The organism is Bacillus sp. GW823-FHT06A11 (genome assembly GCF_058795355.1).
This window is the reverse complement of sequence record NZ_JBXAHS010000007.1, coordinates 1-57,671: the sequence shown is the minus strand read 5'-3', so window position 1 is coordinate 57,671 and position 57,671 is coordinate 1. Positions and strand designations below refer to the sequence as shown.

Here is a 57,671-nt window from a genome sequence, read left to right as displayed (position 1 = left end):
GACAACTGCAATTTTTATCATAATTTTCTCTAACTCCTTATCATTAATTAACGACTATTTAACGTCAACTATATCAAATGTATAAAACTATTGTAAACAGGAAGGGGTTTCTATTCAATGAAAATTACAGCTATTCATCTTTACGCAATTCGTTTACCGCTTCGCAATCCGTTTGTTATTAGTTATGGCTCTTATTCTGATATGCCCTCTATTATCGTCAAAATGGAAACAGATGAAGGTATTATCGGTTACGGTGAAGGCGTTGCTGATGATCACGTCACAGGTGAATCGTGGGAAAGTACTTTCCATACTTTAAAACATACGCTAGCCCCTGCTCTAATTGGGAAAAATCCAATGAATATCGAAAAAATACACGACATGATGGACAATACAATTTACGGTGTTCCAACAGCGAAAGCCGCAATTGATATTGCCTGTTTTGATATAATGGGCAAAAAACTAAATCAACCTGTATATCAATTAATTGGCGGGCGCTATCATGAAGAATTCCATGTCACTCACGTTTTAAGTATTGCCGATCCTGAAGATATGGCTGAAGAAGCTGCTTCTATGATTCAAAAAGGTTACCAATCTTTCAAAATGAAAGTTGGTACGAATGTAAAAGAAGATGTGAAACGTATTGAAGCTGTACGAGAACGTGTAGGAAATGACATCGCTATTCGCGTTGATGTAAACCAAGGCTGGAAAAATAGCGCAAACACATTAACAGCACTACGTTCATTAGGACATTTAAACATTGACTGGATTGAACAACCTGTTATCGCGGACGATATTGATGCCATGGCTCATATCCGTTCTAAAATAGACCTCCCGCTTATGATTGATGAAGGACTAAAAAGTTCTCGTGAAATGCGCCAAATTATTAAATTAGAAGCTGCTGATAAAGTGAATATAAAATTAATGAAATGCGGCGGCATATATCCAGCTGTAAAGCTCGCTCATCAAGCTGAAATGGCCGGTATTGAATGCCAAGTGGGATCAATGGTCGAATCATCTGTTGCCTCTTCAGCAGGATTCCATGTCGCTTTCTCAAAAAAAATCATTACGAGCGTAGAGCTAACAGGACCATTAAAATTCACGAAAGACATTGGAAACTTACATTACGATGTACCATTCATTCGCTTAAACGAAAAGCCCGGACTCGGCATTGAAATAAACGAAGATACACTACAAGAACTAACCGTCTTTCAAGACGTTGTACGCTAAAGGAGGAATATCATATGACGGCTCTATACGAAGGAACATTAAAACAAAATAACGAATCATTTCACGTTACATTACTATCACTAGAGCACATCGAACAAATTTTATCACTACAAAACATTGTAGTTGAAGCACTAGAAGATAAAAGTCGTTTACAACCACTCTCACAAGAAGAATTTCAATACATTCTAGAAGGAAACGGCATGATGATCGGTGCTTTTATCGAAAACGAACTCATCGCATTTCGCGCTCTACTCGTCCCGCCTATCGATGATGAACATTTAGGGCTTGATATTGGTTTGCCAGAAAGTGAACTACACCGCGTCATCTATCAAGAAATCTCAAACGTTCATCCGAACTGTCGAGGAAATGGGATGCAAAAAATATTAGCAAACGTCATCATGGACGAATTACAAAAAGAAGATAGCAAATATGATTATGTATGCTGCACCGTTGCTCCTTTTAACATCCCGAGTTTGAAGGATAAATTTGCGCAAGGGATGGAGATTGCTGCGCTGAAGGAGAAGTATGGTGGTAGTCTGCGATATGTTTTTGTGAAGAAATTGCGCGGAGATAAAGAAAGCGATTGGACGGATGTTCAAATTATTCTAATGAGTGATGCTAGTGGACAGCAGGCTTTGCTTTCGGAGGGGTATCGTGGGTATGAGATGGAGAAAACAGCAGATACTTTCATTGTGAAGTTTGGGCGATAATCTATATACTCGAAAAGAGGAGATGTCTGCTGTGACCTCTTCTCTTTTCAATTTGTTGAACAATCCTGTGGTAAATGAAATTATATCAACGATTTTTCGAATATATCTATCATAACTTACAATATATCAACGATTTTTAAAATATATCTATCAAAACTCACAATATATCAACGATTCGACAAGAAATATCGATTTACAGACAAAAATCGATATCCCTTCCTAAACCGTCATCTTCCAACTAGATAACGCTAACCAATTCTCCATTTCTTTATAATCAGGCATTATCTTCCCGACAAGACGCCAAAAAGATCGATCATGATTTAAATGAACCATATGACACATTTCATGAACAACTACATAGTCAATTACTCGCTGTGGTGCCATTGCTAGCTTCCAATTGAATGTTAGTTGTAAATTCGAATCGCAAGTACCCCAAGTACGACTACTATCTGTAATACGAATAGAACGTGGTTTTGTCTTAAAATTACTTTGATGCGCTTTAATACTCTTCTCTACTAAAGTTTTACACTGCTTATAATAAAATCGTTTTAAAGCTTGTTGTATTTTCTCATCCTTAAGCTCTTTCACATAAATATGTAACTTATCCCCTTCAAAAATTGCATTGTCTTGCTCAATGCTTGCATCTTGGGAAATCTGTATCGGATACGTATTCCCTAAATACAAAAAGCCTTCTCCTTGATCGTAATCCTTTTCCTGTGGTCCACGCGCTCGCTCCGCCATTTCCTTACGGGTTGTCTGAATCCAATCCCACTTTTCCTCTAGCAACTGGACTAAGTATTCAACAGGTGTCCCTTTCGGAGCCTGTACTTCCACATTTCCATACGAATCCACAAAAAGACGCACGGACTTTTTCTTCTTATAAGTTATATGAAAATTAATTGTCTCACCTAAATATGTATGTACCATTTCATCACCTAGCATATTATTTTACAAATAAAAAAGAGTAGGATACGAACGTCCTACTCTATCTATTATATCATTTACTGCTTTAGCAAGCTTATTATCCTCTATACTTTACACCTAATCCCTTAATGAAATTCCTTGCGTATCTATCGCCGCACTCTTTGTAATTTTTATGGCCTTTTTTTCTTAATAGAGCGCCTAACTCTCCTTTTGTTACCGTAACGCCTACGCTATCTAATATATCAAGTACATCCTCACTCGTTAAAGATAGTGCGATTTTCATTTTCTTTAGAAGAAGGTTATTGGCACTCTCCTTGCTCTGTACAGGTGCAGGCTGCCCTGGTTTCGGATCTTGCTTTCCTCTTTTTAAAGTAATAAATCCATTTAAAAATGCCTCTAACATCATCATATCGCATGTTAATACGTACTCATCTTCAGCTACCTCATCATTTTCAGCTTCATGTTGAGGAGCCCTCTTTATTTTGGTAAGCATATCAACTACGTCTTCTTTCGTTACTTCCATCCCGCCAAGTTTAAAGATTTCTACCATATCTATGTCTTTTATATCTAAAGCGTATCTTACTCTTTTTAATATATCGTTGTTGCTCATTGCCATTGGGTTTCCTCCTGAAATGTTGATTATAGTAATGCTTTTAGCATGTGTAAATTAATGTCGTTAAGTTACTACTTTAACATTTTAGGGGGAGGTTTTGTAGTCTTAACCAAATTTATGATTATAGAGGCTATACTACAATCCAAGCAATAATTTGATTCTATAGAAGGGTTACAGTAACTTTTCGGTTCATTTTTTCTTAGTTCATTAGATCTACATTCTATTTTATATTTGTTAACTATAAAAGCAGTGCATTGATTCCTCAAATACACTGCTCGTCTCTTACATTGTTATATTTCTTCTATACAAACTAGAGTTTATGGGTTTCGATGAATTTTATCCATATAGGAGACTATTGCATATCATAAATTAGCCACTTTCCGTCAACTTTCTTCAAATCAATAGTAATATTGTCAGGATTAGGGCCGTATAAAGGTTTTGGAGAGATATCTATCGTAACTTTTAATTTTGCTCTATCTCCAACTTTTCTTTCTTCTATATTCAATATATCTATTGACGCATTTTTTGGAATTCCAATACGTTTTCCAGCTTCTACATCCCAAGGGAGACTCGGATGTATATACTCACCTGCTTTGTTTAAATCTCTTGATTCAAGAGCTTTAAAAAAGCCTTTTACTGTTTCTTGTGGACTATTATTTTGAATTAGAACGTTAACTAATATAACTATAAACACAATCCCAATTATCCACACGTACCAAGGAGATTTTTTTGCAATTCTTATTAATTTTATGTTTTTATCATTTCTATTTTGGGGCGTAATATCGTTATGGAATTCTCCATTATCAAATAGTTCTTCTGATTCATCCAAATTTATTCTCTCTGTACCACAACTAGTACAGTACTTATTTGTTTTCAATAATTTCTTATTACATGCTGTACAATTCATTATTTTATTTCTCCCTGCCCTATTATTAAAATCAAATCCCCAAAGTTTCACATATTAATTTTCTATTATTTTCAATTTTTTTGATGTAGTAGCATTAAAATTACCTGATGAATCCAATTCTGTATGATAAATGTACGTTTTGACTCTAAAATTTTTATGTGGAAACTTTTTATTTACAGCACTTACCACTAAATTGTTAATTTCATTTCCGATTTTCACAGCTTCTTCTACCGTAGACTTATTATCAACTCGAACTTTTATCGGAAAATCAGCTGTATAATACATATTTGGATTATCATACAGCGTTGCTTGAAATAAAAATGGGGCTAATCCGGTTTGTTCAATAAGTAAATCCTTCGTATCATAAACTTTTATATTTGCAATATTCTTTCCTACTTCCGATCCTGCCTCTGCATCAAAGGGTTCTAATTTCTCGTTAGCAACACTTGTTTCATTTCCTACCGCCTTACCCTTATAATTCATTTCAATAAATTTCACATTACCATCCCGGTCACAATCCAACCAAACAGTACCTTCTTTATTTTTGAAAGCCCCATCCACACTTACAGATATGCTACCGCCCCCAGTTCCTGAAAACTTCTCAATCTGCACACTTTTCGCATCATTTCCTCGAACATCATATTTTGCATACCCTTCCGCCTCAGTGCCTTCTGATTCAATTTTAGTACCTAACATAATATCAAGACCTAATAATTTGAAGGCATCCTTATACTTCAAATCTTTTGGCTCTAATAATTCAATCTTAATATGATTAATAATTTTCCCATCACTTTCAAATGTATATTTAGCATAATTATCTACATATAACCATCTAGTTTCCTCTTTTGTTCTCGGGGATGAAAGCGTTCTCTCTAAATCTTCAAGTCGATAGTTTTTTTTTAGGTACATTGCTATTCCACTTAAATTTGAAGTCGAAATATCATTGCTCTCATTCGTCATAATTTTCTTCTCATCTTGCTTAACATTTTGGCTTACTTCTTTTGTTGGTACTGATTCTGTTGATTTTTGACAACCCGATGTAATTAATCCTGCTGTAAGTAAAGCTATTAATACTTTCTTCATAATTTCCCTCCAATTAAAATAAAAAAATTCTGGTAGCTCCTATAAGAAAAAATCTTCAAATCAGAAGAAAATTCCACAGTACTCTAAAATTATTATCGAATATTTAAAAATAACTATTATTCAAAAGATCTTCATACCAATACTAAATAATTAACTTTATAAATTATGTCGAAAGAAGTCGAAAAACAATATTTTTATAATCGGAAATTCAGATTTAATTTTCCCGCTGTTAAATTAATTAATTTGAACATAAAATAGGACCTCCTTACATGCACTCTGCATGTAAGGAGGTCCTATTTAGATAAAAATCATACATTTTCTTAACTTGATGGCCATGCTCAAATAAAGAGATTTTTTATTTCTGTCTATTATTCAGATTACATTTCATACCTCGATAGAGCCTAATGTACTCTACTCCAGCTCTTGTCATTTTTCTCCTTACGAGTATTCGTTAGTTCATTATATTCTCAAAGACTTCTTTTTTCAGCAAGCAGACTGTATCAACAAAAAAAGTTACATTCACAAAAAAACTCAAAACTAAATAAAATAACTACCCACAAATTAATACAGTCCATTTCCCTCTATCTTCAGAGCGTTAAACCGTCTCACTATCCTGAGCCATACCAACACTATCCTCAAACCTATCCAACAACCCACGCACCTCATCGGTCGACTTCGTACTCATCAATTGATTTCTCAATTCAGCAGCTCCAGGGAAGCCTTTTACATAAATTTTAAAGAAGCGATGAAGTCCTGTGATTGAGCGTGGCAGTACTTCTGCATATTGATCTTGTAAATCAAGTTGTAGTCTTAAAAGATCTAGATGTTCTTTACTGCTATGTTCCCTTGGCTCTTTTTCAAACGCAAATGGATTTTTGAAGATGCCTCGTCCGATCATTACGCCATCAATGCCGTATTTTTCAGCAAGTTCCAGTCCCATTTTACGATCAAGGATGTCTCCATTGATTGTTATTAACGTATTTGGCGCAATACGGTCACGTAATTTTTTTATTTCCGGAATTAGTTCCCAGTGCGCATCTACTTGGCTCATTTCTTCTCTTGTGCGTAAATGAATAGAAAGGTTTGCAATATCTTGTTTGAAAATGTGCGTTAACCAATCTTCCCACTCGCTTAACTCTTTAAAGCCAAGTCTTGTTTTTACACTGACAGGTAGTCCGCCCGCTTTTGCTGCTTGGATAAGTTCTGCTGCAACGTCTGGACGTAGAATAAGGCCACTACCTTTCCCTCTTGATGCTACATTCGGTACTGGGCAACCCATATTAATATCGATGCCTTTAAATCCTAGTTCTGCCATACCAATACTCATTTGACGGAAATATTCAGGATTATCTCCCCAAATATGTGCCACCATTGGCTGTTCATCTTCTGTAAAAATCAAACGGCCACGTACACTTTTCATACCTTCTGGATGGCAATAGCTATCCGAGTTTGTAAACTCTGTGAAGAATACGTCCGGACGACCTGCTTCACTTACTACGTGACGGAAAACAACGTCTGTCACATCTTCCATTGGTGCAAGTACGAAAAATGGTCGTGGTAATTCACGCCAAAAATTATCTATCATTTCAAATTCAAATCCTCTCACTATGAATACAATTTCAAAATCTCAATTTATAATTTGTGAAAATCAGCAATATTTATTTTAACTAAAATCGCTTATGAATGGTATTTTTGTAAACCAAAAAGCAGGTGGTATAGATTTTTTCTATATCAACTGCTTTCCTATTATACTAGCTTAAGCCAAGCCACACACTCCACATGCGTCGTATGCGGGAACATATCAACAGGTTGTACTTCCTGTGTTTTATATCCGCCTTCTTCTAGTACTTTTAAATCACGTGCTAATGTTGCTGGGTTACACGATACGTATACGACGCGTTTTGGTTTCATGTCGATGATTGTGTTTAGTAATGCTTCATCACAGCCTTTACGCGGTGGATCTACGACCATTGTATCGGCGATTACGCCTTCTTTGTACCATTTTGGAATGACTACTTCTGCTTCTCCTACGCCGAATTCAGCGTTTGTCATGTTGTTTAGTGCTGCGTTTCGTTTTGCGTCTTCGATTGCTTCTGGGACGATTTCAACGCCGTACACTTTTTTCGCTTTTTGCGCTAGGAATAACGAGATTGATCCGATTCCGCAATAGGCATCGATTACAGTTTCGTTACCATTTAATTTTGCGTATTCTAACGTTTTATCGTATAGCACTTTCGTTTGTTCTGGATTTACTTGATAGAATGAACGTGCTGAAATCGCAAATTTAATGTCACCGATAAAGTCATAAATATATTCTGATCCGTACAGTACTGTAGTTTTGTCTCCGAAAATTACATTCGTACGCTTCGTATTTACGTTTTGAACAATCGATTTTACTTCTGGGAATTTCGCTGCAATTTCTTCAATGATTGCTTTTTTGTTCGGCAATTCTGCTGTACGCGTAATGAAGACAAGCATAATTTCCCCTGTTACTTGTCCGTAACGAGCCATTACGTGACGAAGTGTTCCTTTGTTACGCTCTTCGTTGTACGCAGTGATACCGTGCTTTTCACAAATACGTTTTACTTCTTGGATTAATGTATCGTTTTCTTCTGCCTGAATTAAGCATGATTCCATATTAATGATATCATGCGTTCCTTGGCGATAAAAACCAGCTACAAGTCCGCCTTCACGTTCTCCGATTGGTACTTGTGCTTTATTACGGTATACCCACGGATTCTTCATGCCAAGTACAGGATGAACAGGAACATCACCTAGTCCTCCGATACGCTGCATAACGTCACGTACTTGTTTTTCTTTCGCTTGTAACTGTCCTTCATAAGTTAAATGCTGAAGCTGACAACCGCCGCACTGGTTATATACTGGGCATTCTGCATCTTTACGATATGGACTTTCTGTATGAAGCTTCATTAAACGACCAAATGCGAAGTTTTTCTTCACTTTAATAATTTTAATTTGCGCTTCTTCACCTGGTAATCCGTTTTTAACGAAAATAGGATAGCCCTTTACTTTCGCAACACCGGCACCATCATGTGTTAAATCTTCAAATACTACATCTATAAACTCGTTTTTCTCAACTGGTGGCGTCATTTTAGTACTCATTTTCCGACCTCTCTTTTTCATAACACTGCGTTACATTTTATCATACTTATATGGTCTTTTTCTATTGGAAGAAAAAAAGCTATTGACGATACTTCTCTGTTAATGTTACGCTACTACTAATTTAATACGGACGATGTTACCTCATATATACTTGATAATATGGATCGAGAGTTTCTACCCGGCAACCTTAAATTGCTGGACTATGGGGAAAACTAATGAATATTAGCCTATGCGCAAAAAAGGACTCATATTGATTAGCTTTCTCTCATAGATGAAAGTGAATCCATATGGGTCTTTTTTTATTTTTCTAAAAGGTCAGACATCTTACGTATGACATAAAACCTCGTTCTTTTATTTTTAGTAATATAACGAGCGTTTTATGTACAAACTTTATACGAACTTCTGAAAGGGGCAACTACATGCAATATGTAATGAGCATTATCGGTATTCTTGCCGTGTTAGGTTTATGTTTTGCTTTGTCAAACAACAAAAGTAAAATCAACTTCCGTGCAATTGCAATTATGATTGGTTTCCAAATTTTAATCGGTTGGTTTATGTTTGCTACAAAGGTTGGTCAACAAATCATTATTTTCATTAGTAAAGTTTTCAACAAACTAATTAAACTTGGTACGACAGGTGTCGATTTTCTCTTTAATGGAATTCACAGAGATTTTGTCTTTTTCTTAAACGTATTATTAATTATCGTATTTTTCTCAGCACTACTTTCAATCTTTAGTTATTTAGGTGTTTTACCATTCATCGTTCGTGTTGTCGGCGGTGCAATTTCAAAAATTACTGGTTTGCCACGCGTTGAGTCATTCCATGCAGTAAACTCTGTATTCTTCGGTTCAAGTGAAGCGTTAATCGTTATTAAAAACGATTTACAGCATTTCAATAAAAACCGTATGTTTATCATTTGTTGTTCTGCGATGAGCTCCGTTTCTGCTTCTGTTACAGCATCATACGTAATGATGTTAGATGCAAAATACGTGCTAGCAGCTCTTCCGCTAAATTTATTCTCAAGCTTAATCGTTTGTTCGTTATTAACACCAGTTGATACGAAAAAAGAAGATGAAGTGATTCAGAAATTTGATAGAACTCTATTCGGAGACAGCTTTATCGGCGCAATGATTAACGGTGCGCTTGATGGTTTAAAAGTCGCTGGTATCGTTGCCGCATTAATGATCGCCTTTATCGGTGTGATGGAAGTTGTAAACTACGTAATTAGTGCAGCTTCAGGCGCAATGGGACATGCTGTTACTTTACAACAAATCTTCGGTTACGTACTTTCTCCATTCGCATTCTTAATGGGTATTCCAACTCAAGATATTATCCCAGCTGGTGGTATTATGGGTACGAAGATTGTTTTAAATGAGTTTGTAGCAATCCTTGATTTAAAAGACACAGCTACAACATTAGCTCCACGTACAGTTGGAATCGTTACAGTATTCTTAATTAGCTTCGCAAGTATTAGCCAAATTGGTGCAATCGTTGGTACAATCCGTGCCCTTTCTGAAAAACAAGGAAGCGTTGTTTCTAAATTTGGTTGGAAAATGCTATTTGCATCAACACTTGCTTCTATTTTATCTGCGACAATCGCTGGATTGTTTATTTAATAAAAAATCACCTTACTTTAACGAGTAAGGTGATTTTTTTGATTCTTTATGAAATCGAACGGAATTCGACTACTTCCTCGTTACTAATAAGTTTTCCTTCGTGTATGCCTTTTACTGAAATAACCATAACAGATTTATCTTCTCCTTCAAGCTTTCCTAAAGAGAATAAATAGATTAAATTTCCTTTTTGTAACATCCATTGTTTTCCATTCATTCGACCTAATATTCTTTTTTCTGAAGATGGCTTTATTTCTCCAACATACTGACATTCTCCAAAAGAAGTTTTTATTATATTCTTCTCTGTATCAATTACTAGATGCTGGAATAGTTCTAGGTTTCTACTTGAAACAATTTCAATTTCATGGTTACTTTTTTGCTTAAATTGAAGTTTTCCATCACTTGTATTAGATAAACTACTATTCTCAACGGCGTTTCTAAAAAAGTGATATTCTTCTTCTGTAATACCAAAGTTAGGATGATACGGCTTCACCTGTTTATCTATATGCCCTGATATGTAGTTTACGTACCACTCTTTATCATTCTTCACATGATCACTCATCTTTTTAGTAATAACCTCTACTTTTTTACGTGTATCACGATCCATCTCTAGTGTCATGATATCCGCCGTCACTTCCGCATTCATAAGATGCGATGGAATATACTCTTCCACACTATTCGCTTTACTCACTTCACTTTGGCAACCAACTATAAATAGTGATATGAAAAAGATATATATTATTTTTTTATATTTCATTTCTATTCTCCACTCCATACATTATTCTTACTTAGTTTTATAGCGGTTTTTATTATAGTATAAAATCTTTATATTTTAATAAAATCCATATCTGTATGCAAAATTGCATATTAATAAGTCTTCTTCTTACTTTAAAATTAGCTTAAATCACTTTCCAAATTATACAAATAACAAGTTTAAAATGTTATAATTTTCAAAAAACCATTGGAGGATATTATGAAAGCCCACGCAATTTTCGATTTCTTACATTTACTAGTCTTAACGCTGAAAAGCTATTATGTATGGGGAATGCCTATCTATGTCTTCGTTATTCCTCTTATCTTTGTAGTCGGTTATATTATTATTAATTCTCATAAGAAACAAAAAAATACATCTATTCAAAGTCACTAATCTATTACCTTAATAGCCTCCTAAAAATCATATTCCCCTCATTTTCTTCAAATGATATGATGAACAAGGGTATATCCCCACCACTCTTATAGCGGTGGGGATTTTAATGTCAATATGCAACATACTACACAATAGAAGGTGATTTTCATGAGAAAATACGCAGCAATTGCTTTATGTACGTCTGCCATTCTAGCAGGCTGTAATACTAACAATGTAAGTCCAGAACCTAAAAAAGAGAAAACGGCTCAAGGGATTAAGAAACAAGAAGAGACTGTGCAAAAACAAGGTAAAATCTCATATAATGCAGTTACACACGAATCTACAAACACAAGTATTCATATTACAGACATAAAAGATTCTTTAAATGAAGTACAATATAAAATTTGGCGCACAGCTGATGGCAAGGAAAGTGCTAAATCTTTTTCTTCTAAAGAAAAAGAGAAACAATTCACACTTCCTTTTGATATAAAGGAATTTGAAGGAAAACGCGGTGAGTTCCAAATTGAAGCAACAGGAATGAAAGAAGCTGGGAAAACAATCCCGCTTACGAAATCTACTATTACTTTCGAACAAAAGGTTCCTGTTCTTATGTATCACGCAATTGATGATTATCATGGTCAAGGTATTAAAGACTTATTCGTATCACCAGCTAACTTTGAAGCACAAATGAAACATTTAAAGGACAATGGTTATACGCTGTTAACGTTTGAACGCTGGGGCGATATAAATAAAGTAAATAAGCCGATTTTCGTTACATTTGATGACGGTATGAAAAATAATATGAATGCATTTCGCGTTTTACAAAAGCTAAAAGATGATACTTTTAAACCGGCAGCAACAGAATATATGATTGTTGATAACGTTGATGTAGAAGGAGCATTGTCTACTTCTGAAATAAAAGAAATGGTTGATTCCGGCATTTTCTCGGTGCAATCTCATACTGCAACACATGCAGACTTGCCGAAAATTACAAACTATGAGGAAGAGTTAAAAGGTTCAAAAGAAAAGCTAGAAAAAATAACAGGTAAGCCTGTTATCGCGATTGCTTATCCATTCGGTCATGTAGATGATAAGGTTGTTGCAGAAACGAAGAAGTATTATCAATTTGCGACGACGACAAAGCCTGGGCAATTCATTACGAAGGGTGAACCTGATGAATTGTTAAAGATGAAGCGCGTTCGTATACACCATACAACGACTGTAGAGCAGTTTGCTTCTTCAATTAAGTAAATGTAAGAGCTCAATACATTTTGAGCTCTCTTTTTACTTTATATTTATATATATTTTTAGAATTTTCTTGTATTATATATAGTAAGAAATCTTTCAAATTAAAGGAGATTATACATATGTCATTTGAACAAACGTTAGAGAAATATGCTGCTCTTGCAGTTAATGTTGGTGTTAATATTCAACCTGGGCAAACTTTATCAATTAGTGCACCTCTTGAAGCTGTACAATTTGTACGCCTCGTTACAGAGAAAGCATATAAATCTGGTGCAAAACACGTATATGTGGATTGGAATGATGAGACGTTAACACGCTTAAAGTTCGATCTAGCTCCTGAAGAAGCTTTCTCTGAATTCCCTTCTTGGAAAGCACATGCTCGTGAAGAATTAGCAAAAGAAGGCGCTGCATTTATGTCTATCTATGCAGAAAACCCTGATTTATTAAAAGGTGTAGAAGCAACACGTATCGCAACAGCTCATAAAGTAGCTGGAGAAGCGATGAAAGTATACCGTGATTACGTACAAGCCGATAAAGTAAGCTGGTGTGTAATTTCTGTTCCTACGAAAGAATGGGCTGCGAAAGTATTCCCTGACGTAGCGCCAGAAGAACAAGAAGCAAAGTTATGGGATGCTATTTTCAAAGCTACTCGCGCTGATTTAGAAAATCCTGTAGAAGCATGGAAAGAACATGATGAAACATTACATACAAAAGTGGATTACTTAAACGAAAAGCATTATAAAGCTCTTCACTATACAGGTCCTGGAACAGATTTAACAATCGAACTTCCAGAAAAACATGTATGGGCTGGTGCTGGTAGCTTAAATGAAAAGAACGTACCATTTATGGCTAATATTCCAACTGAAGAAGTATTTACAATGCCACTTAAAACAGGTGTAAACGGCCAAGTTTCTAGTACAAAACCGTTAGTATTTGCAGGTAATATTATCGATAATTTCACGTTAACATTTGAAAATGGACGTATCGTAGACTATAAAGCTGAAGCTGGTGAAGAAGCTTTAAAACATTTAGTAGAAACAGATGAAGGTTCTCACTTCTTAGGAGAAGTAGCATTAGTACCTCATGACTCACCAATTTCAAACACAAATGTTTTATTCTACAATACACTATTTGACGAAAATGCATCTTGCCACCTTGCAATCGGAAATGCTTATGCATTTAACTTAGTTGGCGGAAAAACAATGTCTAAAGAAGAACTTGCTGAAAACGGCGCAAACGCTAGTATTACACACAACGACTTCATGATTGGATCCGCTGAGCTTGATATCGATGGTATTACAGCTGATGGCAGACATGAGCCTATCTTCCGTAAAGGTAACTGGGCGTTTTAATAAAGTGAAACTTTAATCAGCCCTCACCAATTGGGCTTTTACGGGCAGCCCGATCCCCCACCTAACTTCTTTGCTTTCGCTGAATTTTGAGGTAGAGGTCTTACTGCCCGGAAAATAGCGGGATAAAAGTAAAGGCTATCTTCCACACAGGAAGATAGCCTTTTATGATGCCGATGAAACCTTAAGCCCAATGACACCCAAAACAATAAAGAGAATACAAAATGCTTGGAATAAGCTAATATGCTCTTTAAAAAAGTAAACACTAATGATTGTAATAAGTAACGTTCCAACGCCAGACCAAATGGCATAAGCAATGCTTAAATGAATCTTTTTAACGACGATAGCAAACACGCTGAAACAAATTCCATAAAATACGAAAATAAGTACACTTGGAACGAGCTTTGTTAAACCATTTGATAGTTTCATTGCGATTGTTCCAGCTACTTCAAAAATAATTGTAACAAGTAATAATAGCCAATATACCATACTAGAATCTCCTTCTCTGTTACCTTATAGAGATTCTAGTATACTACTTATAGTCCTAATGAAATATATTTAATTTCTAAATATTCCTCGATGCCGAAATGGCCTCCTTCACGGCCGATACCACTTTCTTTAAATCCACCGAATGGTGCTTGTGCAACTGATGGAAGACCATCGTTTAGACCAATAATACCGTACTCTAGCGCTTCACTAATTTGGAATGCTTGGCTAATGTCTTTCGTGAAAATATACGCAGCTAAACCGTATGGTGTATTATTTGCACGTTCAATTACTTCATCAACTGTTTTAAATTTCGCAACTGGTGCCACTGGCCCAAATGTTTCTTCATTCATACAAAGCATCGTATCATTTGCCAACCCAATTACAGTCGGTTGAATGAAATGTCCCTCTAACTCTGCGACCTTTTGACCACCATATAAAACTGTTCCACCTTTTTGAATAGCATCTTCAATATGTTCTTGTACTTTTGAAACTGCATTCTCATCAATAAGTGGCCCGACAGTCGTTCCGTCACCGAAACCGTCTCCTACTTTCAACTGCCCTACTGACTTTTGGAACTTCTCTACAAATACTTCGTATACTTCTTCTTGAACGAATACTCGGTTTGTACATATACACGTTTGTCCTGCATTACGGAATTTCGAACCAATCACCGCTTCTACTGCTTTATCTAAATCTGCATCATTCATTACGATAAACGGAGCGTGTCCCCCTAACTCAAGCGAAACTTTTTTCATCGTTTGCGCCGCACTAGCCATTAACTCTTTCCCGATTTCCGTTGACCCTGTAAAGGACACTTTTCGAACGCGACCATCTTCCATCCATGTATCAGCAATTGCTTTTGCACTACCTGTTACGATATTGATTACGCCCTTTGGAATATCTGCTTCATGGGCTAATTCAGCTAATTTCAATGCAGTTAATGGCGTTTGACTTGCCGGTTTCACAACGGCTGTACAGCCTGCTGCAAGGGCTGGGGCTACCTTTCTCGTAATCATAGCAGCTGGGAAGTTCCAAGGTGTAATAGCTGCCATAACGCCAACTGGTTGCTTCATAACTAAAATGCGCTTATTCGGATGAGCAGCAGGAATCATTTCACCATATACGCGTTTCCCCTCTTCTGCATACCATTCAACAAAACTGTTTGCATAATTTACTTCACCAATCGCTTCTGCAAACGGCTTCCCTTGTTCCTTCGTCATAATCGCTGCGATCTCTTCTTTATTCTCATCAATAAGCGTAAACCACTTTTTTAACTTCGTGGCACGATCTGCTGCCGTTAACTTAGACCACGTTTTAAAAGCTTCATGTGCAGCATCAACAGCTTGCTTTGCCTCTGTTACTCCGCCTTTTGGTACAGTTGCAAATATTTCCTTCGTCGCAGGATTATTTACTTCAATTTGTTCTTGTAGTGTAATCCACTCACCATTTATATACATCGCCTTTTTATCTATACTTACGAAAGTCGCCTTTTTATCCAATATTTTCTTCCTCCTCTATGAACTTCTTAATTTTCCTAGTAGCAGCAGATTGACTAATTTGCAAAAACTCAGCCACTTTATAACTTGATCCATACGTTTTATACGCTTTAAGAATAATATTTCTCTCTACCTCTTCCAGCATTTTATAAAGACTTCGCCCTGATTGTTCAACTGCAGCCTCTTGCATAGAGAGTGGCAAATCCTCTACCGTTACAACATCATCGACAGTAATAACAATTCTCTCAATTACATTCTCTATTTCTCTATTGTTTCCTTCCCACGGATATCCGACAAACATTTGTAACGTACTCGGCGCTAGTTTCACATCACGTCCGTACTTTTTATTAAAGTGCTGCAAGTAATGATAAATAAGCGGCAAAATATCTTCTGTTCTCTCCCTAAGCGGGGGAATTGCAATTGGAATAACATTCAAACGATAGTATAAATCTTTCCGAAATGTTCCTTGTTTCACCATCTTGCTTAAATCTCTATTTGTTGCCGCCACAATTCGAACATCCACTTTTTTTAATTCTCTTCCGCCTATAGGACGAAATGTTTTTTCTTGCAATACTTGCAAAAGCTTCGCTTGAATTTCAATCGGCATTTCACCGATTTCATCTAAAAAAAGAGTTCCTTTATGCGCGGATTCTAATAGTCCCTTTTTCCCTTCACGATTCGCACCTGTAAAAGATCCACCTGAATATCCAAAGAGCTCCGATTCAATTAAATTAGTTGGCAATGCCGCACAATTAATTTCATAGAAACTTTCATGCTTACGGTGACTCACTTCATGTAAATGGCGTACTAATCGACTTTTTCCTACTCCAGTCTCGCCTAAAACGAGAACAGTACTATCCACTACAGATACTTTTTTGATTGTATCGACTATTTTTTGCATAGCTAGACTTTTAAAAATAAGTCCTTCATGCTCATATGTTTCTCTTAATTCTTTTTTATATGTTTTTAGCTGATTATCCATTTCCTCTACCTTTTGACGTAATTGATAGAGTTCAGTAAGGTCGCGAGAATAACTAATCACTCTTCTTAAATTTCCCTCATCATCAAAAACAGGCCTTGTACGAACGTGTAAATACTCTCCTGATTTTGTAGTTTGAACGAGTTCAATTGGCCTCTTTTTTTCAATCACTTCTAATGTCGCTGATGGATAAAAGATTCCATTCTTTTGTAGTTCTTTTACATGCTTACCAACTAACTCTTCTGCAGCTAGTTGGTAGTGCCTTTCACATGTACTATTTACACGCACAACGATCCCTTGCTCATCTGTAACAAAAATTTCGTCAAACGCATATTCAAATACATCTTTTAAATCCATTAACACTCGTTCCTTTTCTGCAACCATCCTAGCCACCCCTAACTTCAAATCCATCGATCCACTTCACTACCTTTATTATAAAGTGAATTTTCTGCATTTAATATAGAGTCAGCTAGAATGTTTGCTATTTATACTTCAGTTTTTACACGCGAGCGATGTTTGTTTGCTCATAGCAAGCTTGCAACGATTCTTCAATTATTGTTAATCCTTCTTCAAGTTGCTCATCTGTAATAATTAAAGGCATTAACACACGGATAACATTTCCATACGTTCCTGCTGATAATAAAAGTAACCCACGCTTATTTGCTTCTGCACATAGATTAGCCGTTAACGTTTTGTCAGGTGCTTTCGTCTTACGATCTTGAACGACCTCAAATGCACACATTGCGCCTAACCCACGCACATCACCGATGCAATGATATTTATTTTTCATCTCTTCGAATCGGTTCATTACGACTTTTCCTAATTCTATCGCTCTATCATTTAATTTCTCATTTTCTATTACATCGAGAACAGCTAATGCAGCTGCACATCCTAATGGACTTCCTGCATACGTTCCACCAAGTTCACCTGGTGCAGACTCATTCATAATTTCTTTACGTCCAATGACACCACTTATCGGTACACCAGCACCTAATGATTTAGACACCGTAATTAAATCTGGAACGACATCATAGTGATCAATTGCAAAATATTTTCCTGTACGACTAAAGCCTGTTTGTATTTCATCCGCTACAAATAAGATGCCGTTCTCTGAACAAATGCGGCGTACTTCTTGAACAAATTTCTTACTTGGGACGATAAATCCACCTTCCCCTTGAACAGGTTCCATTACAACAGCTGCGATTGTTTCTGGTGCTACTTCCGATATGAAGAAGTTCTTAAACTCTTCAATAATAAAATCATCATACTGCTCTTCCGTTAATCCCTCTGGGCGACGGTATTCGTATGGAAATGGCGCTTTATATACTTCTGGAGCAAAGGGACCAAACCCAAATTTATATGGCTTCACTTTACTTGTCATCGTCATTGTCATTAATGTACGCCCGTGGAAACCTTTAGAAAATGCGATAATACCAGATCTCTTCGTATATTTACGAGCAATTTTCACCGCGTTCTCAACTGCTTCTGCACCACTATTTAAAAATAGGACTTGCTTATCGAAACTTCCTGGTGCCAATGCCGCAAGCTTTTCTGCTAATTCAATATATGGCTCATACATCATGACATTAAATCCAGTATGAATGTATTGATCGACTTGTTTATGGAGCGCTTCTTTAACCGTTGGATGACAATGCCCTACGTTAATTGTCCCGATTGCTCCTGCAAAATCAATGTACTGATTGCCATCAACATCTGTTACAAGAGCACCATTTGCAGATTTTACAAACGTTGGGATGCCGTTACTTACTCCTTTTGGTACTATATTTTGACGGCGTTCTAATAAAGATGCCGCTTTCGGTCCTGGAATTTGTTCATTTACTTTAGCAAATTTTTTTGTGTTCATTGCGTACCCCATCCTTTTCTTTACATTGTTTTCTCTTCTTATTGCAAAATATATGCCAACTTTCTTTTCTAGCATTTATCCTATATTCTTTGTATCCAGGTATAAAAAATAAGTCTACAAAGACTCATTAAGAGTCTTTATAGACTTATTTTCCTTACACATTAGACTTTTCTTTCTCCCAGAAAAACTCACCCGATTGAGAAATAAACTCTCCAACAGAATCTAACACTAAATCAGCAAGTGGTTCTAATGTTGGACGGTCTCCCGTACCAGATAGCACCCCAATTGCATAGCAATCGCCATTTTTAGCTAAATGTAAATCAGTTGGCGTATCTCCAACAACCGCAACCTCACATGATTCTAAATTAAATTTCTCACAAAACACTTCTATAATCTTTTTATCTGGTTTTTGCGCAGGGAATGTATCCGAGGCTATAATATAATCAAAAAAGTTCTCCAACTTATATTGTTTTAAAAATAATTCTGTTGGTGCGAAATCATCCGCCGTGACTACCCCTAATATAAATCCTTTATCTTTTAATGCCTGTAACACTTTCGGTAAATCCGCTGTCATTTTCATATGCGAACGATGCTCATACATAAGGGAAAATAACTTCTCACTTACCCACTGATGCATCTCTTCTTCTCTAGCAGACTCAATATAATTACAAAGCCCCTTCGCTACATCAAGGCTTGTTCCAGCAGCTATTGCACTCCTCGGATTAACAAATGCTCCCTCTACACCAATCTCTTCTAATAAGGTCTGCCCTATTGTACTTGGTAAATGGTATAAACTTATACATTCAGCTACAAGCTCTTCAGCTACTTTTATCCATATTGAATGAAAATCCATTAATGTCCCATCTTTATCAAATAATATCGCCTTTACCTTCTCCATAGCACCCTACCTCTCATTTCTTATCTCTTCCAGTGTATCAATAAAGTATGGATGTAAAATAAAAGAATTGTAAAAATACCATAAAAATCAAACTAACTCCCAATTTACAATTCATTTTAACAAAGTAAAAAAGGATGCCTTTACAGGGCATCCTCTTGATGTTCAGGAACAAATAGTTCTAAACAATGATATATATTTTCGAATTCCATCGGTGCATCTCCACCATACTCACCATCTAAATTAATCATTAATTTATCTGGTGAATGTACTTTAATTCGGTTCGCTTGTGTATATAACACTTTTGGATTATTAATATGTTCACCACGTTGTGCTTGTGTTGCTGCTTTAATTAAATCAGCGATAGAACCTTTTTTCAGTACTAATAGGTCAAATAACCCATCGTTAATAGATGCATACGGTGCTACCTTTTCAAATCCACCTACTGAACGAGTATTCGTAATTAAAAACATCGTAATTTCTTCTTGTAGTAACTTTCCATCATACTCAATTTCAACATATGTCGGATGCAATGATGGTAACATCTCGATACCTTTTAGGTAATAAGCAAGTTGTCCTAATACTGTCTTTAACTTACTCGGTACTTCGTATGTTAATTCTGTAATACGACCGCCACCAGCGATGTTAATAAAATATGTATCGTTCGCTCTACCAAGGTCTAATGGCACTGTTTTTCCTTCGCAAATAATATCTGCTGCCTCTTCAATAGAACGAGGTACACCAATCGCACGTGCAAAGTCATTTGTCGTTCCAACTGGAATAATTCCAAATTTCGGACGGAATTCATGCCCAACTAAACCGTTTACTACTTCATTTAACGTACCGTCGCCACCAGCCGCAATAACAACATCAAACTTACGATCCGCAGCTTGCCTCGCCGCCACAGTAGCGTCTCCAGGACCCGTTGTCGCATGACAAGATGTCTCATAGCCAGCTTGTTCTAATTTTTGTAATACTTCTGGTAAGCTCTTCTTAAATAGCTCACGCCCAGAAGTAGGATTATAAATAATTCTTGCTCGCTTCATCATTTATTAGCACAGGAAATTTCTTTATGTATCGAAAAAGAACATACTGAACTTCTATTCAGTATTCCCATGCCTACCTCCTCTCATCTTGCTATCCTTCTTTTATCCCGCTCAAACAGGCAGTAAGAACCCGATTCGTGTAGTCCATCAAAAGTAAATATTCATTTCAATGGTTTTTTTATTTGACCAAAAAATTTATCCCGCTATTTGCGGGCAGTAAATGCCCGATTGGTGAGGGCTAATAATCAGTGTTGGATGAACCTCCTACTGATTAAAGTTTCACTTTATTTCTATCCATTCTTCCATAAAAATTTACATATAACGAATAATAACTATCTATTATTTCATGAGATGAAAAAAACCTCTATGTTTAGATTTATCATTATTCCCACCTTTTTGCAACTATCATACCATAGTTGCTATACAAACATTTTTCCACTTTTGACAGTTAATCAAACGTTTGTTTAAACGATTTTGTCTCATTTAAACAAACGTTTGATTAACCTAGAAAAACACCCATGTACGGGTGTTTTTCTGCTTAATCTTTAAAAGTCACTACTATTATCGCTTATTAATCTCTTCAAGTAAGATTTTGTTAACAAGCGGTGGATTTGCTTGTCCTTTTGTAGCTTTCATAATTTGACCAACTAAGAAGCCAATTGCACGGTCTTTACCGTTTTTAAAGTCTTCGATAGATTGCTCATTATTATCAAGAATTTCTGTTACAACTTTACGAAGTGTACCCTCGTCAGAAATTTGAACAAGACCTTTCGCTTTAACGATTTCTTCTGGGTCTCCACCTTTTTCAATTAATTCATTAAATACTTTCTTCGCGATTTTAGAAGAAATTGTACCTTTTTCAATTAATTGAACCATTTTAGATAAACCAGCAGGCGTTAATGCAACGTCTTTTAATTCTTTTTGTTGTTTGTTTAAGTATGCAAGTACTTCACCCATTAACCAGTTCGATGTTAATTTCGCATCAGCACCGTCTGCAACAGTTGCTTCAAAGAAATCAGACATTTCTTTCGTTAATGTTAATACGTGTGCATCATAAGCTGGTAAGCCAATTTCTGCAACGTAGCGAGCTTTACGCGCATCTGGAAGTTCTGGAATAGAGGCACGAACTGCTTCTTTCCACTCATCGTCGATGTAAAGTTCAACTAAGTCTGGCTCCGGGAAATAACGGTAATCGTCAGATCCTTCTTTCACACGCATTAAGATTGTTTTCTTCGTTGCTTCATCATAACGACGTGTTTCTTGTTGGATGATACCACCAGATAACAGTTCTTTTTCTTGGCGCACTTGCTCATGCTCAAGACCTTTTTGTACGTAAGTGAATGAGTTTAAGTTTTTCAGTTCCGCTTTTGTACCGAACTTCTCTTGTCCAACTGGACGAAGAGAAATGTTCGCATCACAACGCAGAGAACCTTCTTCCATCTTACAATCAGATACACCAGTGTATTGAATGATTGATTTTAACTTCTCTAAGTATGCATATGCTTCTTCTGGCGTACGCATATCTGGCTCCGATACGATCTCGATTAAAGGCATACCTTGACGGTTGTAGTCTACTAATGAACCATCAGCTGTATGCGTTGATTTACCAGCATCTTCTTCTAAATGAAGACGTGTAATACCGATACGTTTCTTTTTACCGTCTACTTCGATTTCAATCCAACCATTTTCACCAATTGGCTTATCAAATTGAGAGATTTGGTAAGCTTTCGGGTTATCTGGATAGAAATAGTTTTTACGGTCAAACTTCGTTTCCGTTGCGATTTCACAGTTTAATGCCATTGCAGCTTTCATTGCAAAGTTAACTGCTTCTTTATTTAAAGTAGGAAGTACCCCTGGGTATCCTAAGTCAATTACACTTGTTTGTGTATTTGGCTCCGCTCCGAATTCTGTTGGACTCGCAGAGAAAATTTTCGAATTTGTTTTTAACTCAACGTGAACCTCTAAACCAATAATTGTTTCTAAATTCATCTATGCTCGCCTCCTTACAGACTTGCTTTTTTTGTATGATAGTCCGTTGCTTGCTCAAACGCATGTGCAACGCGGTAAATTGTCGCTTCATCGAAGTGTTTACCAATGATTTGTAGACCAAGTGGCATGTTGTTAGCACCGAATCCACATGGAACTGAAATCGCTGGAACACCCGCTAAGTTTACTGGGATTGTTAAAATGTCATTTGCATACATCGTCATTGGATCGTCAACTTTTTCTCCCACTTTAAATGCCGGAGTTGGTGTTGTTGGTCCAATAATAACATCATAGTTAGCAAATACATTTTCAAAATCGTTCTTAATTAATGTACGTACTTGTTGTGCTTTTTTGTAATATGCATCATAGTAACCAGAGCTAAGAGCAAATGTACCAAGCATAATACGACGTTTAACTTCATCACCGAAACCTTCACTACGTGTGTTTTTGTAAAGATCTAATAAGTTATTTACATTATCAGAACGAACACCGTAACGCACGCCATCAAAGCGTGAAAGGTTAGCAGATGCTTCAGAAGAAGATAGTAAGTAATACGTTGCTAGAGCGTATTTAGAGTGTGGAAGAGATACTTCCTCCCAAGTTGCGCCCATACCTTCTAATACTTTTAAAGCAGCTAGTACTGACTCACGAGCTTCTTCGCCAACACCTTCGCCTAAGTATTCTTTCGGTACAGCAATGCGTAAACCTTTAACATCGCCTGTTAAACCAGCTAAATAGTTTCCAACTTCAACGTTTGCAGAAGTTGCATCCATGCGGTCAATACCTGAAATAGCTTGTAATAAGTATGCATTGTCTTCTACTGTACGTGTAATCGGTCCGATTTGGTCAAGTGAAGATGCGAATGCTACTAATCCGTAACGAGATACGCGTCCGTAAGTTGGTTTTAAACCTACAACACCGCAATATGCAGCTGGCTGACGGATAGAACCACCCGTATCAGAACCTAGAGAGAATAGTACTTCTCCTGCTGCTACAGCTGCTGCAGAACCACCACTAGATCCGCCCGGAACGTAATCTAAGTTCCATGGGTTTTTCGTAGCGTAGAATCCTGAGTTTTCATTTGAAGAACCCATTGCAAACTCGTCCATGTTTAATTTACCGATTGTAATCGTGTCAGCAGCTTTTAGCTTTTGCACAACTGTCGCATCATAAATTGGATCGAAGTTTGCTAGCATTTTGCTCGCACAAGTTGTACGAAGGCCGTTAGTTACAATGTTATCTTTTACACCAATTGGCATACCGAATAATAAACCATTATCTTCAGCGCCGATTTTTGCATCTAATTCTTTCGCTTTTGCGCGTGCATTTTCTTCATCTAATGTAAGAAAAGCTTTTACGTTATCTTCAACATCCGCAATACGTTTGTAAGATTCTTCTACTAAATCCGTAACGGAAATTTCTTTGCTGTTTAACTTCTTATGTAACTCTGATACTGAATGATCAAATAATGACATCGAAATTCCCCTCCTCTATTCTAATACTGCTGGAACACGGATTTGATTATCTTTGTGATCCGGTGCATTTTTTAATACTTCTTCGACTGGTAAACCTTTTTCTGGTACATCTTCACGCATAACATTTTTCATCGTTAATACATGAGTTGTTGGTTTTACATCTGTTGTATCTAATTCATTTAACTGTTCTGCAAATGTAACAATTGCATCTAGTTGTTTTTGAAATTTTTCTGCTTCTTGATCAGTAATTGCAAGACGTGCTAAATGTGCTACGTGCTTTACATTCTCAACGGAAATTCTTGACACGGCTAGGCCACCTCCATAATATATCGTTCAATCTACAATACTATTGATGATACCAAATTTTCAGTACTTCAAGCAAGTCAACACAGAGTACTTACGCCATTTTTACATAAAAAAAGAAAGGCAAATGCCTTTCTTTACAATTTACTCTTTATCTAACGGTTTATTTTTCGGAAATCTCTCGTTATCTTCTTCATTATCACGAATTGTTTTTTGTAATACAAAACAAGACATCGTTAAAAATAATGTTCCAATTAAATAGTATCCTTTTACACTAAGCGTTTCATCTAACGTATAAATCCCAATTAGCATACCTGAAAGCGCACAAACAAATGAAGTCCATGCTAAAAACGTGAACGCTTGCGTATTACGTCTTCTCATCGTTCTCCCCCTCGTTAGCTGTATACCCATTATAGATAAGTATATTTACCATGATGGATTTTTATGTAAATTCTAGTTTTATATTTATAAATCTATCATAAAAGAATACTATTTCAAAGAAAGTTTTCTGCCTAATCTGAAAAAACAATCTAAACAATTGGTTTTTCAGATTACCTTACTGTTCGCTAGCTACTTTCATTCATAAAAAAAGACCAGAAAAACTCCTGGTCCATTACTCTACTTAACAAACATGGGATTCTATGTTATACAAAATTGGAAGGTACAGAATTAGGGTTTGTTTGTTAAGTAGATTATATGTTGAACGAACTAACAGCGGAGGGGTTCCTTCTGTTAGTCCATTAAACCCAATGATTATTTCACGATTTTTTCAAGCTCCTCAAGTGAAAGATCTACTGAAATTGAACCATCATTTGTTTCTTTCTTAATTGCATCTGTTACTTCTTTTGAATGGTATAATTCAATTACTTTTTTCAGTGTTGGATCATCTTTATCTTTCGTACGAGCTGCGAAAATATTAATATAAGGCTTCGCATTTTCATTCTTTGGATCTTCTAAGAAAATAGGATCCTTCGCTGGATCTAATCCAGCTTGACCAGCAACACCGTTATTAATAACTGATGCTGCTACATCTTTTAACACACGAGGTGTTTGCTGTGCGATAACCGGCGTGATTTTTAACTTCTTCGGATTTTCAGCAATGCCGCTTGGATCTCCAAATAGACCAAAATCCTTTTTCAGCTTTAATAATCCAGCTGCATCAAGAAGTTTTAATGCACGTGCTTGGTTCGTTGGATCGTTTGGAATTGCAATTTCTGAACCATCTGGAATTTCATTTGCCTTCTTATATTTTTCAGAGTATAAACCCATTGGCGCAATTTGTGTTGTACCAACAGCTGTAATATCTAACTTATGCTCTTTTTTAAATTGCTCTAAGAAAGCAATATGCTGAAATGAGTTTAATTCAATATCTCCATCAGCTAAAGCTTTATTTGGAGTTGTATAATCAGAGAACTCCACCAGTTTAATCTTAATCCCTTCTTTTTCAGCTTTTTTCTTCAAAATTTCCCAAGCGTCTCCATCCGTTCCAGTTACACCGACGCGAACTACTTTTTCTTTCGCTCCTGCACCCGTGTCTCCACTTGAGCAGCCACTTAATGCTGAGACTCCTACAATCGCTGATAATGCAAATGCTAAAATTTTCTTCATTTTCTTTTCCTCTCTTCCTTTTTATGATCTACGTAACAAGACTTTCGCAAAGTAGTTTCCTAAATTTTGAGCTATCTGTACGAGAATAATAAGTAAAACAACCGTTACAAACATAACTGATGTATCAAAACGTTGATAACCATATGTCATTGCCAAGTCACCAAGACCGCCACCACCGACAAGCCCAGCAACTGCAGAAAATTCAATTAAACCAACTGTCATAAATGTGATACCTAAGATTAATGGTGCTAACGCTTCTGGTACAAGGATTTCAAAAACGATTCTAATTGGCGAGGCGCCCATTGCTTGCGCTGCCTCAATTACTCCTTTCGGAACGGAAACAAGATTTGTTTCAACCATTCTAGCAATACCAATTGATGCGACTAACGTCATCGGGAAAATTGCTGCTGCTGTTCCAATCGTCGTTCCGATAACACTTCTCGTTAGTGGACTTAACGCTACTAAAAAGATAATGAATGGTACCGGACGAATTGTATTAATTATGATGTTAAGAATAGAAAAGACCCATTTATTTTCTAAAAAGTTTCCTTTTCTCGTTACATATAAAAGTAAACCTAGCGGTATACCAAGAATTGTAGCGAATATAAGGGTTACAATTACCATTAAGAGGGTATCCCCCGTCGCATCTAGTATGCGCGGCCAAAATATACTCCAATCAACTCGCATGAGCTTCTACCTCCTTCAGCTGCACTTGCAGTCTTAGATGTTGTAATGCTTTTTGAATTTCCCTCTGCTCACCTTGCAATTCTACAAGCAGATTTCCAAATAGCACATTTTGAAGTTCAATAATATTTCCGTACAGTACATTTACATCGACGTTATAGTTTTTTGCGATATATGATAGTACCGGCTGCCCTGTCTCCTCACCAGTAAATGTTAGACGATAAATTTGACCACCATTTTGAATTTTCGCTAGAACACTTTCTGGTAAATGATCATTAATAACAGAACGTACAAAGTTTTGAGTCGTCTTTGTTTTTGGTTGCGTGAAAACATCGAACAGTTTTCCTTCTTCAATAACTTTTCCCTTCTCCATTACAGCTACACGGTGACAAATTTCTTTCACAACATGCATTTCATGTGTAATAAGAAGAATTGTTAAATTGTATTCTCGATTTACTTTCTTTAATAAGTTTAGAATTTCTGTCGTCGTTTCTGGATCTAAGGCTGATGTTGCCTCATCACATATAAGAATATCTGGCGATGTCGCAAGTGCTCTAGCAATACCAACACGTTGCTTTTGTCCCCCTGATAGCTGTTCTGGATAATAGTTTGCTTTATCTTCTAACCCTACAAACTTCAGCAGTTCATTCACTCGTTCCTTTATCTCGTTCTTTGGCAATTTCGCTAACTTTAATGGATAAGCAATATTCCCAAACACTGTTCTTGAATTAAATAAATTAAAGCTTTGAAAAATCATTCCGATTCTTTGTCTTAGTTTGCGTAATTCTTTCGTCGATAATGATGTAATATCTTTATCATCTATTGCAATCGTTCCTGACGTTGGTCTCTCTAACATATTTACTAAGCGTAATAATGTACTCTTTCCAGCGCCACTAAAACCGATAATGCCAAAAATTTCGCCTTTCTCAACTGATAATGTTACATCCTCCACCGCATGAACAGATTGCCCAGCTGATTCATACACTTTACTTACATTGTTAAAAGAAATCATTTTTCCCCTCCTATATGCTGTAAAAACTTGAAGTAGAGCTTTCGAGGTAAAATAAAAAGTGCTCTCCTTCTTATCAACCATAAAGATAAGAAGGAGAGCACTTATATGTACTCGTTCACATCTTCTCATCTTCCAAGCCTTTATATGGCTTGCTGGAGTTAGCACGGTATTAAAAAACCCGTTGCTGAGGTATCGTAGGGCCAGTCCCTCCACCTCTCTGGATAAGAATGTATCGATTTAATTGTCATTTAATTAATTCTCATTATAGAACTCAGAATAATAAGAGTCAATACATTTTTTAGAAAAATATTAATTATTCCTTTATTAAAATTTTCAGATGAAAATTCATGAGAAAATAGTAACTTTCAAGGTTATTTAAAATTCTTCTTCCTCATATTTTTAAACAGGAGAATCCTCTCTACAAATTGAATAAATTTATTTGAATATGAAACTCGGAGGCAGATAAATATATGAAAACAGCTCTTTTACTCGTCGATATTCAAAACGATTATTTTCCAAATGGAAAGATGGAATTGCGTAATCCAGTAGAAGCAAGCGAATATGCTAATCAGTTATTACAACACTTTAGAACAAACAGCGAACCTATTTTTCATATCCAGCACGTAGCTATAAAAGATGACGCTACTTTTTTCCTACCTAATACAGAAGGTGTACATATTCACGAAAGCGTACGTCCACTTAGAGAAGAAACCGTTATAGTCAAACATTATCCAAATAGCTTCCGAGAAACTAATCTTCTAGAGCAATTACAGCGTTTAGACATTGAACATGTCGTCGTATGCGGGATGATGACTCATATGTGTATTGATGCTACAGTAAGGGCTGCATTCGATTTTGGCTTTCAATGTACCGTTATACATGATGCTTGTGCTACAAAAGACCTTTCTTTTAAGAACGCTACTATACCAGCTGTTTATATTCATAATACAATTTTAGCAAGTTTGAATAATATATATGCGGAAATACTTAGCAAAAAAGAGTTTGTCCAAAGAAAAAAATCCTTTTGAAAATTCAAAAGGATTTTTTTCGACTATATTATATTTACCATCTATTCATGCCCTATTTTGAGGAATTCATATTCTACTTATAAAAACCTCACTAATTATTTACATTGATACATTATCATTTTTAATATCTTTTGATTGAGTCCAATTTCCCCATAAAAATTGAATATTACATGTACGAGAAGCTTCCTTAAAACTCATTCCTGTTAATGGATAACATGTGATTTTTATACTTGCAAAAATTATAATTGCTATCATTGTTATAACTGTAATTATTATGAAAGCAACTAATAACATCCAAATTGATTGCGCTGGCCAAATATTCAATCTATTCCCAATATATACAACTACTAAATTATGCATTAAATACACACCAAATGAAAAAGCAGATAAAATTTGTATCCACTTAAACATAAACGGATTCATTGAGTAATTTCTAAAATACTCTTTTACTAATAAGAAGATTGAACCTGAAAGCATTACTTCGAATACTCTAACGTATGCCTTAAAATCCTCAGAGTATTCCCCTATTTTAACCGTTGCATACCAAGTACCCAATATAATTAAAAATGTATCTATAACGATTATGGATAGTAACAACCTTTTGGATACCTTCTTCTCATATGTCATTAAATAATAACCTATGAGGAAATACCCTATATATCCGCCTAAAAAGTTCATATCAAAATTAGGATACAACGTAAATATTGGTTTTAATTCATTTGGAACTAGTACTGCAATTGTTGGCAATAGCGAACTTACTATAAACCAAAGAATTAACATGTACTTTATAAGCTCTTTACTTAAAGCATCTACCATTTTCTTCAAAAGAGGAGAAAGAATATACAAAGGAATAATGGCATACATAAACCAAAGATGTACTGTCGCTGCTTGATTCGGCATGTATAAAATACTCTTAATAACATTTGTTATTTGTATCGGCCTTGGCGTAAAGTATAACACAGCAATAGTTGACCATATAATAAATGGCACAATTAATTTTGGCAAACGTTCTGTATAAGTTATTTTAAGTGATTCCGTTTTACTACTCCTCATTAACATCGCACCAGAAATCATAAAGAAGATAGGTACACTCGTACTAAATACAGTTGTCAGTGCATTCGTTATATGCCAAGTACCCGAACCGATATTCCCCCGTAAACTTCCTGCAGCAGTATGAAGAAACACTACCGCAAACATCGAAAATACACGTAGTACGTCAACATATTCAACATAATTCTTTTTATTCATCTAACAATCATCCCTTCCCACATAACATTTCCCCTCACCACTTTTGTCTTTTCCAAAAGTACAAATCTATTATGCCAGAATATAATAAATATTAAAACAATAATTAAAACTTAAAATCTCGATATTCGATTATAAAATCACTTAGTATACTATACAAAATCCTAAAAATAAATTTAATTTTTTTCTTATATATTTAATATTTTCCAAATCAACTACTTAAATAGAGAGTTTTTCTTCTATCTAATTATTGAAGATTCCGAAATCAAGACTCTTGATCTATGTCAATAAAAAAACACTCCTTTCAGTGAGCAAAACCGAAAGGAGTGTTCCTTGTCGAACCATAGATTTTCTTTCAAATTGTATTATACAGGAAATTCTCAAAATGAATACTAAAAAATATGACTAATACGTCAATTTTTCTCATTATTTTATTTCTGTTTACATGTTTATCCCGCTATTAATAGGTTTTAGCTCATTCTCTTCGAACGACGGTAATATATGGGGTTTCAACTTTAAAAGGAGCTCTCCACACTTTGTGAAGAGCTCCTCTACTATTTCTTATAAAGTTTCAGAAGTAGTTTTTGCTTGCATGTGAAGTGCTAAGTAATCAGGTCCACCAGCTTTAGAGTCTGTACCAGACATGTTAAAGCCACCGAATGGTTGGTAACCTACGATTGCACCAGTACATCCACGGTTGAAGTATAAGTTACCAACGTGGAAGTCTTCACGTGCTTTTTCAATATGGTCACGGTTGTTAGTAATAACAGCACCTGTTAAACCGTATTCCGTATTGTTTGCAATTGCAAGTGCATGATCGAAGTCTTTTGCTTTACAGAATGCTACTACTGGTCCGAAGATTTCTTCTTTCATTAAGCGAGCATCTTCTGCAACATCAGCAACGATTGTTGGTTGGATGAACCAGCCTTTAGAATCGTCTCCTTCGCCACCTGCTAAGATTCTACCTTCTTCTTTACCAATTGCAACATAGCTCATTACTTTATCGAATGCAGCTTGGTCATTAACAGGACCCATGTTTGTACCTAATACTGCTGGGTTAGCAACTGTTAATTCTTTTGTTAATTCAACAGCACGATTTAATACGTGATCGTATACATCTTCGTGGATTACTGCACGAGAACATGCAGAACATTTTTGTCCTGAGAATCCGAATGCTGATGCAACGATAGACTTAGCTGCTAATTCAAGATCTGCTTCTTTATCAACAACGATTGTATCTTTACCGCCCATTTCAGCGATAACGCGTTTTAACCAAATTTGGCCTGGGTTTACTTTCGCTGCACGCTCATAAATACGGATACCTACATCACGAGATCCCGTGAAGCTTACGAAACGTGTACGAGGATGATCTACTAAGTAGTCACCAACTTCAGAACCATTACCTGGAACGAAGTTTACTACGCCAGCTGGTAAGCCAGCTTCTTCTAATACTTCCATAAATTTCGCTGCTACTACAGGAGTTGTACTAGCTGGTTTTAGTAATACTGTGTTACCAGAAACTAAAGCAGCTGTTGTCATACCTGCCATAATTGCGAATGGGAAGTTCCAAGGAGAAATGATAACACCTACTCCTAATGGAATGTAAGAGAAACGATTATATTCAATTGGACGGCTTTCTACTGGAATACCGTCTTTTAATTTTAACATTTGACGACCATAATATTCCATAAAGTCGATTGCTTCTGCTGTATCAGCATCTGCCTCATTCCATGGCTTACCTGCTTCTTTTACAAGAATAGCAGAGAATTCATGTTTTCTGCGACGAACGATTGCTGCAGCACGGAATAAAATGTCTGCACGCATTTCTGGCTTTGATTTTCTCCAAGTTTGGAATGTTTCATCCGCTACTTGCATTGCTTTTTCAGCTAACTCACGGCTTGCTTTTGAAACACGACCAACAAGTTCCTCTTTATTTGCAGGGTTTACAGAAACAATTTTGTCTTCTGTAGTGATTTTTTCTCCCCCAATAATTAATGGATAGTCTTGTCCAAGATAAGATTCTACTTTCTTTAAACCTTCTTCAAACGCTAATTTGTTAGCCTCCACTGAAAAATCTGTAAATGGCTCATGTTTGTATGCTACTACCATTTTTTTTAGCCTCCCCTTAGAAAAACGTTTACATTTTACAACATTATTCTACACGATAATTTAGATTTATTCAAATATTCCTAGACTTATATTTTAAAAATTAATAAATTTTTAAAATATAATAAAAAAAAGAGATTCATACATGCGTATGAATCTACAAAATATGAGTATATTCCAAAACATTTTTCCCGATCAATAATATAGTAACTAATAAAAATAAAGTCCTTACATATCCAACGCCTTTTTGAACCGCAAACTTCGATCCCAAATAAGCACCTAAGATCATTGATAATCCCATGATAATACCGTATTCAAAATGAATTATGTCTAAAAATAAAAAAGTAATTAAAGATACAATATTACTAACAAAGTTCAAAAGTTTTCCAGATGCTGCCGCTTGAATAAAATCCAAACCAATTAATAAAAATGCAAAAATTAAAAATGACCCTGTCCCTGGTCCAAAAAATCCATCATAAAATCCTATCATTAAAATAACAAAGAAAAATATTAATGTTTTTCTTTGCGTCATCTTCTTATAGGTAGACACACTTCCCCAATTCTTTTTTGCAATAATATAAATAGCAATAAATACCAACATTACAAGTACTAATGGGCGTAAAATATCCGATGGAATAAATTTTACTACTAAAGCACCTGCAACAGCTCCAACAATAGTTAACGGGATTAACTTTCCTACAATTTTAAAATCAACTTTTCCTGATCGAATGAAATACATCGCACTCGTAAACGTCCCCATTGTTGCCGCTAATTTATTCGTTGCAATTGCTGAAGCCGGCGATAAGCCAACAAACATAAGCGCAGGAAGCGAAATTAACCCTCCTCCTCCAACAACGGAATCAATGAAAGCTGCTAAAAAACCGAATGCAATTAATAAAATAATGACTTGAAAACTTAATTCTTCCATGAACTTTACCCCTTACCCCTATTATTTACAACATTTTAAATTATAACAAAATTACATAAGAAAAAAAGCTGTTCCATAGAGGAACAGCCTTCATATTTAATCTAAAATTTTCACAAGTGGTTCATCTTGTTTTGCTTCACGTATAATAATAGCTTCTGGGCGTTCTACAGATTTAATCGTTACTTGTACTTTCATATAATTCGGGAAGTATTCCATAACAAGCCCTGCCACATATTGTGTAAAACCAATTATTTCAGCTTTTCCATTAAACTGGACAGGAATATCAAGCTTCATTTCTCTTAATTCATCATCTCTATACATACCAGTACCAATAACAGCTGTATAGTCGCCTTGGAAATAATCGCTTAGTTTTGCCTTAAAGTTGGATACTCTTGCAAGATCTTCACGTTTATTATCTGTTTTCGCTTGCTCTGATGGGAACAAATAGTATTTCTCATTAATTTGTTTCCAATCTTCAACCGTTTCACTACCTTTTTCTACATTTGCATAAGAAACAAAGTTACCTGGTACGAGCGAAGACTTTGGAGATTGGCGATAAATCGCAAATGTTATCGGAATATTTTTTGTATCAGGTTGTTTTTGATGTATGACTTTCAAAATTTCTTGCGCCATTTTTTTCCCTTCAGCTAACATCTTTTCATCCGGGATTGCAGCTTCACGTGGATAACCATGCTCTTCGTTAAAATATTGAACAGAATTCATTGCTAATCCAACTACCATACCAACACGTTCCTCGCTGTTATCGCCTTTTTTCACATAATAATCATGCTCTAAAATATTTGAAATATATATTGGATTTTTTTTATTTTTCACTTCTAGTGATTCAGATCCCGTTCCTAACGCAGGGTTTAATCCTATATTAGGAAATTTAACTGCATCTTTTTTTAATTTGTCCTCTAGTTCCTTTTGTTCAGCATCTGTACGTTTTCTTTTAACAAGCATCTGTATCACTTGAGTATCTAGAGCACTTCCGCCTTTTAAAAAATTATCTTTCGTATTAAATGATTCTTTTGCAATTCGCATTAATCCTGTTTCAAATTCATCTATATCAAGACGACTATTTAGCCCTTGCACCACTAAACCACGTGCATTTCCACCATCAAATGGAATAGTCGTCTTATAATATTCATCCGAAATAGCGTATTTTGGAACAACTGATTGTTCTTTTGCTTTCCCCGATTTCTCAGCCACTTTTTCATCTTTGTCGGCACCTGCACTACACCCACTTACAAGTAGGCCCAGGCTTAATATCGCTAATGCTATTTTTTTCATGGTAAGTTTGCACCTCTTACTTATTTAGCTCTTGTAAGAACCTCTCTTCATTCCAAACCTCAACATTATGTTTCTCCGCTTGTGCTAATTTCGAACCAGCTGCTTCACCTGCAACAACCAAATCCGTACTCTTACTAACACTTCCTGTTACTTTTCCACCTAATGCCTCAATCTTCTTCTTCGCTTCACTTCGTCCCATAACTTCTAGCTTACCTGTTAAAACAACCGTTTTTCCTGCGAAGTAAGATTCAACATTTTGTAAATCTGCAATTTTTATACCTTTGTATGTCATATTCACGCCATACTCTTTAAACTGCTGTAATAATTCTAATACATCTTCATTATCAAAATATGTCACAACAGATTGAGCCATTTTTTCGCCAATTTCATTAATTGCTTTTAGTTCTTCTTCTGTTGCTTTTACAAGCTCATCCATCGTTTCAAAGTGCTCTGCAAATGTACGTGCTGCTTTCGCTCCAACGTGGCGAATTCCAAGACCAAATAATAATCGCTCTAACGAGTTTTCTTTAGAATTTTCAATTGCTTGTATTAAGTTTGTTGCTGATTTTTCACCAAAACGTTCTAACTGTAATAATTGCTCTTTCGTCAATGCATATAAATCAGCAAATGTACGAATATAATCTGCATCAAAGAGTTGTGTAATGACACGTTCTCCAAGTCCATCAATATTCATCGCATTTCTTGAAACGAAATGGATTAATCCCTCTCGAATTTGAGCCGGACAAGTCGGATTTATACATCGAAGTGCTACTTCTTCTTCTAAACGAACAAGTTCACTCTCACATGCTGGACAATGCGTTGGCATACGGTATTCTTCTTCTTCACCAGTACGCTTATCAAAAATAACGTTCACAACTTCAGGAATAATATCTCCAGCCTTCTTCACAACAACGTAGTCACCAATTCGAATATCTTTTTCACGAATCAAATCTTCGTTATGTAAAGAAGCACGGCGAACAATCGTACCAGCAACTCTCACTGGCTCTAGCTCTGCAGTCGGCGTTACAACCCCTGTTCGGCCAACACTTAATTCAATGCCTGTTAGTCTCGTTACAACTTCTTCAGCTGGGAATTTATAAGCAATTGCCCATCTTGGACTCTTCGCTGTAGTTCCTAGACTTTCTTGAAGAGCAACATCATCTACTTTTATAACGATTCCATCAATCTCATAATCAAGATGCGGACGTTTTTCTTGCCATTCTTCTACATAAGCTATAACCTCTTCGATTGTTTCACATGTACGGCGATTTGGATTTGTCTTAAATCCGAGTTCACCTAAGAAATCAAGCGATTCACTGTGCGATGGAATTGTTTTTTCTTCTACATTCGCAAGACCGTACACAAACATAGATAAGTTACGCTTCGCTGCAATTTTCGGATCAAGTTGACGTATTGAACCTGCTGCTGCATTACGCGGATTCGCAAATACGTCTTCTCCATTTTGCTCTTTTTCTTCATTTAGTTTAACGAATGAACGCTTCGGCATATAAGCTTCGCCTCGTGCTTCTAACGTTACTTCTTCATTTAAAAGAAGCGGGATAGCTTTAATCGTTTTTAAATTTTGAGTAATATCTTCACCCGTTACACCATCACCACGTGTCGCCCCTTGAATGAAGCGTCCTTTTTCATAATGAAGCGAAACGGCAAGCCCGTCAATTTTTAATTCACATATATATCTTACATTCGCACCATCAATTCCTTGACATACTCTTCTGTCGAAATCACGCAAATCCCCTTCGTTAAATGCATTCCCTAAACTTAACATTGGTGACTTATGTGTTACTTTTTCAAATATATCAAGAATAGTTCCCCCAACGCGAACGGAGGGAGAATCTTCACTCATAAACTCTGGGTTCTCTGCTTCTAATTTTATAAGCTCCTGCATATCACGGTCATATTCCGCATCAGAAACAGAAGGATTGTCTAATACGTGATATTGATAATTAAATGTATTTAACAAATCACGCAGTTCTTCTATACGTTTTTTTGCTATCTCTTTTGACATATCCTCATTCCTTTCTATTGTTTCGTCACAGGTGCAAATTTTGCTAACAAACGTTTAACACCAATTGGGCTTGGGAACGCAATATCTAATTCTTTTGCATCACCTTCACCTTTTACACTTACAACTGTACCGATTCCCCATTTTTGATGGGAAGCTTTATCGCCTACTGCCCAGCCAATTTGCTCACCGCCTGTCGTCTTAGCTGCTGGACGCGCGAAAGCTGAACGAGAGCGTGTTGTGGTTGTCGTTGTCATTTTACTGCTACTTGCTGTTCTGCCTTTTGCACCAAACGAATTTTCACGCTTCGGCGCTGTTTCATTTAATGATTCCACTAGTTCTGCCGGGATTTCTGTAATGAAGCGAGACGCAGCATTCATACTTGTTCTACCAAATAAAGTACGCATTTGCGCATTAGATAAATATAACTCTTCTTCTGCACGAGTAATACCTACATAAGCAAGACGACGTTCTTCTTGCATTTCATCCTCTTCCATAAGAGAACGAGTATGAGGGAATATCCCTTCCTCTAAACCAACAATAAAGACAACCGGGAACTCTAATCCTTTTGCTGAGTGCATCGTCATTAAAATAACTTCTTCACCAGCAGTTGGGTCTTCATCTACACGATCAATATCAGCAACAAGTGCTAAATCTGTTAAGAATGCAACAAGGCTCTTATCTTCACTTTGAGATTCAAATGTTTGCGTAACAGATAAGAATTCGTCTAAGTTTTCTAAACGACCTTCCGCTTCTAAAGAACGCTCATTTTTCAACATATCGCGATAGCCTGTTTTTTCAATAACTTCTTCTACTAATTCTGTAACAGATAAATACTCTTGCATATTTACCCAGTTGTGTAATAAACTTGCGAATTCTTTTACTGCCTTTGTAATTTTTGCACTTACTCCAACATGCTCAATCTCATCAAATACAGCAGTTAATGAAATTCCGTTTTGCACACCATAATTAATAATTTTATCGATAGAAGTCGCACCAATACCACGCTTTGGCATGTTAATAATACGTGCAAAACTAATTTCATCATCTGGATTACCGATTAAACGTAAGTACGCCAAAATATCTTTAATCTCTTTACGGTCGTAGAACTTAGTTCCCCCGACAATTTTGTACGGAATGTTAGATTTAAGGAAAATCTCCTCGACCATACGAGACTGAGCATTCGTACGATATAGCACTGCAAAATCAGTGTATTTTCGTTTCCCCATTTGAAGATCGTCACGAATTTTTTTCGCAACAAAATATGCTTCGTCCTTTTCAGTTGCGGCACGATAATACGAGATTTTACTTCCAACTTGATTGTCTGTCCATAATTTCTTCGGTTTACGATTCGTATTTTTTTCAATAACAGCATTCGCTGCATTTAAAATATTTTGTGACGAACGATAGTTTTGTTCTAACAAAATTACCTGTGCATTCTCATAGTCTTTTTCAAATGACAAAATGTTAGAAATATCTGCACCACGCCAGCGATAAATAGACTGGTCAGAGTCACCTACAACGCAAAGATTTTTAAAACGTGCTGCCAAATGTTTAACAAGAAGATATTGCGCTTTGTTCGTATCTTGATACTCATCAACATGAATATATTGGAACTTACGCTGATAAAACTCTAATACTTCTGGAACACGTTCGAATAGCTGAATCGTCGTCATAATTAAATCATCAAAGTCTAATGAATTATTTTTCAAAAGACGTTTTTGATACTCTGTGTATACATCGCTCGTTAATTTTTCATATGGATCAGCCATTGTAATTTTTTTTGCATATTTATCCGCAGATAACAATTCATTTTTTGCATTACTAATACCCGCTAAAATAGAGCGCGGCTCAAATTTCTTCGGATCAATATTGCGCTCTTTCATAATTTTTTTGACTACAGTTAGCTGATCACCTGAATCTAAGATTGTAAAGTTACGATTAATACCAATACGATCGATATCGCGTCGTAAAATACGTACACACATAGAGTGGAACGTCGAAATCCAAATATCTTCTGCTTCTGGTCCCACAAGTTTATCAATACGCTCGCGCATTTCACGAGCTGCTTTATTTGTGAAGGTAATAGCTAGTACATTCCATGGTGCTACACCTTTTTCACCAAGCAAATACGCAATACGGTGTGTTAACACTCGTGTCTTACCACTACCTGCACCTGCCATTAGTAGCAGTGGTCCATTCGTTGTTTGTACTGCTTTTTGTTGCTGTGGATTTAAACCGTTTAATAACTTATCTGTCATACTCATATACGCCTGCACCTACTCTCCTTTTACTGCTTTAACTGTTTTTAACGCCGATTTTATATCATCATAAATAATATTTCCAACAACTACTGTATCAGCATATTGCGCCATTTCTTTCGCCTGTTCTGCATTAGAAATACCACCGCCATAATATAACTTGGCTTGTTTCAATTCTGCTTTTACATTTTTAACAAGTTCAACATCTCCATACGTACCGCTATATTCTAAATAAAATATCGGTAAATGTAATAACTTGTCTGCTAAACGCGCATATGCAATAACGTCATCTTCTGTTAAATCACATTTCGCATCTGTAAGCTGGGCTACTTTCGCTTCGGGATTTAAAACACAATACCCTTCCATAAAAATTTCGTCCCAGTCCATAATATCCCCAAATTCTTTCAATGCCTCATGATGAACACCTGTTACCCATTCTACTTTTCGGCTATTTAAAACACTTGGGATATAATAAAAATCAAATCCTGGTGTAATTGCTTCTACATCAGAAACCTCTAATACACAAGGAACTGCATATCTACGAATGCTAACTAGCATGTGTAATACGTTATCAATTGTAACTCCATCACTTCCGCCTACAATAACAGCATCCGTTCCAGACTCACAAATCATTTCTAAATATTCATCGCTTAACTCCTTATTTGGATCAAGCTTAAATACATGTTTCCATCCGGAAATATCGTACATGAAAACACCCTTCCTTTTCTCTAGTTATATCTATAGTTCTGTTTAAAATAACAGTTAGTTTTTATCTTGATTTTTTAAAATAGCTATTAAATATTTTTCAAAAAGAAGGATTTAATTTCACCTTCTTTTTATGCATTCTTTCATTATAACAAAAAAAGCTACTGACACACACGCCGATTCCAACATCTTTTTCAACGTCAAATGTTGGATTACATATCCCAAAAATCACATGGGATACTAATAAGAGAAGTAGTATTTACTATTTCAATTTTCATAAAAAGGAGTGTTTTTCTAATGAAGCAAAACATCGGGACAATAAACGCTCTAATTCGAATTACACTTGGGCTTGTCCTCTTCGGATGTAGTGCAACTAAACTTGTACGCAAGCCGTGGTGCACTTGGTCTAACATTTTTCTATGGATTGGTGCAATGAAAGTTGCAGAGGGAATTGTTCGCTTCTGCCCTATTGTTGAAGCGTGGAAATTTGGAAAATACATGAATATGGGCGCATTTAAAATGCCTGGCATGAATTTTACTGAAAAAGGACATGCTAAAGAAGAAGTGAATCAAACTTCCGCTCATGACAAGCCAAAGTCAAAGGGAAGTTATGACGCTTCTGACAAAGAGATTGAGTCAGCGATTGAAGAAATAATCCTGGCAAAACCGCTTTGAATCATTTGTCACGATGCAAGATGCTCTCAAAGGGACTTAGCTGCTGCAGTGGGCGGTTAAGTCTTCTTTATTTTACCATAAAACAGAACGTATATTCTTATTTCTAACTTTAAAATGTACATAAAAGATATCAATCAATAAATTTCAGAAAATTAGGTGCATACCCCTTGCTTAAAATGATATAAAAGTGATATCATTTTTATATCAGGAGGCGATCATATGAAAGAAAAACAAGTATTTTATGTAAATGGTTTTCTCGGTATTATTGGAATTTTGATTTTAGCTGCTATCGGTGTATTTTTCCTTGCACAAGAAATTTTTGTAGGAGCAGCACTAACTATTATATTAGCGGCAATTCTCGCTACAGGTATCGGTATTGTTCAACCGAATCAAGCGAAAGTTATTACGTTCTTTGGTAATTATTTAGGAACAATTCGTCAAAATGGTTTATTTTTAACAATTCCATTCGCATTCCGTCAAACTGTCTCATTACGTGTTGAAAACTTTAATAGTAAGAAATTAAAAGTAAACGATGTTGAGGGAAATCCGATTGAAATTGCAGCTGTTATTGTATATAAAGTAGTTGATTCTGCAAAAGCAATGTTCGGTGTTGAACATTACGATCGATTTGTAGAAATTCAAAGTGAAACAGCAATCCGCCACGTCGCAACAAAATATCCTTATGACAATTTCCAAGATGAAACTTGCATTACGTTACGCGGGAATACTGAAGAAATCTCTGAAGAATTAAAGCGTGAGTTAGAAGCGCGCCTTGAAATCGCAGGCGTAGAAGTATTAGAAACTCGTTTAACACATTTAGCTTATGCAACAGAAATTGCCCATGCGATGCTACAACGTCAACAAGCAAAAGCGGTATTAGCTGCTAGAAAAGAGATTGTTGAAGGTGCTGTGAAGATGGCGAAGGATTCAATCCATATGTTAGATGAGGAAGGCGTACTTGAATTAGATGACGAGCGTAAAGCGAATATGGTAAACAACCTATTAGTTGCCATCGTTTCAGATAAAGGTGCGCAACCAGTTATTAATACAGGAAGCCTATACTAAGGGCTATAAGTAATTATGGCTAAAAAGAAAAGCTTTCCATTACGTATTGATCCTGAATTACACGCAGTCATCGAAAAATGGGCAAATGATGAGTTTCGTAGCGTCAATGCACACATCGAGTATTTACTTCGAGAAATGGCAAAGCAAAAAGGAAAATTGAAGAAAGATAAAGATGCATGAACAAACAGCCCACTGAATTTTCAGCGGGCTGTTTTTATACAAAGCAAGTCATCAATAAACTTGCTTAACGCTGCTGTTCTCACACTATCTTTCCGATAAATAAAATAAGTCGGAATAAACCTGTTTTCATGTACTAACGGTGTATGAATAAGTTCTTTATGGCTATCAAATTGCTCTGCTACTTCACGTGGTAACATAGACACCCCAAGTCCAGCTTTTACGCATCCAATAATACCGTCTAAAGAATTTAATTCCATTATTTTTTTTGGAACAATCCCTTCAGATAGTAACCATTCTTCTAAAACTTTTCTATAAAAACAACCTGATTGAAAAACGATAAAAGACTGCGATTCCGAATATCCGTTATCCCACAAAACATTCCGCTTTGAAAGTAACATCATTTCCTCTTGGAATACTTCTATCTTTTCTAAAGCTGGATCAGCTATACAATCAGCTACAAATGCCCCCTCTATTTCATATAAGAGTACCTTCTTCGTTAATTCTTCCGTATTGTGCGTTTGCAACATAATTTCCACTTCTGGATAGCGCATATGATAATTAGCTAAAATCGTGGGCATTCTAACAGCTGCTGCTGTTTCCATCGCTCCAATTTTCAATACTCCTCCAGGCTCCGCTGTATGTTTCACTTGCCTTTTTGATTCATTTAATAATTGAATCATTTTTTCAGCGTATGTTAACAACTTTTCTCCGGCTGGTGTTAATGTAACTCCATCTCGATGCCTATAAAATAATTGTGTTTCATATTCAGCTTCTAGCCGTTTTATTTTTGCTGTTATGTTTGATTGAACAAAATTCAACCGAATAGCTGCTCTTGAAATACTTTTCTCCTGCGCGACCATATAAAAAGCTACAAAATCTTGTAAGTTCATTCGTTCATATCCCTTCGTTCATATCATTAATTTTGATATTACATATAAAAAATCAGTATTTTACGCCCCATATATATTCCTCTATCATATATATTAGAAGATATTTCAAGAAGGGAGATTATATGAAAGAAACAAAAACATGGAAAATGATTATAGCTGGGATATGTTCTTTAATAGCTGTCATGGGTATTAGTCGGTTCGCCTACACACCGATTATTTCTTTTATGGAAAAGCAAGCCCATATAGAAGATGACCTCGCTGGATATTTAGCGTCCAGTAATTATCTTGGTTATTTACTTGGGGCATTCTTTATTGGATTCATTACGATAAAAAATCGTGAAAAAATATTACACCACTGTTTATTCTTCAATGTTCTTTCAACTCTTTGTATGGGCTTAACCTCTTATATCTTTTTATGGTTTCCCCTTCGCTTTATCGGTGGTTTCACAAGTGCAATTGTATTTGTTCTTGCCTCTAGTATTGTTTTAGATTATTTATTTCAAAGTAATAAAGTCATGCTAGGTGGCATGATTTATAGCGGTGTTGGAATTGGCATTATTTTCTCTGGAAGTTTCGCACCTTTATTCAACTCAATTTGGAATTGGCAAGGTGCATGGATTGGGTTAGGAATTATTAGTTTTAGTTTAGCTATCCTTGTATGGAAATGGTTAAGAGAGGACAGTAGACATACTATACAGCAACCAAAAAGTACTATACAAGCTACATCTCATAGAAAAAGCTATTTATTTTGGCTTATTTTAGCTTACGGATTCGAAGGATTTGGCTATATCATTACAGGGACCTTCCTTGTCACCATTGTAGAAAGAATTACACTATCACCCTTCTATGCATCTTGTAGCTGGATTATTGTCGGTATTGCTGTCATCCCATCTAGTTACCTTTGGTCCACTGTTGCTCGGAAGTACGGACCAACACGAGCTCTTACATCCGCCTATATGTTACAAATTATAAGTGTACTTTCTCCACTCCTTATTCCAAACCTTTTTGGGGCATTTCTAAGTGCATTCCTTCTAGGTGCTACATTCGTCGGAATTACAATTTTAACAACTACAGAAGCAAAACGAATAAGACCGAATGAAAGTAATAAAATCATTGGTTATACGACAGGTGTTTATGGGATTGGCCAAATTATCGGTCCAATCTTTACAGGTATTATTGCGGAGCAAATGCAAAGTTTTTCCCTCCCACTCCTTGTCGCTGCTCTTACGTTAATCATCTCAATACTACTATTATTAATTGGAGAAATAAGATGTAAGCAGGTAGAGAAAAAGTGTATATAGATACAAATAGTTTATAATCTCTTGAAAAGATTCAACGTACTATACTCTATTTCCTATAAAAAAAGAAGCTAACATATGTTAGCTTCGCGTAATCTCATGCCCAATCGCACGATATCCTATATCACTACGATAAAATAAGCCATCGCTCTCAATCTTTGCGATTTCTTTATACACTCTATCTTTCGCTTCTTGTAAGTCTTTCGCTTTATAAGCAATAAATAGTACACGGCCACCATTTGTTACAAAATCCCCATGCTTCATCGCTGTACCTGAATGAAAGACAATAGCATCTTCTAAACGATCTAATCCTGTAATAATTTCACCTTTTTTATACGCTTCTGGATATCCTTTTGAAGCGAGTACAACACCAATTACTGCTTCCTCTGACCACTCTAACACTAACTCACTTTCATCTAATACAGCGTTACATACATCAACTAAATCATTTTCTAAGCGAGGTAATACAACTTCTGTTTCAGGATCACCAAAGCGTGCATTAAATTCAATTACCTTTGGACCATCATTTGTTAAAATAAGCCCTGCATATAAAATCCCTGTAAACGATCGATTTTCTTGGAGCATTGCTTGAGCAGTTGGATGTAATACGGTTTGAATCGCTTCTTGGACTGCTGATTCTGGAATTTGTGGTACTGGAGAATATGCACCCATTCCGCCTGTATTTGGGCCTTTATCAGCATCAAAAGCTCGTTTATGGTCCTGAGCGATTACCATCGGATGTACAGTTGTTCCATTTACAAATGCCATTAATGAAAATTCTTGTCCATCTAAAAACTCTTCAATAACAACCTTCTTACTTGCCGCGCCGAACTTCACATCTTGTAGCATTTCTTTCACAGCCTGTAATGCCTCTTCAAGCGTCATTGCTACCGTTACCCCTTTACCAGCAGCTAATCCGTCAGCTTTAATAACGATTGGTGCACCAACTTTTTGAATGTACTGTACTGCTTCTTCATAATCGGTAAAAGTTTCGTACGCCGCAGTTGGAATATCATACTTTTTCATAAGCTCTTTTGTAAAAGCTTTACTACCTTCAATAACAGCAGCCGCTTTATTCGGACCAAATACGCGAAGTCCCTCTTCTTTAAAACGATCAACAATTCCATTCATAAGTGGAATTTCTGGTCCAACGAAAGTTAACTCAATATTATTCTCTTTGGCAAATAAAACTAATGCATCAAAATCATTTTCATCAATATCAACTGGTATTGCAACATCTCGCATACCTTCATTACCTGGTGCTACATATACCTTTTTCACTTTTGCAGATTGTGCAAACTTCCAAGCTAAAGCATGCTCACGCCCACCGCGGCCAATTAGTAAAACATTCATATTTCATCCCCCAATAATTAAATAAGTACAAACTAGAAGCTATGCTCCTAGTTTGCTTTTTCATATCAATAAAAGGTTATCTTAACCGGACTTTTTAAACATCCATCTCAATAAAGGTTTAAAAAGGAGGATCAAGAGCACCGAGCAGGTCTAGGCGCATTTGCCAGGAGGACACGGAGTGTAGCTTTCCTACATGAGTACCGCACTGGCGATGCAACGACGACATGCGAAGGTTATCTTGACCGGACTTTTTAAACATCCTCTATTAGTGTTTGAAATGACGTACGCCAGTGAACACCATAGCAATCCCATACGTATCTGCCACTTTAATAGAATCTTCATCACGGATTGATCCGCCTGGTTGAATGATTGCTGTAATTCCCGCTTTTGCTGCTTCTTCTAATGTATCTGGCATTGGGAAGAAAGCATCAGATGCAAGCGCGCTACCTTGTGCTTTTTCACCAGCTTGTGTAATCGCGATTTTTGCAGAACCTACACGGTTCATCTGTCCCGCACCGACACCAATTGTCATGTCATCTTTCGCTAAAACAATTGCATTTGATTTCACATGTTTTACAACTTTCCAAGCTAGTTTTAAATCTTTCCATTCTTGCTCTGAAGGTTCACGTTTCGTTGGAATTGAAATTGTACTTTCATCTAATGATAACGTATCTTCCTCTTGAACGAGAAGTCCACCTTGTACAGAAGTTAGTTTTTTGCTTGCACTTGTCGCTTTTTCAATATTTATAGTTAATAAACGTAAGTTCTTCTTACTTTGCAACACTTCTAAAGCTTCTTGCGAGAACGAAGGTGCGATAACAATTTCTAAGAAAATTTCATGTAACTTTTCTGCTGTAGCTTTATCAATTTCACGATTTGCTGCAATAATACCGCCGAAGATTGATACTGGATCTGCTTCATAAGCACGAGTATATGCTTCGTGAATATTAGTTCCTACTCCAACACCACATGGATTCATATGTTTTACTGCTACTACTGCTGGTTCTGTAAATTCTTTTACGATGCTAAGCGCTGCGTCTGCATCATTAATATTGTTATACGATAATTCTTTACCGTGTAATTGTTCTGCGTATGCAACAGAAGAAGTTGCTGCGAATGGCGCTTTATAGAAAGTTGCTTTTTGATGTGGGTTCTCGCCATAACGTAAGTCTTGCTTTTTCTCAAATGTCACAGTTAATGTTTCTGGACTTTCTTCACCCATTTGCTCTGTTAAGTAGTTAGAAATTAACGCATCATACGCTGCTGTATGACGGAATACTTTCGCTGCTAGTTTACGTTTCGTTTCCTCTGCTACTTCACCGTTCTCTTTCAGTTCTGCTAACACAATATCATAATCTACTGGATCTACAATTACAGATACGAATTTATGATTTTTCGCAGCAGAGCGAATCATTGTCGGGCCACCGATATCAATATTTTCAATTGCATCAGCAAATGTTACATCAGGCTTAGCGATTGTTTCTTTAAATGGGTATAAGTTAACAACAACAAAATCAATTGCTTGAATACCTAATTCATTCATTTGCGCTACATGTGTTTCATTATCACGAACTGCTAATAGACCACCATGAATATTTGGATGTAAAGTTTTCACACGACCATCCATAATTTCAGGGAAACCAGTTACTTCAGAAATACCAATTACTTGTAAGCCGTTTTCTTCTAGTAACTTTTTCGTACCACCTGTTGAAATAACTTCAATCCCTTGCTCTAGTAACCCTTTAACAAATTCTACTACTCCTGTTTTATCTGAAACACTTACTAATGCACGCTTTTTCATTTATCCTTCACCCCTGGTTGTATGTTAGTTAACAGTTGCTTCTTTCACAGACTGAACAATTTGATTCACTGTATTTACGTATAATTTATGTTCAACTTGCTGAATTTTCTTTTGTAAGCTTTCTCTCGTATCCCCTTCAGAAACAACCACTGCTTCTTGCGCAATAATTGGCCCTGTATCCATACCTGCATCTACATAATGAATTGTTACTCCAGTTACTTTCACACCTGCTTCTAACGCTTGACCGACAGCATCTTTACCCGGAAAGCTCGGTAGTAATGATGGATGAATATTAATAATCTTTCCGCCGTATGCTTCTAGTAACGTCGGCCCGATTAAACGCATATATCCAGCTAAAATAATATAATCAATTTCATATTCTTCTAGCTTCTTTAATATCTCTTTTTCAAACGCTTCTTTGGACTCATATGCTTTCGCTGAAAAAGCGAAACACGGAATATGATGATAATGCGCTCGCCCAACAGCACGTGCTTCTGGTTTATCACATACTAATAAACTAATTTCTGCATCCAATCTTTTTTCTTCTACCGCATTAACGAGAGATTGAAAGTTAGATCCACTTCCAGAAGCAAAAACTGCTAATCTACTCATAGTGCTTTGCCCCCATTAAAAGTAACGCCAGCTCCTTGTACAGTACGTCCAATAATACGAGCCGTTTCTCCTTGCTCTTCAAGAAGACGGACAACATCTTTTGCATCTTCTTCCTTCACTGCTACTACCATACCAATACCCATGTTAAAAATATTGAACATTTCTTTCTCTTCCAGTTTCCCAACTTCTTGAAGTAAATGGAAGATCGGCTGAATTTTCCAAGATCCTAGTTCAATCTCAGCACCAATTCCTTCTGGCAACATACGTGGGATATTTTCAATAAATCCGCCCCCTGTAATATGCGCCATACCGTATACTTCATGCTTCTTCAATAGTTCTAAAATAGGTTTGACATAAATTTTCGTTGGTTTTAATAATTCTTCACCAAGAGGTAGTTCTAAGCGTCCATAAATACGCTCTAAAGATAGTTCTCCATCTTCTAGTAACACTTTTCGTACTAAAGAGTAACCATTGCTATGAATACCGCTAGATGCTAAGCCAATTAGCACGTGACCAGCTTCAATCTTTTCACCTGTTACAATTTTCTTTTTATCAACAATCCCAACTGTAAAACCAGCTAAATCATATTCTTCCGTAGAATACATTCCTGGCATTTCAGCTGTTTCTCCACCGATTAATGCACAACCAGCTTGGCGACAGCCCTCTGATATACCTTTGACGATGTTTTCAATTTTACTAGGTTCAGCTTTACCACAAGCAATATAATCAAGGAAGAAAAGCGGCTCTGCTCCTTGGACAACAATATCATTTACACACATTGCTACTGCATCAATACCAATTGTGTCATGTTTATCTGCCATAAAAGCGAGCATCAATTTTGTTCCCACGCCATCTGTTCCAGATACTAATACAGGTTCTTCTAATGCAAATTTTGATAGATCAAACATACCTCCAAAACCGCCTAAACCGCCTAGTACTTCTTTTCTCATAGTTGTTTGTACGTGTTTTTTCATGCGAGATACCGCTTCATATCCAGCTTCAATATCTACTCCTGCTTGCTTATATGCATTCGCCATCGTTATTTACACCTCGTCTTTTAATTTCTCCCCATCCAGGGCGGGCCGTTTTAAGAAAAAAGCTAGCTTCTACAGCAAAAGAAGTAGAAGCTTTTTTCACTTTTCTTATTTCATACTTTCTAAAAGCTCTTGCTCATAATCATAAAGAGCTGTTGGATAGTCCCCATTAAAGTAAGCCATGCATAGGCCGCCATATTTCCCTTCATATGGACGTCCAATTGCATCTACTAATCCATCTTCGCTTAAAAATGTTAAAGAATCTGCTCCGATCATTTCGCGGATTTCTTCTACTGTATTATTTGCTGCAATTAATTCTTTTCTCGTTTGAATATCAATGCCATAGAAACATGGATATTTCAGAGGTGGTGAAGCAATTCTTACATGAACTTCTGTCGCTCCAGCCTCACGAAGCATACGAACAATTCGTTTACTTGTCGTTCCTCTTACGATAGAGTCATCAATCATAACAACTCGTTTCCCCTCAACCACACCTCTTACTGCGGAAAGCTTCATCTTAACCCCTTGCTCACGCAGTTCTTGAGAAGGCTGGATAAAAGTACGTCCAACGTAACGATTTTTAATTAATCCTAATTCATACGGAATGCCTGTTGCCTCCGCATAGCCAATCGCAGCTGAAATACTAGAGTCTGGTACACCAGTAACAACATCCGCTTCAATAGGAGCTTCCGCTGCTAAACGTTTTCCCATATTTTTACGCGCTGCATGAACGTTAACACCAGCAATATTAGAATCTGGTCGTGCAAAGTAAATATATTCCATACTACAAATCGCATGTTCTACATCGTTTGTGAAACGATCTACGTGAATTCCTTCATCATTAATGATAAGTAATTCACCAGGTTCTACATCGCGAATGTATGTTGCACCTACTACATCAAAAGCACATGTTTCAGATGCTACAACGTAAGCATCCCCCATCTTTCCAATTGAAAGCGGACGGAATCCATTTGGATCTAACGCAACGATCATTTCATTTCCAGTTAGTAAAAGATACGCAAACGCACCTTTCACTTTATTTAGAGCCTCTTTTACACTTTCAATTAAAGAGTCTTTCGTACTACGTTTAATAAGATGTAAAAGTACTTCTGTATCTGAACTAGTTTGAAAAATACTTCCCTCTGCTTCTAATTCACGACGAAGCATTTTTGCGTTAATTAAATTTCCGTTATGAGCTAACGCCATACTATGATCGGAAAAACGGAACAACAATGGTTGAACGTTAGCAACTTCACTTCCACCAGCTGTTGCATATCGTACATGTCCGATTGCTGATTTTCCATTTAATCCTTCTAACTCACCTCTTGAAAACACTTCTGATATTAAACCTAACCCCTTGTGACCGACGATTTTTTCCCCATTATTTACGACAATGCCTGCGCCTTCTTGCCCACGGTGCTGTAAACTGTGCAATCCGTAGTATGAAACTTGTGCTGCATTTTCATGCCCCCAAATTCCGAAAACGCCACATTCTTCGTTTAACCCCTTTATTTCAGCAAGCATGGGATTGCCCCTTTCCAAGCCTTTCTCATTTCATCTACATTTGCTGTAAGTAATACTTCATTTTCTTCATTATGAATTGTTACTTCATTTGTACTTGTTACTTCTCCAACTTGGATTGCTTCTACCGCTTTCTCAAACGCCTCTTTATTTTCACGTTTTACAGTTATCACGAAGCGAGACTGTGATTCAGCGAATAATGCTGCTGTTGCTTCTCCATCTAATTTCACAGTAGCACCTAAGCCGTTAGCACCAATTGCACTTTCTGAAATTGCAACTGCTAAACCACCCTCAGCAACATCATGTGCAGATTGAACAAGACCAGCTTGAATTGCTTCTAATACTTGTTTTTGGCGTTTTAATTCTACATCTAGATCGATACTTGGTGATTGACCGAAAATTTTTCCGTGAATCATTTTCTGTAATTCACTTCCGCCAAACTCAGCTTTCGTCTCACCGATTATATAAACTAAATCACCAGCTTGCTTAAACTCTTGTGTTGTTACATGTTTTAAGTCATGTACAAGTCCGACCATCCCAACAGTTGGTGTTGGATATACAGCTTCGCCACTACGTTCGTTATACATCGATACGTTTCCGCCGATAACTGGTGTTTGTAATGTACGACAAGCTTCACTCATACCGTCTACTGATTTCTCAATTTGCCAGAAGATTTCTGGTTTTTCTGGGTTACCGAAGTTTAAGCAATCTGTAATTGCAAGTGGCTCACCGCCAGAGCATACGATATTACGCGCTGCCTCTGCTACTGCAATTTTACCGCCCATTTCTGGATCTAGATAAATGTAGCGAGAATTACAATCTGTCGTCATTGCTAATCCTTTTTCTGTACCGCGTACACGTACAACTGCTGCATCTGAACCTGGTGTAACCACTGTGCTTGTACGAACTTGGTAATCGTATTGATCGTATACCCACTCTTTACTTGCAATTGTTGGTTGCTGTAATAGAGCGAATAACGCTTCTTTATAATTTTCTACTTTTGGCGTTTCCATTTTCATTGCTTGGAATTCAGCAAAGTATGCTGCTTCTTTTGATGGTTTATGATAAATTGGTGCTTCTTCTGCTAAAGCATCTGCTGGAACTTCAGCTACCTTTTCACCTTTATGGAATAAACGAAGCATTTTATCTTCCGTTACTTTCCCCATCGTAACCGCTGCGAGACCATACTTCTCAAATAAATCTACTATTTCTTGTTCTCTACCTTTTTTCACAACAATTAACATACGCTCTTGTGATTCAGACAGCATCATTTCATATGGTGTCATTCCTGTTTCACGTTGTGGTACATCATCTAAGTACATTTCAATACCCATTCCTGCTTTACTTGCCATTTCTGCAGATGATGATGTTAAACCAGCCGCACCCATATCTTGAATTCCAACAAGTGCATCAGATTGAATTAATTCTAAACACGCTTCAATAAGAAGTTTTTCCATAAATGGATCCCCTACTTGAACCGCTGGACGTTTCGCTTCTGAGCTTTCAGATAGTTCTTCCGACGCGAATGTTGCACCGTGAATACCGTCACGACCAGTTGATGCTCCTACGTACATTACTGTGTTACCAGCACCGTGCGCTTGCCCTTTTTTAATGTCTTCGTGGTTAATCAAACCTACGCACATTGCATTTACAAGTGGATTTCCTTCGTAACATGGATCAAATTGTACTTCGCCGCCAACAGTCGGAATACCGATGCAGTTACCGTATCCTGCAATTCCTGCTACTACTTCTTCGAATAAATATTTCACACGTGGTGACTGTAATTCACCGAAACGAAGTGAGTTTAATAGAGCTACCGGACGTGCTCCCATAGAGAATACGTCACGAATAATACCACCAACACCTGTTGCTGCTCCTTGATATGGTTCAATAGCTGAAGGATGGTTATGACTTTCCATTTTAAATACAACTGCTTGATTATCACCGATATCTACAATTCCAGCGCCTTCTCCAGGTCCTTGCAGAACGCGCTCACCTGTCGTTGGAAACTTACGAAGAACTGGTTTTGAATTTTTATAACTACAATGTTCAGACCACATTACAGAGAACAATCCTGTTTCTGTATAATTTGGCAGACGACCTAAAATCTTTTCAACCATGGCAAACTCTTCGTCTGTTAGCCCCATTTCCGCATATATACGCTCTTCTTTAATTTGTGTTGGATTTGGTTCAAGCATTAACGACATATGTTTCCCTCCACTGTTTTAAGATAGATTGAAAGACTTTTAACCCTTCAGCACCGCCAAGTAATTCATCTACAGCACGCTCTGGATGTGGCATCATACCAAGTACATTTCCTTTTTCGTTTACAATACCAGCAATATCTGAAACGCTACCGTTAGGATTTTCTACGTAACGGAATGCGATTTGATTATTCTCTTCTAATTGTTTAAGAGTCTCTTCGTCACAATAGTAATTCCCCTCACCATGAGCGATTGGAATATTGATTACTTCATTTTTTTCATATTGTGATGTAAACATCGTTTCATTATTTTCAACACGCAACTGAACAGTACGACACATAAATTTTAAGTTTTCGTTTCTCATTAATGCTCCTGGTAGTAATCCTGATTCAACAAGAATCTGGAATCCATTACATACACCTAAAATCGGCTTTCCTTGCTCAGCAGCTTTTTGTACTGCTTTCATTGCATTAGCAAAGCGAGAAATAGCACCGCAGCGTAAGTAGTCACCGTAAGAGAATCCACCTGGTAGTAAAATTGCATCATATTCATCTAAATTCTCTGTATCGTGCCAAACGTAATCTACTTCTTCGCCAAGCTCATCTTTAATTGCATGGAACATATCGACATCACAGTTCGAACCTGGAAATACTATTACGGCAAATTTCACTGTGCGACAACCTCCTCAACTTCATAACGGAAGTCTTCCATTACAACGTTCGCTAATAGTTTTTCACACATTTCTTTTACCTTGCTATCTAAGTCAGATACAGATTTATCAATTGTTAGTTCCATGTACTTTCCGATTCGAACGTCTTGTACTTCTGTGAATGAAAGACTATGAAGAGCTCCTTTTACCGCTGTTCCTTGTGGATCTAATACGCTTTCTCTTAATGTTACATATACCTTAACTTTATACATGTGAAATTCCCCCTAAACGTTTTAAAATCTCTTCATAAGCATCTGTTAAATTTCCAAGATCGCGACGGAATACGTCTTTATCAAACTTCTCATTGCTCGTTTCATCCCATAAACGGCAAGTATCTGGTGAAATTTCATCCGCTAATATGATTTCTCCCTCTTCCGTTACACCAAACTCTAATTTGAAATCTACTAATCTTACACGACAGCTTGCGAAATGATCAATCAACACTTGATTGATTTGTAGAGCCATATCTCGTAATACGCTTACTTGCTCTGGCGATGCAACGTTTAATACACGAATATGATCTTCCGTTACAAGCGGATCTCCTAAATTATCATCTTTGAAGTAAAATTCTACGATTGGTTCTGCAAGTACAGTTCCCTCTTCCATTCCTAATCGTTTTGAAAGACTTCCTGCAATTACATTTCTTGTGACAACTTCTAAAGGAATAATACTCACTTTTTTAACAAGTTGTTCTGTTTCAGATAACTTCTCAACAAAATGTGTTTTAATTCCTACTTCTTGTAACTTTCTGAACAATAAAGTTGTAATTTCATTGTTCAAACGACCTTTTCCTGTAATCGTCTCTTTTTTCTCCCCATTGAAAGCAGTCGCACTATCTTTGTACTCTACCCAAACCATATCTGCTGATTCTGTACGATAAATTCTTTTTGCCTTACCTTCATACAGCAATTCTAGCTTTTGCATTTCGCAAGCCCCCTGTAGTTTGAAAAATGTGAATAATATTTTTATAAAGAATGGCACAGAATGACTCTATTCTGTGCCATATGAAATTTTACGCTTCGTTTAATCCAAGGCGTTCAAAGATTGTATCAACGTGTTGCATATGATGCTCATAGTTGAAGCATTCATTAATTTCTTCTTGTGTTAACTTGCTTGTAATGCGCTCATCAGCTTCTACAAGCTCTTTAAATTGTACTTGTGTTTCCCAAGCTTCCATCGCTTTAGGCTGTACGATATCATAAGCTTCTTCACGTACCATACCTTTGTCGATTAGTGTAAGCATTACGCGCTGAGAATAAATTAAGCCGTATGTTCTTGTCATATTGCGTTTCATATTCTCTGGGTATACAGTTAAGTTTTTAACGATATTACCAAAGCGATTTAACATGTAATTTAATGCGATTGTAGCATCTGGTAAAATTACGCGTTCTGCTGAAGAGTGAGAAATGTCACGCTCATGCCACAATGGAACATTCTCATAAGCTGTCATCATATAACCGCGGATAACACGAGCTAAACCAGTCATATTTTCAGATCCAATTGGATTACGCTTATGTGGCATTGCAGAAGAACCTTTTTGGCCTTTTGCGAAAGCTTCTTCAACTTCACGTGTTTCACTCTTTTGTAAGCCACGAATCTCAACTGCCATCTTTTCGATAGATGTTGCGATTAATGCAAGTGTTGACATGTAGTGTGCGTGACGATCACGTTGCAATGTTTGTGTTGAAATTGGTGCTGCTTCTAATCCTAGATTTTCACAAACATATTTTTCTACGAATGGATCGATATTTGCATATGTACCAACCGCACCAGATAGTTTACCAACACGAACTGTATCAGCAGCTTGTTTGAAACGCTCTACGTTACGTTTCATCTCTTCATACCAAAGACCAAGTTTTAAACCGAATGTTGTTGGTTCTGCATGAACACCGTGTGTTCTTCCCATCATGATTGTGTATTTATGCTCTTTCGCTTTGTTAGCTAAAATGCTTACAAAGTTCTCTAAGTCTTTTAATATAATTTCATTCGCTTGTTTTAAGATGTAAGATAATGCTGTATCTACTACATCTGTAGATGTTAAACCGTAATGAACCCATTTACGTTCTTCACCTAGTGCTGGCGTTTCTGATACAGCACGAGTGAATGCAACTACATCATGACGTGTTTCTTTTTCAATTTCATAAATACGATCAATATCAAATGATGCATGTTCACGAATTTTTTTAACATCTTCTTTTGGAATATCGCCAAGCTCAGCCCATGCTTCACAAGCTAAAATCTCAACTTCTAACCACGCTTTAAATTTGTTCTCTTCCGTCCAAATCGCACCCATTTCAGGGCGTGTATAACGACTAATCATCTTTTTCCCTCCAACAGTTGTTCTTGATGGTCCCAAATATGCAAACTCTTCGCTTTTTCTAGAGCGACTTCAATATTATCATTTAAAATATTAACATGCCCCATTTTTCGCTGTGCTTTTGCTTCTTCTTTTCCATACAAGTGTAAATAGCACCCGGTTAATCTATTCACTTGTCTTAGGACCCCTTCTATATGTTCGCCTAAAATGTTTACCATGACAACTGGTTTTAACAAATTTGTTTCTCCTAGAGGTAAATTACAGATTGCTCGAATATGTTGACCAAATTGGCTCGTTTCACATGCATCCTGTGTATAGTGTCCTGAATTGTGAGGTCTTGGTGCTAATTCATTAATGTAAATCTCACCATTAGCTGTAGCAAACATCTCTACAGCTAGTGTTCCCACAAGTTTTAATTCATCCGCAAGTACCTTTGCATAAGCAATTGCTTTTTGAGAAAGCTCTTCTGTAATACGAGCTGGAACGATAGATTCATGCAAAATGTTATTTACATGAATATTTTCCGCTACCGGAAATACTTTCGTTTCACCACTTACACTACGAATCACAATAACGGATACTTCTTTTTCAAAAGGCACCCATTTCTCTAAAATACACTCTGCTTTATCCACAAGATCTCTTGCTGTCTCAACATCAGCCTCACTTCTTAAAACAACTTGCCCTTTCCCATCATATCCACCTGTCGTCGTTTTTAAGACGGAAGGGAATGATAACTCAGCAATTGCTTCTGTAAGCTGATCTTGATTTTGAACTAATCTATACGTTGCTACTGGTAACCCAGCCTTCTCAATTGCATTCTTTTCTGTAAAACGATTTTGCGTTTTATTTAACAACTGGCTACCTTGTGGCAAGTAAGCATGTTTTTCAAGCCATTGTAAACATCTATAATCAATATTCTCAAATTCATATGTGACAACATCACTTATCTCTGCTAAATGCTGAATTGCCTTTAAATCGTCATACGGTGCAACAATTTCAATATCAGCAACTTGTGCACATGGTGAATGCTTTGTAGGATCTAAAACAGCAATTTTATATCCCATCTCCTTGGCTGCCAATGCCATCATTCTTCCTAGCTGGCCGCCTCCAATAATGCCGATTGTTTTTCCAGGTAAAATGATTCTCGTCATACTAGCTCACTACCTTCACGCACATCTTTTTCAATCGCTTCTCGTCTCAATTCTAATGCATCACGTATATCATCATGGAATGATCCAAGTATTTGTGCAGCAAGTAATCCAGCATTCGTTGAACCGGCTTTACCAATTGCAACAGTTGCAACTGGAACACCTCCTGGCATTTGGACGATGGATAATAATGAATCTAAGCCGTTTAATGCTTTTGATTGAACTGGAACTCCAATTACAGGAAGATTTGTCTTCGCTGCAACCATTCCTGGTAAATGTGCTGCTCCACCAGCTCCAGCAATAATAACTTTCAATCCACGTTCACGAGCCGTCTCTGCATATTCAAACATATAATCCGGAGTCCGATGAGCGGATACAACTTTTTTCTCATACGGTATATTTAATTCATCTAAAATGTCACAAGCATATTTCATTGTTTCCCAGTCTGATGTACTTCCCATTATGACTCCAACTAGTGATTTCATATTAGAATCCCCCCGATTCAAATAAAAAAAGCCTGAAATAGAACAGTTTCTCTTTTACTATGAGAGAAAGCGCTCTACTCAGGCATACGTATCCCTTGTGAATAGAAAAATACCGAGTGACTTTCCCTCATAGTCTAACGAATAACGGTCGTTAGGTAGAGACTTGCAGGCCATATCCCCGCGATTATATGAGGTCTTATATTATTGTTTCTATGGCTATATTAACAATATTTCATAAACGATGTCAATAAATAATCGAATGTTTTTTTATTAGTAGTCAATAACGTTCGTGTTTTAGTTATATTCAAAAGAAGAATTGCAACTATATGCAAGAAGAAAAGGGAATTAGAATATATATTTCTAGAGATCTATTTACTTATAATCGTTTATATAGTACTTCAGTATGTTTTAAATCAAAATATGTACACTCTTGTATTCTACACATCAATAGAACTTTTATTATAACGATTTAATTTCTAAGGAGGATAAACGTGAAAGAAAGAACTACGCTATTATCCTATTTATTTTTTCTATCGCAGTAATTGTTGTAATTATTGAATACTTATTTATAGCATCTTATTATTTAAAATATATACTTATGATAGAAATAATGTGTCCTATTTTAAGTATTACTTTAGCGGCATTAGGAAAATCAGGAACACAAAAAATCATTGCTATTATTTTAAACAGTCTCTATTTCATTCTTTTTTCGTCTTTAGCGTTATTAAATTTATGGATTATAACATGCGGTAAATAAAAATAAATACAAAAAAACCTAAGTCGAAACGACTTAGGTTTTTGCTTGGCGACGTCCTACTCTCACAGGGACAAGGTCCCAACTACCATCGGCGCTAGAGAGCTTAACTTCCGTGTTCGGTATGGGAACGGGTGTGACCTCTCTGCCATCATCACCAAACTATGAAGGCATATTCCTTCAAAACTAGATAACATTGCTACATATTATATGGTTAAGTCCTCGATCTATTAGTATTCGTCAGCTCCACATGTCACCATGCTTCCACCTCGAACCTAT

At 36.5% G+C, this 57,671-nt stretch carries 52 protein-coding genes, 1 rRNA gene, 1 pseudogene and 3 riboswitches (1 of these 57 running past the window's edge); of the genes and pseudogenes, 12 read left to right on the top strand and 42 right to left on the bottom strand.

What is annotated here, in order from left to right:
• A protein-coding gene (locus AC1Q8L_RS25120; protein ID WP_025118701.1) for a hypothetical protein crosses the window boundary here: on the bottom strand, positions 1-24 show its beginning. 1,248 nt of this gene lie to the left of the window's left edge; only the first 24 of its 1,272 coding nucleotides appear in the window; it begins with the start codon at positions 22-24; its stop codon lies off the left edge, out of view.
• A 93-nt stretch (positions 25-117) separates the two neighbouring features.
• On the opposite strand from AC1Q8L_RS25120, the gene AC1Q8L_RS25115 reads away from it, so the two are divergent.
• Positions 118-1,227, top strand: a complete 1,110-nt coding sequence (locus AC1Q8L_RS25115) for a mandelate racemase/muconate lactonizing enzyme family protein (protein ID WP_000704476.1) — start codon at positions 118-120, stop codon at positions 1,225-1,227.
• Between the two features lie 14 nt (positions 1,228-1,241).
• The gene (locus AC1Q8L_RS25110; protein ID WP_000126174.1) at positions 1,242-1,937 is read left to right on the top strand and encodes a hypothetical protein; all 696 of its coding nucleotides are present in this window, start codon (positions 1,242-1,244) and stop codon (positions 1,935-1,937) included.
• A 219-nt stretch (positions 1,938-2,156) separates the two neighbouring features.
• On the opposite strand, the gene AC1Q8L_RS25105 is transcribed toward AC1Q8L_RS25110, so the two are convergent.
• The 6 genes from AC1Q8L_RS25105 to rlmD all read right to left on the bottom strand — a co-directional run bounded on the left by AC1Q8L_RS25105 (position 2,157) and on the right by rlmD (position 8,587).
• Positions 2,157-2,864: a M48 family metallopeptidase gene (locus AC1Q8L_RS25105; protein ID WP_000233761.1), complete on the bottom strand. Its 708-nt coding sequence runs from the start codon at positions 2,862-2,864 to the stop codon at positions 2,157-2,159.
• Between the two features lie 94 nt (positions 2,865-2,958).
• A complete protein-coding gene (locus AC1Q8L_RS25100) occupies positions 2,959-3,477 on the bottom strand; it encodes a YehS family protein (RefSeq protein ID WP_001251704.1) in 519 nt (172 codons plus the stop codon).
• Positions 3,478-3,826: 349 nt separating this feature from the next.
• On the bottom strand, positions 3,827-4,381 hold the full coding sequence (locus tag AC1Q8L_RS25095) for a zinc ribbon domain-containing protein (protein WP_000995851.1): 555 nt from the start codon (positions 4,379-4,381) through the stop codon (positions 3,827-3,829).
• 54 nt (positions 4,382-4,435) lie between these two features.
• Positions 4,436-5,464: a hypothetical protein gene (locus AC1Q8L_RS25090; RefSeq protein WP_025118700.1), complete on the bottom strand. Its 1,029-nt coding sequence runs from the start codon at positions 5,462-5,464 to the stop codon at positions 4,436-4,438.
• A gap of 595 nt (positions 5,465-6,059) precedes the next feature.
• On the bottom strand, positions 6,060-7,049 hold the full coding sequence (locus tag AC1Q8L_RS25085) for a tRNA dihydrouridine synthase (RefSeq protein ID WP_000566713.1): 990 nt from the start codon (positions 7,047-7,049) through the stop codon (positions 6,060-6,062).
• 161 nt (positions 7,050-7,210) lie between these two features.
• Positions 7,211-8,587 (bottom strand): 23S rRNA (uracil(1939)-C(5))-methyltransferase RlmD, encoded by a 1,377-nt coding sequence (gene rlmD, locus AC1Q8L_RS25080; RefSeq protein ID WP_000105031.1) that lies wholly within the window; start codon positions 8,585-8,587, stop codon positions 7,211-7,213.
• A gap of 121 nt (positions 8,588-8,708) precedes the next feature.
• Positions 8,709-8,810: riboswitch (purine riboswitch) on the top strand.
• A 196-nt stretch (positions 8,811-9,006) separates the two neighbouring features.
• Here rlmD and AC1Q8L_RS25075 point away from each other — a divergent pair.
• The gene (locus AC1Q8L_RS25075) at positions 9,007-10,203 is read left to right on the top strand and encodes a NupC/NupG family nucleoside CNT transporter (protein WP_001200494.1); all 1,197 of its coding nucleotides are present in this window, start codon (positions 9,007-9,009) and stop codon (positions 10,201-10,203) included.
• Between the two features lie 46 nt (positions 10,204-10,249).
• Here AC1Q8L_RS25075 and AC1Q8L_RS25070 read toward each other — a convergent pair whose 3' ends face one another.
• The gene (locus AC1Q8L_RS25070; protein WP_000875602.1) at positions 10,250-10,957 is read right to left on the bottom strand and encodes a hypothetical protein; all 708 of its coding nucleotides are present in this window, start codon (positions 10,955-10,957) and stop codon (positions 10,250-10,252) included.
• 216 nt (positions 10,958-11,173) lie between these two features.
• On the opposite strand from AC1Q8L_RS25070, the gene AC1Q8L_RS25065 reads away from it, so the two are divergent.
• The 3 genes from AC1Q8L_RS25065 (at position 11,174) to AC1Q8L_RS25055 (ending at position 13,923) form a co-directional block, all read left to right on the top strand.
• Positions 11,174-11,347 (top strand): hypothetical protein, encoded by a 174-nt coding sequence (locus AC1Q8L_RS25065; RefSeq protein WP_000643593.1) that lies wholly within the window; start codon positions 11,174-11,176, stop codon positions 11,345-11,347.
• Between the two features lie 147 nt (positions 11,348-11,494).
• Positions 11,495-12,577: a polysaccharide deacetylase family protein gene (locus AC1Q8L_RS25060; protein ID WP_001233714.1), complete on the top strand. Its 1,083-nt coding sequence runs from the start codon at positions 11,495-11,497 to the stop codon at positions 12,575-12,577.
• 116 nt (positions 12,578-12,693) lie between these two features.
• Positions 12,694-13,923 (top strand): aminopeptidase, encoded by a 1,230-nt coding sequence (locus AC1Q8L_RS25055; RefSeq protein ID WP_000007372.1) that lies wholly within the window; start codon positions 12,694-12,696, stop codon positions 13,921-13,923.
• A gap of 162 nt (positions 13,924-14,085) precedes the next feature.
• On the opposite strand, the gene AC1Q8L_RS25050 is transcribed toward AC1Q8L_RS25055, so the two are convergent.
• From AC1Q8L_RS25050 to AC1Q8L_RS24990, 13 genes are all read right to left on the bottom strand, one after another.
• A complete protein-coding gene (locus AC1Q8L_RS25050) occupies positions 14,086-14,409 on the bottom strand; it encodes a DMT family transporter (RefSeq protein ID WP_000263262.1) in 324 nt (107 codons plus the stop codon).
• Between the two features lie 47 nt (positions 14,410-14,456).
• Entirely contained in the window at positions 14,457-15,908 is a 1,452-nt protein-coding gene (gabD, locus tag AC1Q8L_RS25045; protein ID WP_000358131.1) for an NADP-dependent succinate-semialdehyde dehydrogenase, read from the bottom strand.
• On the bottom strand, positions 15,901-17,268 hold the full coding sequence (locus AC1Q8L_RS25040) for a sigma-54 interaction domain-containing protein (protein WP_098311782.1): 1,368 nt from the start codon (positions 17,266-17,268) through the stop codon (positions 15,901-15,903). Before AC1Q8L_RS25040 ends, gabD begins: the two co-directional genes overlap by 8 nt.
• 115 nt (positions 17,269-17,383) lie before the next feature.
• Positions 17,384-18,748, bottom strand: coding sequence for a 4-aminobutyrate--2-oxoglutarate transaminase (gene gabT, locus AC1Q8L_RS25035; RefSeq protein ID WP_001092999.1), 1,365 nt, complete (start codon positions 18,746-18,748; stop codon positions 17,384-17,386).
• A gap of 154 nt (positions 18,749-18,902) precedes the next feature.
• Entirely contained in the window at positions 18,903-19,646 is a 744-nt protein-coding gene (locus tag AC1Q8L_RS25030) for an HAD family hydrolase (protein ID WP_000416664.1), read from the bottom strand.
• Between the two features lie 140 nt (positions 19,647-19,786).
• On the bottom strand, positions 19,787-20,692 hold the full coding sequence (locus AC1Q8L_RS25025; RefSeq protein WP_000977679.1) for a diacylglycerol kinase: 906 nt from the start codon (positions 20,690-20,692) through the stop codon (positions 19,787-19,789).
• A 558-nt stretch (positions 20,693-21,250) separates the two neighbouring features.
• Positions 21,251-22,678, bottom strand: coding sequence for an Asp-tRNA(Asn)/Glu-tRNA(Gln) amidotransferase subunit GatB (gatB, locus tag AC1Q8L_RS25020; RefSeq protein WP_001047683.1), 1,428 nt, complete (start codon positions 22,676-22,678; stop codon positions 21,251-21,253).
• A gap of 14 nt (positions 22,679-22,692) precedes the next feature.
• On the bottom strand, positions 22,693-24,150 hold the full coding sequence (gene gatA / locus AC1Q8L_RS25015) for an Asp-tRNA(Asn)/Glu-tRNA(Gln) amidotransferase subunit GatA (RefSeq protein ID WP_000051455.1): 1,458 nt from the start codon (positions 24,148-24,150) through the stop codon (positions 22,693-22,695).
• 15 nt (positions 24,151-24,165) lie between these two features.
• Positions 24,166-24,456, bottom strand: a complete 291-nt coding sequence (gatC, locus tag AC1Q8L_RS25010) for an Asp-tRNA(Asn)/Glu-tRNA(Gln) amidotransferase subunit GatC (RefSeq protein WP_000086999.1) — start codon at positions 24,454-24,456, stop codon at positions 24,166-24,168.
• 141 nt (positions 24,457-24,597) lie between these two features.
• Positions 24,598-24,834 (bottom strand): YiaA/YiaB family inner membrane protein, encoded by a 237-nt coding sequence (locus AC1Q8L_RS25005; protein WP_001254393.1) that lies wholly within the window; start codon positions 24,832-24,834, stop codon positions 24,598-24,600.
• Between the two features lie 372 nt (positions 24,835-25,206).
• Positions 25,207-26,061: a MetQ/NlpA family ABC transporter substrate-binding protein gene (locus AC1Q8L_RS25000; protein ID WP_000721596.1), complete on the bottom strand. Its 855-nt coding sequence runs from the start codon at positions 26,059-26,061 to the stop codon at positions 25,207-25,209.
• Positions 26,062-26,082: 21 nt separating this feature from the next.
• Positions 26,083-26,748: a methionine ABC transporter permease gene (locus tag AC1Q8L_RS24995; protein WP_001261862.1), complete on the bottom strand. Its 666-nt coding sequence runs from the start codon at positions 26,746-26,748 to the stop codon at positions 26,083-26,085.
• On the bottom strand, positions 26,738-27,757 hold the full coding sequence (locus AC1Q8L_RS24990; protein ID WP_000622973.1) for a methionine ABC transporter ATP-binding protein: 1,020 nt from the start codon (positions 27,755-27,757) through the stop codon (positions 26,738-26,740). Before AC1Q8L_RS24990 ends, AC1Q8L_RS24995 begins: the two co-directional genes overlap by 11 nt.
• Before the next feature lie 122 nt (positions 27,758-27,879).
• Positions 27,880-27,985, bottom strand: a riboswitch (SAM riboswitch).
• 242 nt (positions 27,986-28,227) lie between these two features.
• Between AC1Q8L_RS24990 and AC1Q8L_RS24985 the strand changes: the two genes are divergently transcribed.
• On the top strand, positions 28,228-28,785 hold the full coding sequence (locus tag AC1Q8L_RS24985) for a cysteine hydrolase family protein (RefSeq protein WP_000844908.1): 558 nt from the start codon (positions 28,228-28,230) through the stop codon (positions 28,783-28,785).
• Positions 28,786-28,884: 99 nt separating this feature from the next.
• Here the strand turns inward: AC1Q8L_RS24985 and AC1Q8L_RS24980 are convergent, their stop codons facing one another.
• The 7 genes from AC1Q8L_RS24980 to pcrB all read right to left on the bottom strand — a co-directional run bounded on the left by AC1Q8L_RS24980 (position 28,885) and on the right by pcrB (position 39,349).
• The gene (locus AC1Q8L_RS24980) at positions 28,885-30,033 is read right to left on the bottom strand and encodes an acyltransferase (RefSeq protein WP_001035908.1); all 1,149 of its coding nucleotides are present in this window, start codon (positions 30,031-30,033) and stop codon (positions 28,885-28,887) included.
• A 558-nt stretch (positions 30,034-30,591) separates the two neighbouring features.
• The gene (gene pruA, locus AC1Q8L_RS24975; protein ID WP_000259555.1) at positions 30,592-32,139 is read right to left on the bottom strand and encodes an L-glutamate gamma-semialdehyde dehydrogenase; all 1,548 of its coding nucleotides are present in this window, start codon (positions 32,137-32,139) and stop codon (positions 30,592-30,594) included.
• A 154-nt stretch (positions 32,140-32,293) separates the two neighbouring features.
• Positions 32,294-33,064: a TSUP family transporter gene (locus AC1Q8L_RS24970; protein ID WP_000391979.1), complete on the bottom strand. Its 771-nt coding sequence runs from the start codon at positions 33,062-33,064 to the stop codon at positions 32,294-32,296.
• A gap of 96 nt (positions 33,065-33,160) precedes the next feature.
• On the bottom strand, positions 33,161-34,357 hold the full coding sequence (locus AC1Q8L_RS24965; protein WP_000717011.1) for a CamS family sex pheromone protein: 1,197 nt from the start codon (positions 34,355-34,357) through the stop codon (positions 33,161-33,163).
• Between the two features lie 16 nt (positions 34,358-34,373).
• Positions 34,374-36,383, bottom strand: coding sequence for an NAD-dependent DNA ligase LigA (gene ligA / locus AC1Q8L_RS24960; protein WP_000031418.1), 2,010 nt, complete (start codon positions 36,381-36,383; stop codon positions 34,374-34,376).
• Positions 36,384-36,397: 14 nt separating this feature from the next.
• Positions 36,398-38,647: a DNA helicase PcrA gene (pcrA, locus tag AC1Q8L_RS24955; protein ID WP_002094226.1), complete on the bottom strand. Its 2,250-nt coding sequence runs from the start codon at positions 38,645-38,647 to the stop codon at positions 36,398-36,400.
• A 12-nt stretch (positions 38,648-38,659) separates the two neighbouring features.
• Positions 38,660-39,349: a heptaprenylglyceryl phosphate synthase gene (gene pcrB / locus AC1Q8L_RS24950; protein ID WP_000272109.1), complete on the bottom strand. Its 690-nt coding sequence runs from the start codon at positions 39,347-39,349 to the stop codon at positions 38,660-38,662.
• A gap of 294 nt (positions 39,350-39,643) precedes the next feature.
• Here pcrB and AC1Q8L_RS24945 point away from each other — a divergent pair, with 294 nt between their 5' ends.
• From AC1Q8L_RS24945 to AC1Q8L_RS24935, 3 genes are all read left to right on the top strand, one after another.
• Positions 39,644-40,021, top strand: a complete 378-nt coding sequence (locus AC1Q8L_RS24945) for a YgaP family membrane protein (RefSeq protein WP_000812341.1) — start codon at positions 39,644-39,646, stop codon at positions 40,019-40,021.
• A 219-nt stretch (positions 40,022-40,240) separates the two neighbouring features.
• Positions 40,241-41,086, top strand: a complete 846-nt coding sequence (locus tag AC1Q8L_RS24940) for an SPFH domain-containing protein (protein ID WP_000660675.1) — start codon at positions 40,241-40,243, stop codon at positions 41,084-41,086.
• 15 nt (positions 41,087-41,101) lie between these two features.
• Positions 41,102-41,266: a type II toxin-antitoxin system antitoxin gene (locus AC1Q8L_RS24935; protein WP_001085171.1), complete on the top strand. Its 165-nt coding sequence runs from the start codon at positions 41,102-41,104 to the stop codon at positions 41,264-41,266.
• A 20-nt stretch (positions 41,267-41,286) separates the two neighbouring features.
• Here AC1Q8L_RS24935 and AC1Q8L_RS24930 read toward each other — a convergent pair whose 3' ends face one another.
• Positions 41,287-42,156 (bottom strand): LysR family transcriptional regulator, encoded by an 870-nt coding sequence (locus AC1Q8L_RS24930; protein ID WP_001053120.1) that lies wholly within the window; start codon positions 42,154-42,156, stop codon positions 41,287-41,289.
• Positions 42,157-42,278: 122 nt separating this feature from the next.
• Between AC1Q8L_RS24930 and AC1Q8L_RS24925 the strand changes: the two genes are divergently transcribed.
• Complete coding sequence (locus AC1Q8L_RS24925) at positions 42,279-43,457, top strand: YbfB/YjiJ family MFS transporter (RefSeq protein ID WP_000665321.1); 1,179 nt, start codon at positions 42,279-42,281, stop codon at positions 43,455-43,457.
• 78 nt (positions 43,458-43,535) lie between these two features.
• On the opposite strand, the gene purD is transcribed toward AC1Q8L_RS24925, so the two are convergent.
• The 12 genes from purD to purE all read right to left on the bottom strand — a co-directional run bounded on the left by purD (position 43,536) and on the right by purE (position 56,638).
• Positions 43,536-44,807, bottom strand: a complete 1,272-nt coding sequence (gene purD, locus AC1Q8L_RS24920; protein ID WP_001101737.1) for a phosphoribosylamine--glycine ligase — start codon at positions 44,805-44,807, stop codon at positions 43,536-43,538.
• Positions 44,808-45,072: 265 nt separating this feature from the next.
• Positions 45,073-46,608, bottom strand: coding sequence for a bifunctional phosphoribosylaminoimidazolecarboxamide formyltransferase/IMP cyclohydrolase (gene purH / locus AC1Q8L_RS24915; protein ID WP_000745406.1), 1,536 nt, complete (start codon positions 46,606-46,608; stop codon positions 45,073-45,075).
• Positions 46,609-46,632: 24 nt separating this feature from the next.
• Complete coding sequence (gene purN / locus AC1Q8L_RS24910) at positions 46,633-47,220, bottom strand: phosphoribosylglycinamide formyltransferase (RefSeq protein ID WP_000088577.1); 588 nt, start codon at positions 47,218-47,220, stop codon at positions 46,633-46,635.
• Positions 47,217-48,257 (bottom strand): phosphoribosylformylglycinamidine cyclo-ligase, encoded by a 1,041-nt coding sequence (gene purM / locus AC1Q8L_RS24905; protein WP_001262442.1) that lies wholly within the window; start codon positions 48,255-48,257, stop codon positions 47,217-47,219. Before purM ends, purN begins: the two co-directional genes overlap by 4 nt.
• 105 nt (positions 48,258-48,362) lie before the next feature.
• Positions 48,363-49,778, bottom strand: a complete 1,416-nt coding sequence (purF, locus tag AC1Q8L_RS24900; RefSeq protein ID WP_000879026.1) for an amidophosphoribosyltransferase — start codon at positions 49,776-49,778, stop codon at positions 48,363-48,365.
• Positions 49,763-51,982: a phosphoribosylformylglycinamidine synthase II gene (gene purL / locus AC1Q8L_RS24895; protein ID WP_000055560.1), complete on the bottom strand. Its 2,220-nt coding sequence runs from the start codon at positions 51,980-51,982 to the stop codon at positions 49,763-49,765. The genes purF and purL overlap by 16 nt, the downstream gene beginning before the upstream one ends.
• Positions 51,966-52,649, bottom strand: coding sequence for a phosphoribosylformylglycinamidine synthase subunit PurQ (purQ, locus tag AC1Q8L_RS24890; RefSeq protein ID WP_000666784.1), 684 nt, complete (start codon positions 52,647-52,649; stop codon positions 51,966-51,968). The genes purL and purQ overlap by 17 nt, the downstream gene beginning before the upstream one ends.
• Entirely contained in the window at positions 52,646-52,900 is a 255-nt protein-coding gene (gene purS, locus AC1Q8L_RS24885) for a phosphoribosylformylglycinamidine synthase subunit PurS (protein WP_000278823.1), read from the bottom strand. Before purS ends, purQ begins: the two co-directional genes overlap by 4 nt.
• On the bottom strand, positions 52,893-53,612 hold the full coding sequence (gene purC / locus AC1Q8L_RS24880) for a phosphoribosylaminoimidazolesuccinocarboxamide synthase (RefSeq protein ID WP_001170549.1): 720 nt from the start codon (positions 53,610-53,612) through the stop codon (positions 52,893-52,895). Before purC ends, purS begins: the two co-directional genes overlap by 8 nt.
• A gap of 88 nt (positions 53,613-53,700) precedes the next feature.
• Complete coding sequence (gene purB, locus AC1Q8L_RS24875) at positions 53,701-55,008, bottom strand: adenylosuccinate lyase (RefSeq protein ID WP_000625682.1); 1,308 nt, start codon at positions 55,006-55,008, stop codon at positions 53,701-53,703.
• Positions 55,005-56,156, bottom strand: a complete 1,152-nt coding sequence (gene purK / locus AC1Q8L_RS24870; protein ID WP_000196767.1) for a 5-(carboxyamino)imidazole ribonucleotide synthase — start codon at positions 56,154-56,156, stop codon at positions 55,005-55,007. Before purK ends, purB begins: the two co-directional genes overlap by 4 nt.
• Complete coding sequence (gene purE, locus AC1Q8L_RS24865; protein WP_000839370.1) at positions 56,153-56,638, bottom strand: 5-(carboxyamino)imidazole ribonucleotide mutase; 486 nt, start codon at positions 56,636-56,638, stop codon at positions 56,153-56,155. The genes purK and purE overlap by 4 nt, the downstream gene beginning before the upstream one ends.
• A 110-nt stretch (positions 56,639-56,748) precedes the next feature.
• Positions 56,749-56,850, bottom strand: a riboswitch (purine riboswitch).
• Between the two features lie 279 nt (positions 56,851-57,129).
• Between purE and AC1Q8L_RS24860 the strand changes: the two are divergent.
• Positions 57,130-57,395 (top strand): annotated as a pseudogene (locus AC1Q8L_RS24860) (hypothetical protein).
• Between the two features lie 43 nt (positions 57,396-57,438).
• Here the strand turns inward: AC1Q8L_RS24860 and rrf are convergent.
• Positions 57,439-57,554 (bottom strand): 5S ribosomal RNA (gene rrf / locus AC1Q8L_RS24855).
• Between the last annotated feature and the right edge of the window lie 117 nt (positions 57,555-57,671).

What these genes read in the sequence shown, in the direction of transcription:
- AC1Q8L_RS25025 (WP_000977679.1), bottom strand. Translation starts at nt 20,692, where the DNA reads ATGATGAAGCGAGCAAGAATTATTTATAATCCTACTTCTGGGCGTGAG.
- AC1Q8L_RS24980 (WP_001035908.1), bottom strand. Translation starts at nt 30,033, where the DNA reads ATGAATAAAAAGAATTATGTTGAATATGTTGACGTACTACGTGTATTT.
- AC1Q8L_RS25050 (WP_000263262.1), bottom strand. Translation starts at nt 14,409, where the DNA reads ATGGTATATTGGCTATTATTACTTGTTACAATTATTTTTGAAGTAGCT.
- AC1Q8L_RS24985 (WP_000844908.1), top strand. Translation starts at nt 28,228, where the DNA reads ATGAAAACAGCTCTTTTACTCGTCGATATTCAAAACGATTATTTTCCA.
- AC1Q8L_RS25115 (WP_000704476.1), top strand. Translation starts at nt 118, where the DNA reads ATGAAAATTACAGCTATTCATCTTTACGCAATTCGTTTACCGCTTCGC.
- AC1Q8L_RS24935 (WP_001085171.1), top strand. Translation starts at nt 41,102, where the DNA reads ATGGCTAAAAAGAAAAGCTTTCCATTACGTATTGATCCTGAATTACAC.
- purF (WP_000879026.1), bottom strand. Translation starts at nt 49,778, where the DNA reads ATGCTTGCTGAAATAAAGGGGTTAAACGAAGAATGTGGCGTTTTCGGA.
- AC1Q8L_RS25055 (WP_000007372.1), top strand. Translation starts at nt 12,694, where the DNA reads ATGTCATTTGAACAAACGTTAGAGAAATATGCTGCTCTTGCAGTTAAT.
- AC1Q8L_RS25065 (WP_000643593.1), top strand. Translation starts at nt 11,174, where the DNA reads ATGAAAGCCCACGCAATTTTCGATTTCTTACATTTACTAGTCTTAACG.
- purH (WP_000745406.1), bottom strand. Translation starts at nt 46,608, where the DNA reads ATGAAAAAGCGTGCATTAGTAAGTGTTTCAGATAAAACAGGAGTAGTA.
- AC1Q8L_RS25040 (WP_098311782.1), bottom strand. Translation starts at nt 17,268, where the DNA reads ATGGTTGCAGAAAAGGAACGAGTGTTAATGGATTTAAAAGATGTATTT.
- AC1Q8L_RS25075 (WP_001200494.1), top strand. Translation starts at nt 9,007, where the DNA reads ATGCAATATGTAATGAGCATTATCGGTATTCTTGCCGTGTTAGGTTTA.
- gabT (WP_001092999.1), bottom strand. Translation starts at nt 18,748, where the DNA reads ATGAACACAAAAAAATTTGCTAAAGTAAATGAACAAATTCCAGGACCG.
- gatB (WP_001047683.1), bottom strand. Translation starts at nt 22,678, where the DNA reads ATGAATTTAGAAACAATTATTGGTTTAGAGGTTCACGTTGAGTTAAAA.
- AC1Q8L_RS25070 (WP_000875602.1), bottom strand. Translation starts at nt 10,957, where the DNA reads ATGAAATATAAAAAAATAATATATATCTTTTTCATATCACTATTTATA.
- AC1Q8L_RS24995 (WP_001261862.1), bottom strand. Translation starts at nt 26,748, where the DNA reads ATGCGAGTTGATTGGAGTATATTTTGGCCGCGCATACTAGATGCGACG.
- pcrA (WP_002094226.1), bottom strand. Translation starts at nt 38,647, where the DNA reads ATGAGTATGACAGATAAGTTATTAAACGGTTTAAATCCACAGCAACAA.
- purB (WP_000625682.1), bottom strand. Translation starts at nt 55,008, where the DNA reads ATGATTAGTCGTTATACACGCCCTGAAATGGGTGCGATTTGGACGGAA.
- purN (WP_000088577.1), bottom strand. Translation starts at nt 47,220, where the DNA reads ATGAGTAGATTAGCAGTTTTTGCTTCTGGAAGTGGATCTAACTTTCAA.
- AC1Q8L_RS25085 (WP_000566713.1), bottom strand. Translation starts at nt 7,049, where the DNA reads ATGATAGATAATTTTTGGCGTGAATTACCACGACCATTTTTCGTACTT.
- AC1Q8L_RS24990 (WP_000622973.1), bottom strand. Translation starts at nt 27,757, where the DNA reads ATGATTTCTTTTAACAATGTAAGTAAAGTGTATGAATCAGCTGGGCAA.
- AC1Q8L_RS25100 (WP_001251704.1), bottom strand. Translation starts at nt 3,477, where the DNA reads ATGGCAATGAGCAACAACGATATATTAAAAAGAGTAAGATACGCTTTA.
- purK (WP_000196767.1), bottom strand. Translation starts at nt 56,156, where the DNA reads ATGACGAGAATCATTTTACCTGGAAAAACAATCGGCATTATTGGAGGC.
- AC1Q8L_RS25095 (WP_000995851.1), bottom strand. Translation starts at nt 4,381, where the DNA reads ATGAATTGTACAGCATGTAATAAGAAATTATTGAAAACAAATAAGTAC.
- AC1Q8L_RS25110 (WP_000126174.1), top strand. Translation starts at nt 1,242, where the DNA reads ATGACGGCTCTATACGAAGGAACATTAAAACAAAATAACGAATCATTT.
- AC1Q8L_RS24930 (WP_001053120.1), bottom strand. Translation starts at nt 42,156, where the DNA reads ATGAACTTACAAGATTTTGTAGCTTTTTATATGGTCGCGCAGGAGAAA.
- AC1Q8L_RS24970 (WP_000391979.1), bottom strand. Translation starts at nt 33,064, where the DNA reads ATGGAAGAATTAAGTTTTCAAGTCATTATTTTATTAATTGCATTCGGT.
- AC1Q8L_RS24940 (WP_000660675.1), top strand. Translation starts at nt 40,241, where the DNA reads ATGAAAGAAAAACAAGTATTTTATGTAAATGGTTTTCTCGGTATTATT.
- AC1Q8L_RS25060 (WP_001233714.1), top strand. Translation starts at nt 11,495, where the DNA reads ATGAGAAAATACGCAGCAATTGCTTTATGTACGTCTGCCATTCTAGCA.
- purM (WP_001262442.1), bottom strand. Translation starts at nt 48,257, where the DNA reads ATGGCGAATGCATATAAGCAAGCAGGAGTAGATATTGAAGCTGGATAT.
- ligA (WP_000031418.1), bottom strand. Translation starts at nt 36,383, where the DNA reads ATGTCAAAAGAGATAGCAAAAAAACGTATAGAAGAACTGCGTGATTTG.
- AC1Q8L_RS25005 (WP_001254393.1), bottom strand. Translation starts at nt 24,834, where the DNA reads ATGAGAAGACGTAATACGCAAGCGTTCACGTTTTTAGCATGGACTTCA.
- gatA (WP_000051455.1), bottom strand. Translation starts at nt 24,150, where the DNA reads ATGTCATTATTTGATCATTCAGTATCAGAGTTACATAAGAAGTTAAAC.
- pruA (WP_000259555.1), bottom strand. Translation starts at nt 32,139, where the DNA reads ATGGTAGTAGCATACAAACATGAGCCATTTACAGATTTTTCAGTGGAG.
- purE (WP_000839370.1), bottom strand. Translation starts at nt 56,638, where the DNA reads ATGAAATCACTAGTTGGAGTCATAATGGGAAGTACATCAGACTGGGAA.
- AC1Q8L_RS24925 (WP_000665321.1), top strand. Translation starts at nt 42,279, where the DNA reads ATGAAAGAAACAAAAACATGGAAAATGATTATAGCTGGGATATGTTCT.
- purL (WP_000055560.1), bottom strand. Translation starts at nt 51,982, where the DNA reads ATGTCGTTAATGCTTGAACCAAATCCAACACAAATTAAAGAAGAGCGT.
- purC (WP_001170549.1), bottom strand. Translation starts at nt 53,612, where the DNA reads ATGCAAAAGCTAGAATTGCTGTATGAAGGTAAGGCAAAAAGAATTTAT.
- AC1Q8L_RS25000 (WP_000721596.1), bottom strand. Translation starts at nt 26,061, where the DNA reads ATGAAGAAAATTTTAGCATTTGCATTATCAGCGATTGTAGGAGTCTCA.
- pcrB (WP_000272109.1), bottom strand. Translation starts at nt 39,349, where the DNA reads ATGTACGATATTTCCGGATGGAAACATGTATTTAAGCTTGATCCAAAT.
- purD (WP_001101737.1), bottom strand. Translation starts at nt 44,807, where the DNA reads ATGAATGTTTTACTAATTGGCCGCGGTGGGCGTGAGCATGCTTTAGCT.
- AC1Q8L_RS25105 (WP_000233761.1), bottom strand. Translation starts at nt 2,864, where the DNA reads ATGGTACATACATATTTAGGTGAGACAATTAATTTTCATATAACTTAT.
- AC1Q8L_RS25030 (WP_000416664.1), bottom strand. Translation starts at nt 19,646, where the DNA reads ATGGAGAAGGTAAAGGCGATATTATTTGATAAAGATGGGACATTAATG.
- rlmD (WP_000105031.1), bottom strand. Translation starts at nt 8,587, where the DNA reads ATGAGTACTAAAATGACGCCACCAGTTGAGAAAAACGAGTTTATAGAT.
- purS (WP_000278823.1), bottom strand. Translation starts at nt 52,900, where the DNA reads ATGTATAAAGTTAAGGTATATGTAACATTAAGAGAAAGCGTATTAGAT.
- AC1Q8L_RS24965 (WP_000717011.1), bottom strand. Translation starts at nt 34,357, where the DNA reads ATGAAAAAAATAGCATTAGCGATATTAAGCCTGGGCCTACTTGTAAGT.
- AC1Q8L_RS24945 (WP_000812341.1), top strand. Translation starts at nt 39,644, where the DNA reads ATGAAGCAAAACATCGGGACAATAAACGCTCTAATTCGAATTACACTT.
- AC1Q8L_RS25090 (WP_025118700.1), bottom strand. Translation starts at nt 5,464, where the DNA reads ATGAAGAAAGTATTAATAGCTTTACTTACAGCAGGATTAATTACATCG.